This window comes from Iamia sp. SCSIO 61187, assembly GCF_019443745.1.
GTDB lineage: Bacteria > Actinomycetota > Acidimicrobiia > Acidimicrobiales > Iamiaceae > Iamia.
On the sequence record NZ_CP050948.1, the window covers coordinates 4,866,713 to 4,921,982 of the forward strand.

The window sequence follows — 55,270 nt, forward strand, 5'->3', positions numbered from 1 at the left end:
CGCCGACATGCTGCGGATCGACCGGGCCCGCTGCGACCTCGGGTTCAACCCCCAGGCCTACTGGGACGAGGCCTACGCCATGAACGTCGACACCTACGGCGGGGGCTCGATGACCATGGCCGACGCCAGCACCATCGCCGACGTGACCCGGCCCCGCCCCCTCGACGGCCGGGGCTCGGAGAAGCTCGACCAGCTCATCAGCCTGACCACCGTGTCGAGCGGCGAGGGAGCGGCGGCGGCCCTCATCCTCGCCCTGAGCGAGGCCACCGACGAGGAGTACGACGAGTGGCGCCGCTGGGTCGCCGCCAACCCCGGCTCCCACTCCGAGCCGCCGGCCGACGGCCAGCCCGCCCCGCCGAGCATGGGCCACCCCGGGCCCACCCCGTGGACCGCCATGGTCGACAGCAGCCAGTGCGACCGCCTGACCGAGGAGCTGGCCGAGGCCCGCGAGGTCACCGAGCGGTACCCCACCGTCGCCGACGCCGAGGCCGCCGGCTGGATCCGGGTCACGACCTACGTGCCCGGCATCGCCGCCCACTACATGAACTTCGGGCTCGTCGACGGGACCTTCGAGCTGACCGAGCCCGAGATGCTGCTGTTCGACGGGACCGAGCAGGACTCCCGCATCGTCGGTCTCAGCTACTACGTCCGCCAGGACGGCAACGCCGCCCCGACCCAGGGCTTCGTGGGTGACAACGACAGCTACCACCGCCACTTCGGGCTGTGCATCGGCGCCGGCGGGGTGATCGGCGACTCCACCCTCACCGAGGAGGAGTGCGCCGCCATCGGCGGTCGGAAGTCGAACGGCATGGACGGCTGGATGAGCCACGCCTGGGTCGTCCCCGGCTGCGAGAGCCCGTGGGGCGTGTTCAGCGGCGAGAACCCGATCCTCGACGGCGCCCTCGGCGCCGCCACCGGAGACGAGGGGGCCGAGGGCTGCTCCGCCAGCGAGGCCCGCGAGCGCTACGACCTCTCACCCGGTGAGAGCGACCTCGGCGTGGGCACCTCGAACGACGAGGCGAGCGGACGATGACCGCCACCCTGGAGGAGGACACCCCGACCGTCGACCACGACGAGGCGCCGATCCGGTCGGAGCGGGGCCCCGTCGTCCGGGCCCTGGTGCTGATGGCGGTGGTGGGGGCGGCCCTGGCCGCCCTGATCGTCGTCGTCGCCGATCGCAGCGACGCTCCGACGGTCGACCCCTACGAGGTCACCGTCGCCGCCGACACGGCGTCGGGTCTGGCCAGCGGCGACGTCGAGGACGTGGTGCCGGCGATCATCCGCCTGCAGCCGGGCCAGGAGCTGGTCCTGCGCAACAACGACTTCTCGCCCCACACCCTGGGGGACCTCACCGCCGAGCGAGGCGCGACCGTGCGCATGTCGTTCCCGTCCGAGGGGCGCAACATCACCGCCACCTCGCTGCGCCGCGACGGCCGCCTGACCATCCTGGTCGAGGCGCCCCGCTGACCTGATGGCGGCGGGGCGACGTGCGGTCGCCCCCGCGTCGCCTCAGGCCAGGGGGATGCCGGTGCGGGCGGCGAAGCCGGCGGCGGCACCGGCCCAGTCCGGGTGCTCGTCCTGGGCCGTCGTGCCCGCCCCGCCACCACCCGGGGGCGCCCACCGCCATGCGCGCACCGCCGCGCCCCCGGCCTCGTGGACGAAGGCCTCGATCCCGGCCGCGCTCCGCCACACCCGGGCGTAGGGGCGGCCCGGGGCCCCGGTGTGGGTCGTCGAGATGGCGCAGAAGGCAGCCACGTCGCCTCGGTCGACCGGCACGCCCAGCAGGCGGTACTCGAGGGCGATGGGCCAGCGCCCGTTGCGCACCGCGCACCGCCACCGCCCGTCGGGCTCGTCGGTGCGCCGGGCCCACACGCCGTGGTGGACCCGCTCGACCTCGGGCCCGGCCGCCGGGACCACCGACGAGAAGTAGGGGTCGCACAGCAGCCCGTCCACGACGACGAGGGAGTGGACGTCGACGGGCGGTGAGGCGGCGTCGACCCGGCGGATGGCGGCCACGGCGGCGGGCCCACCACCGAGGGTCTCGACGAGGGCGGCCATGAGCGTGGACATGGCCCAGCAGGACCAGCTCACCTCGGGCCGGCCCGCGGCCCGGTCGGCGAGGACGCGCCGGGCGGTGGCCTCGGGGTCGGCGCCGGGCGGCGTGCGCCCGGCGGCGACGGCCTCGAGCTTCGCCGTCGACCCCGACGGCACCGTGGCGGCCAGACCCTCCACCAGGGCGACGCTGCCGGCGTCGGGCTCCCAGCCGACCAGGGCGGCCAGGTCGCGGGCCACGCCGGCGTCGATGCGCCAGGCGCTCACCGCCCGTCGGGCACCACGACCGCGGCGCGCGCCTCGGCGGCGGTCCGCCCGGCCGTGGCCGCGACGATGCGCGCCGCCGCCCGCCCGAAGCGGGTGAGGCTCGGGCGGTGGACCTTGTCGACGGTGTCCACCTCGTCGAACAGGTAGACGGGGGCCGACAGCACGTCGACCACGGGCACGCCGGCGGTGTGGAGCGGGCCGCCGTCGGTCGGCGGGAACTCCCCGAAGACGTCCGGCGGGAGGATCCAGGCCCGCTCGACGTGCTCGTCGCCCAGGGCGGAGGCGACGGTCGCCTCGAGCGCCGGGTCCCGGGAGGTGAACCACCAGACCGCCTCGGGGTCCGCGGTGGCGACCGGGACGCCGTCGACCACCTCGACGGCGGCGGCGGCGTGCTCGAGGTGCACCGCCAGCACCGTCCGATCGAGCAGGGCCCGCTCGCGCTCCAGGAAGCTCCAGATGCCGGCACCACCGGTCATGTGGCCGCCGTTGAGCAGGAACAGCAGGTTGTGCGGGCGGGCCTCGGGGGGCACCGACGCCCACGCCCGGGCCTGGGCCAGCACCAGGGCGATGCCGGTGCCGTCCTCGACCGCGGAGGCCCACGGAGCGTCGTGGTGGGACCCGATGACGACCCACTCGTCGGACGCTCCCGGCAGGGTGCCGATGACGTTGTGGGTGTGGCCGGCGCCGGTCCGGCCGTCGACCTCGAGGCGGCCCCGGACGGGTCCGGCGGCGAGGAGGGCGAGCAGGCGCGCGCCGTCGACCCGGTCGACCCAGGCCGCGGGGAGGGCCCGGTGCTCGGCGTCGTAGGGCACGTAGTACCGCCGGGTCGGCCAGGGCATGCCGACCAGCGCCCCGACGTAGCCGGCGGCACCGCCGGCGATGGCGTCGTCGACCTCGCGCCCCAGCCGGGGCCCGAACGGCAGGAGGTGGTCGGGCACCGGGCCGGGGTCGTGGGCCGGCGTGGCGATGGCCTGCATCCAGGCCGTCGGGAGGGTGGTGAGGTCGACGGCGTCGACGGCGATGGCCCCGCGCACGGCCTCGGTGCCGCCCTCGCCGCCACCCTCGTCACCGTCGCGCCGGAGGAGCACCACGTCGGCCTCGAGGCCGGCGGCAGCGGTGGCGGCGGTGAAGGGCAGGGGGAAGCCGTCGAGCACGACGGTGTCGTCGGGCCGACCCGCGGGCCAGGCGACCAGGCGGGCGGCGCCGTGGTCCCACGCGGGCACGTCGAGGCGGCTGAGGCGCACGTCGAGGCCGGCGGCCCGCATCTCGTCGGCGACCCAGCGCTCGACGGCGTGGCCGGCGGCGCTGCCGGGTCGGCGGATGCCGAAGGCGCACACCTCCTCGACCCACGCCACCAGGTGGTCCTCGCCGGGCAGGGCGGCCAGGACGTCGTCGACGGGGCTCACCCGGGGGGCGCCGTGGGGGACCCGCCTGCGGCCGCCCGGGCCCGGACGCGGTGCAGGATCGCCGACGAGGGCGTGACGACCAGCGCCTCGCCGTCGGCGGACACGGCGGCGGTGCCGTCGACGAGGAGGCTGTGCTTCGGGTCGCCGGCGTCGGCCGGCCACAGCAGGGTGACCGCGGGGTTCTCGGCCACGTTGGCCGAGGTCCGGCGCCCGGCGCCGACGACGAGGGTCCCGTCGACGGGCGTGGGCGCCACCGACACGACGTGCGGGCGCCGCTCCCGCACGGTCACGAGGTAGGGCTGCCCCGTCCGGGTCGCCACCGTCGCGGCGAGGTCCTCGAGCGCGACCGGGATGCTCATGGGCCGATCTTCGCACCTCCGCCGACGACGCCGCCGCACGCCTGGCGCGCCGGGCCGGGTGGTCCCGGCGACGAGGACGGCCCGGAGGTGCAGTGGGTCGCGAGCGGTGACCACGCCGGTCGGGTCGCGGGATCGGATCGCCCGCTGGCGCGTACCGGTGGTAACAAGGGGCGGTGAAGGACTTCCGGGACAGGGTCGCGGCCATCACCGGGGCGGCGTCGGGGATCGGCCGGGCCCTGGCCCTCGACCTGGCCCGGCGGGGGTGCCACCTCGCCCTGTCCGACGTCGACGAGGGCGGTCTGGCCGAGACGGCGCGACGGGCGGCGCCGGCCGGCGTCGAGGTCACGACGGCGTCGGTCGACGTGGCCGAGCGGGCCGCCGTCGACGCGTGGGCGACGCAGGTCGCCGCCGACCACGGGCGGGTGAACCTGATCGTCAACAACGCCGGCGTCGCCCTGGGCGCCACCGTGCAGGGCACCAGCGACGAGGACCTGGCGTGGCTGATGGGCATCAACTTCTGGGGCGTCGTCCACGGCACCACCGCCTTCCTCCCCCACCTCGCGGCGGCGGGCGAGGGCCACGTCGTCAACATCTCCAGCGTGTTCGGGCTGATGGGGATCCCGTCGCAGTCGGCCTACAACGCGGCCAAGTTCGCGGTCCGGGGCTACACCGAGGCGCTGCGGGTCGAGCTCGACATCGAGCGTCGCGGCGTCTCGGCCACCTCGGTCCACCCTGGCGGCATCAAGACCAACATCGCCCGCAACGCCCGCCTCGGCGGGGGCCTCGACGAGCTGGGCCAGGACCCGGCCGAGGCCCGACGGGACCTCGAGAGGCTGTTCATCACCAGCCCCGAGAAGGCCGCCCGCACCATCGTCCGGGCCGTGCAGCTCGACAAGCGACGGGCCCTGGTCGGGCCGGACGCCCTCGCCATCGACCTCCTGGCGAAGCTGCCGCTGGGCCTCACCCAGCGCCTGCTCGCCGCCGGCGCCCGCCAGAGCCGGTGAGCCGACGCTGGGTGCCTGGAGGTCGAGCGGATGGGTGGCCGTCGGACGGTCGGGCGACACCGCGCCCGCGTGGCTGCGCACGGATTGCCTTCGAGGCACGGTGTGCGCGCGGCCGTGCGGGCCATCCGGTTCGTCGACTCTGCAGTCGGTCGTACCGATGGCCGGCCACCGGCGGTGGAGCTGTGGGCTGGCGGAGTGGCACCGTGGGGTTGGGCCGAGCGGTCGGACGGGGTGGCGCCGGTTCGGTCGTGGCGCCGTTTCCGGTGGGCCGCCGTGTGGCGTTCTGAGCGTCTCGTCGTCGTCTGCGGTCCAACCGACCACAACCGACCTGCAGGGCGGTGAAGGGCGCTCAGGAACCGGGAAACCAGGCGATTTCTTGGGTTTCCAGGGTTCGATTCCCGTCTGCCGGGTACCATGGGTGTCATGTTCGAGGCGCTCGCCACCACCATCGATGACCTGGACATCCCGGTCGACGGCGACGCCCTCGAAGAGGCCCTGTTCCTGCGTGATCGCCTCGACGCCAAGATCTCCCAGGCGGTGGGGTCCTTCGAGGCCACCAACGAGCACGACACCGCCGAGGGCTGCCCGACGATGGCCACCTGGCTGCGGGTCAAGGGGCGGACGACCGCCCACGACGCCCAGCGGATGGCCAAGACCGCCGGCCGCCTCGGCCACCTCCCGAGCCTGCAGACGGCGTGGCTCGACGGTTCGCTCTCGGGTGGGCACGTCGCCGCAGTGGTGGCGAACCTGAACGACCGCACCGCACCGCTGTTCCAAGACGACGAGGACAACCTCGTCCGCGTGTTGGGCGAGCTCGACGTCACCGGGGCCGTTGTCGCCATGAAGACCTGGGCGGCGATGGCCAAGGAGACCCTCGACGACGAGCCGTCTGGTGAACCCGACCCGGACCGCTCCGCCCACCTCTCACCCACCCTGTCCGGGGGCCGGCTGGACGCGAACCTCGAACCCGAGGCCTTCCACGCCGCCCAAGCCGCCCTCCGGCTGGTGATGGGTCGCCGCTCCGACGACGACGAGCGCACCCCCACCCAACGCCGTCACGACGGCCTGGCCGAGATCTTCAACCACTTCCTCGACCACCAGTCCGACCACAAGGGCGGACGGCACCGCCCCCACGTCAACATCACCATCGGCTTCGAGGAGCTCACCTCAGGCCGCGGACAAGGGTGCTTCGACGACGGCACCCCCATCACCGCCCACACCGCCCGCCGCCTGGCCTGTGATGCGAACATCCACCGGGTCATCACACGCGCCGATGGCACCGTCCTCGACTACGGCCGCTCCACGCGGACGATCCCGGCCCCGTTGTTCCAGGCGCTGTGCATCAGAGACCGCGGTTGCCGGTTCCCGGGCTGCGACCGACCCGCCCACGTCACCGACGGCCACCACATCGCCGAGTGGATCGCCCACCGAGGACCCACCAACCTCCGCAACCTGGTTCTGCTGTGCCGGTACCACCACGGCGTCGTCCACCGCCCCGGCTGGACCATCGAGCTCCAACCCGACGCGACGGTGATCGTCACCGACCCCCGAGGCCGGAAGCGACGATCCCAGCCCGTCGACCGACGGGCCCTCGCCGCCTGACACGCCGACCACCCGGTGAGCCCGCAACCGTGCGGGCTCACCACCGCGCCACGGAAGGTGCCTGGCACCATCCGTGGCTCTGCTCACCGCGGTGAGCACGGCGAGCCCCGGGCACCCTCAGCGGGGGCCGGTGTAGACGGCGCGGGCCCGGTAGCGGAGGCGGTGGCGGGCCTCCTCGCGGGCGTGGGCGATCCACCCCGCCGTGCGGGCCACGGCGAAGACCACCTCCGCCGCCCCCGCGACCATGTCACCGGCGTCGAGGACGGCGCCGAGGGCCAGGTCGGCGTTGCGCGGGGCGAGGCGCCGTCGCTCCATCTCGGCCACCACGGCCGCCACCGCGGCCCGGCGGGCGGGCGGGGCCACGCCCGGCAGGAGGGCGAGGAGCGGCTCGGTGCGGGGATCGACGGTCTCGTAGACGGCGTGGCCGACGCCGGGCACCCCACCCGCCGTCGTGGCCGCCTCGACCGCCTCCGCCGCGCCCCGCTCGCGGGCGTCGGCGAGCAGGGCCCGCACCGGCTCGGCGGCGGCGCCGTGGAGCGGCCCCGACAAGGTGGCCAGACCGGCGAGGAGGGCCGCCTCGAGCCCGGCCCCGGTGGAGGTCGCCACCCGCACCGCCAGCGTGGAGGTGGCCAGCTCGTGGTCGGCGAAGGCGACGAGGGTGGCGTCGAGCAGGCCCACCGCGGCCGGCGTCGCTCGCCGGGGGCTCACCCGCGCCCAGAGCTGGGCCGCCACCGACCCCCGACGGGGGCCGCTCGGCGGGGGGCCCACGACGGGCAGGGCGGCGACCATGGTGGCGACGAGGGTCCGGGCGTCGTCAGGCGACCGGGACCCGGCGTCGGCCCCGGCCCCGAGGGCGGCCACGGCGACCCGCAGCCGGGCACCGGGGGCGACGTCGTCCGGGAGGCCGGCCTGGGCCGCGACCGCGACCCGCAGCCGGTCGGGGTCCGCCGCCCAGCCCCGCTCGGGCTCGCCCCGGTCGTCGCCGCTCCACAGCCACGCCGCAGTGCGCTCGTAGCTCCACCGGCCGACGAGGTCGCCGACGGGGACGCCGCGGTAGGACAGGCGGCCGGCTGGCTCGAGCCGGGTGATCTCGGTGTCGATGGTGACCTCGAACCGCCCCGGCCGTCGGCCGCGGGCGGTGCGCCGGGCCAGCTCGGCGACCTGGTCGGGGTCGTAGCGGCTGCGGCCGTCCTGGCGCACCGACGTCAGCAGGCCCCGGCTGACGTAGGCGTAGAGGGTCTGGGGCCGCACGCCGAGGCGCTCGCACGCCTGGCGGCTCGTGAGCCACCTCTCGACCGGGACCGTCGCCACCCGGCCAGCCTATTGATCTGGTCAACGTTGACCATCTCGTGGTTCAGGGGGAGGGTGGCGCCGTGGACCTCGCCGCTGCCGACCTGCCCGCCCTCGCCGACCTGTGGCGGTGGTGCGCGACCGAGGACTACACCGACTCGGTCCTGTACCGCGCCATCGCGGCCCGGGTCGCCGACGACCACGAGCTGATCGGCCTCACCGTCGCCGCCGGCCCGCCCCACGCCCAGTTCCCCCACGTGCTCATGGCCGCGGTCCACGAGCTGGTGCTGCTCGGCGCGGCCCCGGACCTGGCCGCGCACTACGGAGGCGACGCGCCGGGCGACCCCTTCCCCGCCTTCCGGGCGACCTGCCTCGCGCACCGCGAGGCCCTCCTCGCCCGCATGGCCACCCGCTTCACCAACACCAACGAGGTGGGCCGCAGCGCGGTGATCGCCCTGGCCCTCGCCCACGTCACCGCGCCCTGGGACGCCTGGGCTCTGGTCGAGGGGGGCGCCAGCGCCGGCATCAACCTCTGCTACGACCGGTTCCACCTGGACTACGGGCCGGCCGGCACCCTCGGCGACCCCACCTCGAGCGTGCACGTCACCTGCGAGGACCGGGGCGGCGCGCTGGTCGTCCCCGACGCCCTCGCCCTGCCCCGCGAGCGGGTCGGTCTCGACCTCGACCCCGTCGACCTCACCGACGACGACGAGCGGCGCTGGCTGCTCGCCTGCACCTGGCCCGACACCGGCCGGCTGGCCCGCACCGCCGCCGCCCACGAGCTGGTCGCGGCCGACCCGCCCCGGGTCGTGGTCGGAGACGTGGTCACCGACCTGCCCGGCCTCCTCGCCGCCACCGCCCCCGAGCTCCCGGCCGTCGTGCTGACCACCTGGGTGGTGGGCTACCTGACGCCCGACCAGCGGGCGGCGTTCGCCGCCGGCCTGGCCGCGGCCTCGCGGACCCGACCCGTGACGTGGGTGAGCGCCGAGGGTCGCGGTGCTGTCCCGCTCGGTCCCGTCGACCTCGGCCCGCCCGACGGGGGCACCGCGCCCGGCGTGCTCGGAGCCATCTCCTACGCCGCCGGTGACCAGGTGGGCGCCGAGGTCCTCGCCGTGTGCCACCCCCACGGCCGGTGGGTCGACTGGCGGGCGCCGGGCCCGGGTGCGGGCCGAAGTGGTTGAGGCCGGTACCCGGCGGAAGGGAGAGCCGTACCACTCGTCACACCAGGAGCCCCTCCCATGGCCATCATCGGTTTCATCGTCTTCGGTCTGATCGTCGGCGTCCTCGCCCGTCTGATCGTGCCCGGCCGCCAGCACATCAGCCTCCTGATGACCCTGGCCCTCGGCTGCGTCGGCTCCCTCATCGGCGGGGTCGTGGCCAACGCCCTCGGCACCGGCGACATGTGGGAGCTCAACTTCCTCGGGGCCGTCGTGGCCATCATCTCCGCCGCCGTCCTGGTCTTCGCCGTCTCGGCCGGGACCCGTGACCGGACCTCGTCGCTCCGCCACTAGCGGACCCGGGGGCGAACATGACCCCGTCCTGGCGACGGGAGTAGGTTCTCCCGGTCCCCGACCCTCCCCGAGAAGACCCGGCATGACCCTCACGATCACCGTCGATGACCTCCGTCCCGACCTGGTCCTCATCGCCCTCGACGGCGCTGTCGACGCGGCGTCGTCGGGCGAGGTCAAGGCCGCCCTCGAGCCGTTCACGACCCGCAGGGGCGTCATCGTGGTGCTGGACATGGGTTCGCTGGCCTTCATCGACTCGGCCGGCCTGGGCGCCCTGATCGGCGCCCAGCGGCGCCTGCGGGAGCTCGACAGCGAGCTGCGGCTCACCCGGGTGCCGTCCCACGTGGAGAAGATCCTCCACATCACGGCCCTGGACCAGGCGCTGCCCATCCACTCCGTCGAGGACGACGACGACGAGTAGGTGCTGAGCCCCCTCGAGGCGCTCGCCGTCGTCGCCGCCGGCGCCGGGGCGGGCGGCGTCAACGCGGTGATCGGGTCCGGCAGCCTGATCACGTTCCCCACCCTGGTGGCCGTCGGGTACCCGGTGGTCACGGCCAACGTGTCCAACAACATCGGCCTCGTCCCCGGCTCGGTGGCCGGGGCGCTCGGCTACCGCGAGGAGCTGACCGGCCAGGGGACCCGGGCCCGGACGCTCGCCCTGGCCTCGGCCGGCGGGGGCCTCACCGGGGCGGTCGTCCTGCTGGCCCTGCCGTCGGACGTCTTCGACGCCATCGTCCCGGTCCTGGTCCTGCTGGCCTGCGTGCTGATGGCCCTCCAGCCCCGTCTGGCCAGGCAGATCGCGGCGCGCCGGGCTGACGACGCCCCCGACGTGGGCGTGGCCCCGCTGGCCATCGCCTTCGCCGCCGGGATCTACGGCGGCTACTTCGGCGCCGCCCAGGGCGTCATCCTCCTGGCCATGCTGGCGGTGTTCGTCCCCGACGACCTCCAGCGCTCGAACGCCCTGAAGAACGTGCTGGCCGGCACGGTCAACGCCGTGGCCGCGGTGATCTTCATCGTCTTCGCCGACGTGGCGTGGGAGGCGGTGGCCCTGGTGGCGGTGGGCGCCGTGATCGGCGGGGTGGTCGGGTCGCGCCTCGGGCGCAGGATCCCGCCCACCGCCCTACGGGCCGCGGTGATCGTCCTGGGCGTGGGCGTGGCCGTGCGGTTCTTCCTCACCTGACTTCGAGGCCCCGTCAGCCAGCGGCAAGGATGGTCGCACCCCCGAGGGACCACGACCGCGAGGAGGGGACCGCCGTGCTGGACCTGGCCGCTGCCTTCACCCCCGTCTACTTCGCCTCCATGGGGGCCGAGCACCTCTGGCTGAAGCGCACCGCGGCCGCGGGGCGGCCCCGCTCGGCGGGCGACTACGAGCGGCGGGACACGCTCGCCAGCCTCTCCATGGGCGTCGGCAGCCTCGTGGTGCCGGTGGTGCTCGGGAAGGTCCTGCGCCCGGTCACCCCGGGTTCGGGGCGCTGGGGCAAGGTGCTGGTCGGCACGGTCATCGGCGCGGCGGCGGCCACGACCGTCGCCGACGTGATCGCCCGGCGCGACGAGGTGACCGAGGCCGGCGTCGTCCCGGAGCCGGCGGCCTCCGGCGACGAGCCCGTCGCGACCGTCGGTCGCGCGCGGCGCCGGCGGCTCGCCCGCCTGGCCCGCAAGGTGTCGTCCTCGGCGGGGGTCACCGCGGTGGCCGCGGGCATGACCGCCGGGGCGACCACCTGGGCCAGCCGCACCGCCGCCGAGCGCTTCTGGGAGCGCAGCGGGCACCGCCGGGACCTCGGGACCGGTGTCCTGGCCCACGCCGTCGCCATCTTGGGCTGGGACTTCATCTACTACTGGAACCACCGGACGATGCACGAGAGCCGGCAGATGTGGGCCGTCCACGTCGTCCACCACTCGAGCGAGCACTACAACCTCTCGACGGCCCTCCGGCAGCCGGTGGCCGACTCGTTCGGCATCGTCGCCCCCATGGGCGCCCTCAGCCTCCTCGGCGTCCGGCCGCCGCTCATCGAGACCGCACGGGCCGTCAACCTGATCTACCAGTTCTGGATCCACACCGAGACGATCCCGAAGCTGGGGTGGTTCGAAGAGGTGTTCAACACGGCGTCGCACCACCGGGTGCACCACGGCAGCAACCGGAAGTACCTCGACCGCAACCACGGCAGCATCCTCATCATCTGGGACCGCCTGTTCGGGACCTTCCAGCGCGAGGACGACGACGAGCCCGTCGTCTACGGCCTGACCAAGAACATCGGCACGTTCAACCCCGTCCGCATCGCCACCCACGAGCACGTCGACATCCTCCGGGACGTGGCCGGCTCGACCACCTGGTCCGACCGCCTCGGCTTCGTCTTCCGGGGCCCGGGCTGGGCCTACCAGCGCCACACCTCGCCCGACCCCGCCCTCCGCCCCCGCGACGACGGCTCCACGGCCACCGCCCTGGAGGAGGGGCACCCGGCCGAGCCGTTCGCCGGCGTCTCCTAGCGCTGGGCGACGGCAGGACCAGGAGCGTGGGTGACCCGCAGGGGCGGGCCGGGGTCAGAGCTCGAAGGTCAGGTGCCGGTTGAGGTCGCCGGTGAGGGCGACGTGGAAGCGGCGCTCGAGGAACCGCCACGCCCCGTCGGCCTCCGGCGCCACCCGGTCGACGTAGCTGCCGGTGATCATCGGCACGAGGGCGCCGGGGTCGACCGCCTGGAGGACGAGGTAGGACGAGCGGGCGGTGATGACGCCGTCGGCGTCGGGGTCGGCGAGCCAGGTGCCGAGGACGAGGTGCGTCGTGCGGGGCGACCCGTCGTGCAGCCTCGTGATCGACCGGTAGAAGCGGGCGACGGCCTCGCTCCCCCGGGCGAGCTCGGCGCCGTGCTCGTCGCGCAGGCAGCCGTCGGCGAAGAGGGCGCCGACCCCGTCGAAGTCGCCGGCGTCCATGCGCTCGCCGTAGCGGGCCAGCAGGGCCCGGACCCCCTCCCCGGCGTCCACGGCGCTAGAGGTCGAGGAGGCCGCGGACGAACGCGGCCTGGCCGACGTGCTGGGCGCAGTCGTCGACCACGCTGACGAGCCGGACCCCGAGGGTGACCGGCGGGTCCCAGCGCTCGTCCACGACCTCGTCGAGGGCGCTCGGCGTCACCGTCCCGAGGTAGGCCCGGGTCCGGGCCCAGACGGCGTCGTGGTAGCCGGTGACCGCGCCCGGCCCGTCCGGTCGCACCCGGGCGACCTCGTCGGTCGTGTGCCCGTAGCCGACGTCGTCGGGGTCGGGATCGAGCGCGAAGCGACCGGGCCAGTCCGAGCCGACCCACACCTGCTGCTGGTCGAGGAGCTCGGCGAGGTGGTGGTCCTGCACCCGGGTGAGGTGCCAGGTCAGCCACCCGATGGGGTTGGCGCCGGCCGCCGGGCGCCGGGCCAGGTCGGCGGCCGAGAGCCCCTCCACCACGTCGTGCACGAGCGGTGCGATCCGCCCGTAGGACTCGAGCAGCAGGTCGTTGACGTCCACGGGGCCCAGCCTGCCCGATCGGTGGGGCTCAGATCTCGATGGAGCGCGAGATCGTGATGGTCCGGTCGGCCGGGAGGCCGAAGTACATCGCCGCCGGCGTGGCGTTGCGGGTGAGGAACACGAACAGGTGCTCCCGCCAGATCGCCATGCCGGAGCCGGGTGTGGCCCGCACCGCCTCGGCCCCGAGGATGAAGGCCGACGTGGTGGGGTCGATGGCGAGCTTCCGGGCCTGCCCCTCGCGCAGGCCCTGCATCACGTCGGGATCCTCCATGAAGCCGTACCGCAGGATCACCTGGTAGATGCCGTCCCCCAGGTCGGTGACCTCCGAGCGCTTGGCCGGCAGGATGCGGGGCGACAACGCGGTGGCGATCGACAGCACGATCGTCGTCTGGTGCAGGACGTCGTTGTGGCGGACGTTGGCGATGAGCGCCGGCGGGGTGAGCCCGGGCGAGGAGAACAGGTAGACGGCGGTGGCCTCGACCCGCCGGGGTGGGTGCTTGGACCGGCGGAGCCCGTCGACGTAGTCGACGAGGCGGATGTCGTTGCGGTGCATCAGCTCGGCGACGATCGACCGCCCCGTGGACCAGGTCGTCATCAGGGTGAACATGCCGGTCCCGACGAGGATCGGGAACCAGCCGCCGGCCGGGATCTTGAACAGGTTGGCGCCGAAGTAGGCGAGGTCCACGACGAGGAAGGCGCCGCAGAGCGCGATCGCCGCCGGCGCCGCCCACCGGAACCGCTCCCGCAGCACGAAGTAGAAGAGGAGGGCGGTGATCACCATCGTCGAGGTCACGGCCAGCCCGTAGGCGGCGGCCAGGTTGGTCGAGGACCGGAAGCCGATGACCAGGGCGATGCAGGCGATCATCAGCGCCCAGTTGATGACCGGGATGTACACCTGCCCGAAGGCGGCGGCCGAGGTGTGGCGGATCCGGTGGCGGGGGGCGTAGCCCAGCTGGATCGCCTGCATCGTCAGGGAGAACACACCGGAGATCAGCGCCTGCGAGGCGATGATCGTGGCGCAGGTGGCCAGCACGACCATCGGGTACAGGCCCCACTCCGGGGCCAGCCGGAACAGGGGGTTCTCGATGGCGTCGGGCTCGTTCAGGAGGAGCACGCCCTGGCCGTAGTAGCTGATGAGCAGGGCGGGCAGGACCATGACGAACCACGCCATCTGGATGGGCCGGCGCCCGAAGTGGCCCATGTCGGCGTACAGCGCCTCGCCGCCCGTGACGACGAGGAACATCGAGCCCAGGGCCAGGAACCCGGTGAAGGCGTTGGCCTGGAAGTAGTCGATGGCGTACATCGGGTTGATCGCCTTGAAGACCCCGGGCTCCTTGACGATCTGCACCATGCCGAGGAGGGCCAGGACCGAGAACCAGACCACCATCACCGGGCCGAAGATCTTGCCGATGGCGTCGGTGCCGCGGCGCTGGAAGACGAAGATCCCGACCAGGATGGCGACGGCGATCGGGAGCACCGCCGGCTCCAGGTCGGGCGCCTGCACGGTGACGCCCTCCACGGCCGACAGCACCGAGATGGCGGGCGTGATGGCGGCGTCGCCGTACAGCAGGGCCGTCCCGAACAGGCCGAGCAGCAGCAGGGCCTTGCGCCGCCCCTTGGACGTCTCGCCGTCGCGGCGGAGGAGGGCGGTGAGGGCGAGGATGCCGCCCTCACCCTCGTTGTCGGCCCGCATGACGAAGGCCAGGTACTTGATGCTGATCACGATGATCAGCGACCAGGTGATGAGCGACAGCACGCCGTAGACGTTGACCGGGTTGACGTGCAGCTCGTGGCCGTGGCCCTCGAATGTCTCGCGCAGGGCGTACAGCGGGCTGGTGCCGATGTCGCCGAACACGATGCCGAGGGCACCGAGGGCGAGGGCGGGGGTGCCGCCGCCGGGGCCGTGGTGCCCGTGGCGTCCCGACGCACCCTTGTCGGCGGCCTTGGGTTCCGGTGAGGAGGTGGTGGTCATGGCTCTCGTCGGGGTCGAGGCGCCGCAGGCGATCCGCGGGCGCGCGTCAGGCGACGAGGGCGGGCGGACCTCGCAGCGGCGGGGCCCGGCGGCCCACCGTCCTCCCGGGCCGGGCCGCGATCACCCGTCCGACGGCGCCGACGAACCGACCGACGGTCCGACCGATGCGGCGGCGCACGAGGCGGCGGCCGGCCGGCAGGGCGACCTCGGCGGCGACGGGCACGGGGACGTGGGTCCGGGCGTCGTCGGGGGACGGCGCCTGCCGCGCCGACACGGCGAGGAGCGAGAGGTCGGTGGGGCCCGCACCGCACATCCCGCCGACGGCGAGGACGAGCCCGGTGAGCGCGGCGAGCGCGGCCAGCAGCACGCGTGAGCCTCGGGGGCGGGAGGGCGCGAGACACGAGGCCACAGGAGATCCGCACGCTAGCCACACCGGCCCCACCGGGGAACCTCGACGTGGGAGGGTGGACGGGTGGACGTCGAGGCCCTCCTGGCGCTGCCCGGCGTGCACGAGGAGCTGGAGCTCCGGTCCCGGTTCGGGTTCATGGCCTTCCACGGCGGCCAGCTCGAGGAGGTGACCGACGTGGTGGCGTCCCTGGCGGCGACCCTGGCCGGGGCCTCGTACTACGCCATCCTCCACCCCGCCGACGCCCCGCACCTGCCCTCGAGCGGCTTCGGGCGGGACAGCTCGCCCCGCCTGGCCCGCTTCCTCGACCACGTCGAGGTGGTCGTGACGGTGCACGGCTACGGGCGGGTCGGCATGTGGACGTCCCTCCTCGCCGGCGGCTCGAACCGGGTGCTGGCCGCCCACCTCGCCACCCACGTGCGCGCCGCGCTGCCGGACTACGAGGTCGTCGACGATCTCGACGCCATCCCCGCCGAGCTCCGAGGCCTGCACCCCGCCAACCCGGTCAACGTCCCGCCTGGTGGTGGCGTCCAGCTCGAGCTCCCGCCCCGCGTGCGGGGCACCTCGCCGCTGTCGCCGCCGCCCGACCGGGACGGCCTGACGGCTCCGACCCGCGCCCTCGCCGTGGCCCTGGCGAAGGCGGCCGCCGAGTGGGACCTCGACGCCGCCCCGCCCGCCCGCGCCCCGTCCTGAGCGGAGCGGCGCGGGAGCACTGCTGCGGACCCGGGGCCTAGGGCGCTCGGGCCACGGAGTCGGCGACGACGGCGCGGACGGCGGCGACGGTCTCGCGCCGGCGGGTGATCGGCCCGAACGCCAGGTCGTCGCGCAGGTGGCGGTGGAGGTCGGCCGCCAGCAGGCCCAGCACCAGCTCGGCGACGATGTCGGGCTGGCGGCACCCCGCCTCGCGGGCGAGCCCGCTCAGGTGGGTGCCCCAGAAGGCGTAGGCGCCGGTGCCGAACCGGCGCCCGGGGGCGCCGTGGTCGACCTCGACCAGCACCTCGGCCTCGTCCTCGACCATCCGGAGGAAGGCGTCGGCGAAGGCGGCGATGCGCTCCTCGGGCGGAGCGCCGCGGCCGAGGGGCGGGGGGCCGTCCAGGATGGCGCCCTGGAGCCGGTGCTCGACCGCGTCGACGAGGGCCTCGGCCACCCCGCCCCGGCTCCCGAACGCCCGGTACACCGTGCCCTTGCCCACGCCGGCCCGCGCCGCCAGCGCGTCCATCGTCGTGCCCTCCAGGCCCTGCTCGGCCACGAGGGCCCGGGCCGCGTCGAGGAGGCGGGCGCGGTTGCGCTCGGCGTCGGCCCGTCGCGGTCGAGCCGGGCCGGTCCGGAGATCGACCGGAATAGGAGCGGACTGCGGTCCGTTTCTGGAGGCATCATCCACAAGCGGACTGTAGTCCGGATCGAGGAGGTCCTCTGATGGAGGGACTAGACATCGGCATCGCCGGGCTGCGCCTGGTGGTCGGCGCCCTGGTCGTGGGGCACGGGCTGGGCAACCTGTTCGGGTGGTTCGGGGGCTTCGGCCTCGACGGCACCGGCGCCATCTTCGAGCGGCTCGGCCTGCGGCCCGGTCGGGCCCTGGCCGGCGTGGCCGGCGTCGTCGAGCTCGGTGCCGGCGCCCTCCTGGTGGCCGGGCTGGCGACCCCCCTGGCCGGCGCCGCTCTCGTCGGGCTGATGGTCACGACCATCCGCACCGCCCACCGGGGCAAGGGACCGTGGTACTTCAACGGCGGCTGGGAGTACAACGTCACCCTCCTGACCGTCGGCGCCGCCCTCGCCTTCACCGGGCCCGGCGACCTCTCGGTCGACCACGCCCTCGACCTCCGACCCGGCACGACCGGCTGGGGCGTCGCCGCCCTCGTCGTCGGCCTCGCCAGCGGGGTCGGCGCCCTCGCCACCCGGACCGGGGAGGCGCCCTGATGGCCTGGGTCCTGCTCCTGCTCGCCGGCGCCCTCGAGATCGTCTTCGCCGCCAGCCTGGGCGCGTCCGACGGCTTCACCCGACCGGTCCCCAGCCTGGCCGTCGTGCTCTTCGGCGCCGCCGCCGTCGTCGCCCTGTCCCGCACGCTCGCCACCATCCCGGTCGGCACCGCCTACGCCGTGTTCACCGCCATCGGTGCGGTGGGGACGGTGCTGGTGGGCATCGTCGCTCGCGACGAGCCGCTGACGGTCGGGCGGGCGCTGGCGCTGACCGTCGTCATCGCCGGGGTCGTCGGCCTCCGCGCCACCGAGACGGGAGCGACCTGATGCCCACCACCTTCGTCGTCGGCGCCGGACCCGGCATCGGCACCGCCGTGGCCCGCCGCTTCGCCCGCGAGGGGCACGCCGTCGGGCTCCTGGCCCGCTCCGCGGCGACCGTCGACGCCGCCGTCGCCGCCGTCCGGGCCGAGGGCGTCCGGGCGGCCGGCGCCACCGCCGACGTCACCGTCGAGACCGGCCTCGCCGCCGCCCTCGACGAGCTGGTGGCGTCGCTCGGGCCCCCCGACGTCGTGGTCCACAACGCCGCCCTGATCCGGCGCGACACCGTCGGGGAGCTCACCTCGGCCCAGCTCCTGGCCACCTTCGCCGTCAACGTCGGTGGGGCGGTGACCACCGCCGCCCACCTGCTGCCGGCGATGGCCGAGCGGGGCTCGGGCACCTTCGTGGTCACCGGTGGGATGCCTCGCGGCGCCCCCGCCTTCACCTCGCTCTCGCTGGGCAAGGCCGCGGTGCGGGCCCTCGTGGAGCTGCTCGCCGAGCAGCACGGTCCGGCCGGCGTCCACGTCGCCACCGTCACCGTCGCCGGACCGGTGGCGCCGGACAGCGCGTTCGACCCCGACGAGATCGCCGACGCCTTCTGGGACCTCCACCGCGAGCCGGTCGGATCCTGGACCGAGGAGCTCCTCTACGCCGGCCGGGACGGCGTCGTGCCCCCGGCCAGGGTGGTCAGGGCGTCGCCGGTGAGGCGGTAGGTCGTCCACTCGTCCTCGGCGGTGGCGCCCAGGCCCCGGTAGAACCCGATGCTCGGCTCGTTCCAGTCGAGCACCCACCACTCCAGCCGGCGCCAGCCCCGCTCGATGCAGACCCGGGCGAGGGCGGCGAGCAGGTCCCGGCCCAGCCCGGCCCCGCGGTGCTCGGGCCGGACGAACAGGTCCTCGAGCCAGATCCCGTTCCGGCCGGTCCAGGTGGAGAACGACACGAACCAGACGGCCATCCCCACCACCTCGCCGTCGACCTCGGCCACGTGGGCGAAGGCCGTCGGCGTGGCGCTCGGGGGGAACAGGGCGGCGACGAGGTCGCCCTGGGTGGCCTCGACGGCGTCGGGCTCGCGCTCGTAGGCGGCCAGGTCGTGCACCAGCCCCAGGATCGAGGGCACGTCGTCGATGGTCGCCGGTCGCACGGTCACGGCGGCGACGGTAGAGGACCCACCTCCGGGGAACCGGGGACGGATCCGGACGCCCTGGCGCCCGGGATGGTCCCCACTACGGGCGGGGAGGGCTCGGCCCGGCCAGGGAGCCCTCGGGGACGACCTCGGCCGTGGGGGTGGCGATGGGGCCCTCGGCCAGGAAGAACCTCCAGAAGAGGAGGCCGAAGGGCCGCCCCTCGGTGGTGAGCCAGTTGGGCACGCCCGGGTCGCGGTGGGCCAGCACGATCCGCACCGACCCGTCCTCGGCCGCCACCGCCTGGCGTCGGTTCAGGCTGACCCGACCCCGCAGGTAGTCGTAGGTCTGCATCTGGCGGTTCCAGAGCGAGACGCTGGCCAGCCGGCACTCGGGCCACCGCGGCATCGTCACCACCAGCGCCTCGTCGGGGCCGAGGAGGTACGGCGCCATCGAGTAGTGGGCGTCGGCCGCCGCCAGGGCGTGGGTGCCCGGCAGGGTCGGGGCCGGGAACACGTGGGGGACCCGGGACACGAACGCCGGGGGGTCGCCCGCGCCGGGCTTGGCGATGCTCTCGACGGTGCGGCCGCGCACGTAGGTGGCCATGCGGCGGATGGCGGCGGCGACGGTCGCGTCGGTCGGCGCCGCCGTCGCGGCCGGCACGTCGCCGGCCACCAGCTCGAACGAGAGACCGAGGTCGGGCGCCGGCGGGGTGGCCGGGGGCTCGTCGTCCTCCCAGTAGTGGCGCAGGGTGAGGCGGGACGCGTCGTCGGCCAGCGGCAGCCACCCGTGGGGCCCGGACGCGGGCTGGCGGCCACCGACGAGCACGTCGAACGAACCGTCGGGGCCGACGTCGAAGGCGGTGTCGTTGAGCACGCCGACCGTGCCGGTGGGGAAGGCCCCCTCCTCGGCGCCGGCCTCGACGGTGATGGACACGTAGACCGCCCCGCCCGTCCTCCCCCGCAGCCGGTACGTGCCCCGGGGGTCGATGCGGGCGTCGTGGTAGATGGCGTCGGCGTTGTCGCCCAGCGCCTTGCGCCACGGGGTGGTGATCGGGCGCAGGGTCGGGTGGGCGGCGTCCTGCTCCAGCTGGGTCTCGATGCCGGTGCCCAGGTGGTGGAGGAGCACTCGGTACCCCTCGGCCACGTCGGTGGGGTCGGTCAGGCCCCACTCCTCGCCGGCGAAGCGCTCGCCGACCTCGGCGAGCGTGGCCAGCAGCTCGGCCCAGGCGTCCTGGCTCTCGGTCATCGCCTACGCCTCGGGCTCGACGTCGAACTGGGCCATGTACTCGGCCAGGTCGCGGTGGAGGACCTCGGCGTCGAAGCCCCACTCCTCGGCCGTGTAGCGGTGCGTGCCGTGCTTCCCGCGGGGCTTGTCCCGCAGGTAGGCCTCGATCGCCGCCGCGTGCTCGGCGGTCAGCTCCCGGCCGATCCCGGCGTAGGCCCCGGCGACGGCGGCCACCGGATCGGCCATGAGCTCGGCGAAGCGGACGTCACCGAAGGGCGCGCCGAGCGACCCGTCGAGCCGCCGCCGGCCCACGGTGGTGAGGGCGTCGGCGAAGAGCGCCCCGATGAGCGGCGCGACCACGTCGAGCTCGACGTGGTCGGTCCGCAGCCACTGGACCATGGCCACGGTGCTCACCGTCGACGGCATGGTCTTGGCCGGGTCGCGGTGCGTCATGACGATGCAGGCGTCGGGGTAGGCGGCGAGGAGGTCGTCGAGCATCATCAGGTAGCCGGGCGTCTTGAGCAGCCACCGCTGGGGCGGGCGGCCGTGCTGCACGGTCTGGAGGACGACGCGGTGCCAGGCCAGGTCCATGGCCACGTCGGGGACCCAGTCGCCCAGGTCGGTGAGGAGCATGGGCCAGTGGCTGCCGGCGAAGGACGGGGCGCAGAGGGTGATGCACTCGACCGGGAGGTCCGACCGGAGCTCGTGCACCGACGCCATCTCGGGCTGGACGTCGGCCCACAGCTCCTGCTCGCACTCGGTCATGGCCGTGACCTGCTCCGCCGACGTCCCCGGCGGGACCACCGGGTGGATCACGTCGGTGGCGATCGGGGTCCGCAGGCCGGGGTCGAGGCCCAGCAGCTCGAAGAGGATGGTGGTGCCCGACCGGGCCGGGCCGGTGACGACGATCGGTGCCTCGATCACCTCGTCGGCGATGCTCGGATCCCGGCGCCACCGCTCGCCGACCAGGAAGCGGGTGCGCAGGCTGCGCATCAGCTCCTCGCGGGTCAGCATCCGGCCCACGACGTGGAGGGCGCTGCCGTTCACGGCGTCGACGAGCGCCCGGAGGCGGCCCTCCCAGTCCCCGTCGCCGAGGTCCCCCGGGTCGTCGATGCCCGTCGTGAGGCGGGTGTGCTCGAGGAGGTGGTCGGCCACCAGCGGCACCATGCGCGCCGCGCCGCCGACCGCCTCGCCCATGGCGTTCATGCGGCGGACCCAGTCCGGCCTGCTGTACCGCTCGCCCATCGCCCGGATGCCCACGGCGAGAGTCAACCAGGCCCGACGAGCCGCTGCTGACGACCCGTCACATCCGGCCCGTCAGGCGCCCGGACCCTCAGGCGTGGGGAGGAAGGTGAACAGGCAGAGCTGGGTGGCGTAGGCCACGAGGCGGGGCTCGCCCCGGCAGTCGTCGCCCAGGTCCCAGAGCGCCATGTCGACCGAGGCGTACCCGTCGCCGGCCCAGCGGGCCGTGTTGACGCCGAGGATCCACTCCGACCGCCACTCGCCCAGAAGGTGCAGGGTGAGGTCGACGCTGGGCGAGAACCACATCTCGTCGGACGGCCCGACCCGCTCGCCCACCGCCCCGGGCATGGTGTCGGCCACGACCACGGCGGCGAGCGGGTCGATGGTCCCGTCGTCGCGGTAGGGCGGGTCGTCGAAGCGCTGCCACTGGGCCCGGAGGCTGGAGGACCGCGGCGTGGGGTCCCACGGCGGGGTCCCGATGCCGGGCCGGCCCTCGACCTTCTCCTCCCAGAACGGCATGGGGGTGAAGGTGACCTCGGCCTCGGGCGGCGGGTCCCGGAACGACGGGCAGTCGTCGGGGTGGGGCACGCCGTCGGGCACGGCCAGGTCGACGAAGGCGAAGCCGCGGCGGGACCCGCCGAAGATGGCCGTCGTCAGGTGGCCCCGGGCGGTCCCCGGGTTGCGGATCTCGCCCCGGAGGTGCGACATGGAGCGGCCCCGGCGCAGCACCTCGACGTCGATCTCCACCGGGCCGTGGGCGACCTGGGCGGCGAAGGTCGTGTGCAGCGTCCGCAGCGCCTGGGACGGGTCGTCCAGCTCGGCCTCGAGGGCCCGCAGGGCGATGGCGGTGACGACCCCGCCCTGGGGCAGCGGCCGGAGGTTCCAGACCGGGTCGATCTCGCCGGCGTAGCGGCCCTCGGCCACCCGCCGGACCGCTGTCTCCGCCCCGAAGTCGTTGCCCACGGGCCCAGGCTGCCACCCCCACCCCCGGGACCGGCGACGAGATTCCGTGTGGTCAGATCCCGCGAGCGATCAGCCGGGCGGCGCGGCGGGCCTGGTGGGTGAAGAGGTCCTCCGGGGCCTCGATCACCCGGTGCAGGTGGCCGAAGAGCTCGAAGCTGATGCCGCCGAAGACCTGGGTCCAGGCGTAGAGGCTGCGGACCAGGACCTCGTCGGGGATGTCGCGGCCGAGGGAGGTTCGGAGCCGATCCAGGTCGGCCCGCAGGGGCCGGGAGATCGGGGCCGTCCGCATCGGGTCGACCTCCCCGGCGGCCACCGCGTCGGCCACCACGCCGAGGGCGGCGACCGGGGGACGGGCGGCGGCCGGGATCGTGTCGCCCGGGGCCTGGTAGCCGGGCACGGGGCTGCCGTACAGGAGGGCGTACTCGTGGGGGTGGGCGACGGCCCACGCCCGGATCGCCACGGCCACCCGCACCCACCGGGCCTCGAACCCGCCCCGCCGGTCCGCAGCGGCGGCCTCGGCCTCGGCGCCGAGGGCGTCGTAGGCGTCGACCAGCAGGGCGGTCAGCAGCTCGTCGCGGCTGGCGAAGTAGCGGTACACCGCCGACGACACCATGCCCAGCTCGCGGGCGACGGCTCGCAGCGACAGCTCCGACGCACCCACCTCACCCAGCTGGCGACGGCCGGCGGCCTTGATCTCCTCGATCAGCTCGGCCCGGGCCCGAGCGCGAGCGGTGGTCCCGGCCGTCGTCATGCGGCCATCGTAGGCACCGATCCGAGAGCACCGCAACGAAGCGAGAGCAGTGCTCTTGACAAGCGGCACGAAGGCGTCGATGATCAGACGCGAGAGCAGTGCTCTCGCAAATGCGAACGGAGACCCGCCATGACCGCCACCACGCCCGCCACCGACCGCTACCTCGCCCCGACCGGCTGGGCCGACCGGCTGACCAACCGCATCGCCGGCCTCCTCACCCGGCGGGGCGTGAGCCTCGCCGGCAGCCGGGAGCTCCGGGTCGTCGGTCGCACGAGCGGCGAGGTCCGCACGACCGTCGTGAACCTGCTCGAGCTCGACGGCCAGCGCTACCTCGTCGCCCCCCGCGGCCACACCCAGTGGGTCCGCAACCTGCGGGCCGCAGGGACCGGCGAGCTGCGGGTCGGCCGCCGCACCACGCCGTTCCGGGCCACCGAGCTCCCCGACGACGACCGGAAGGTCGCCGTCATCCGGGCCTACCTCGAGCGCTGGGCCTGGGAGGTGGGCCGCTTCTTCGACGGGCTCGACGCCACCTCGCCCGACGACGACCTGCGCGCCGCCGCCCCCGGCTTCCCCGTCTTCCTCGTCGACGAGGCCTGAGCGGCCCCCCTCCCTACCCTGGCCGGGTGCGCCGCCCCGTCCGTGTCCCCTGCGCCACCCGCATGCTCGCCGGCGATCCCCCCTGCGCCACTCGCATGCTCGCCGGCGATCCCTCCCGCGCCACTCGCATGCTCGCCGGCGTGGCCCTCGCGGTGGTCGCGTTGGCGACCGGGTGCGGGCGGGAGCCGTCCTTCCCCGACCGGGTCGCCCGGGTCACGACCGACGGCCGCACCGTCGCCTTCACGCTCGACTCGTGCGGCCTCGACGGGCAGACCGCGTTCCTCGTCGGGCGGGCCGAGTCGGGCGCCACCCTGCAGGCCGTCGTGGGCGTCGAGCCCGACGGCGAGACCGGGGTGCCCGCGTCCAGCGGCATCACCGTCCTCGACTTCGACACCGTGTCCCTGTCCGCCTTCGGCGACGAGGCGTGGGCCCGGCGGGGCGAGACCAGCGACGCGCCGGGATCGATCGAGACGGCCCGCATCCGCGGGGCGCGCATCCAGGCCTCGGGGCGCGCCGCGGTGGTCGACCGGGACGAGGTGCCGACCGGTGACGAGCTCCTCGACATCCGCCTCGACGCCCGCTGCGACGCCGACGAAGAGGGCTGAACGACCACCGGGTCGGCCCGTCGGACCGTGCGACCCGCTGGGTAGAGTCGGCCGAGATCCATCCACGACCTGCAAAGGACCAGCTCCGATGGCCTTCGAGCTCCCCCCTCTCCCCTACGACCTCGACGCGCTGGCGCCCCACATCTCGCGCGAGACGCTCGAGCTCCACCACGGCAAGCACCACAACGCCTACGTGACCAAGCTGAACGAGCTCATCGCCGGCACCCCCGACGAGGACAAGTCGCTGGAGGAGATCATCAAGGCCTCCGACGGCGTGCTGTTCAACCAGGCCGGCCAGCACTGGAACCACAGCTTCTACTGGAACTGCATGACCCCCGGCGGCGGCGGCGAGCCCACCGGCGAGGTGGCCGACAAGATCGGCTCGTCGTTCGGCAGCTACGACGAGTTCAAGAAGCAGTTCACCGAGGCGGCCATGGGCCAGTTCGGGTCCGGCTGGGCGTGGCTCACCGACGACGGCACCGGCGGCCTGGCCATCACCAAGACCCCGAACGCCGATCTGCCGCTCAACCACGACGCCAAGGCGCTGCTGACCATCGACGTGTGGGAGCACGCCTACTACGTCGACTTCCGCAACCGCCGTCCCGACTACATCGAGACCTTCCTCGCCCACCTCGTGAACTGGGACTTCGTCAACCAGAACCTGGGCTGAGGCCCCGGCGGCCACGCCGCCGACCACCAGACGCACGACCGGAGCCGCCCCCAGGGGCGGCTCCGGTCGCGTCCGAACGCCCTGTGGCAGGGGCGGGACCCGTCCGTAGGGTGGATCGATCGCCGCCGCCACCCCCTCCCCCGCACCGCAGACGGCCGCTCCGGAACCGGGACCGGCGCGGCTCGGCCTGGTCCTCCTGCTCGGCGCCATGGTGGCCCTCGGGCCCCTCACCATCGACATGTACCTGCCGGCGCTGCCGGACATCGAGACGGACCTGGGCACGACGGCCGCCGCCGTGCAGCTCACCCTCACCGGCACGCTGGTCGGGCTGGCCCTGGGCCAGCTGGTCGTCGGCCCCCTCTCGGACGCCCTCGGGCGCCGCACCCCGCTCGTCGCCGGGACCCTGCTCCACGTCGCCGCCTCGCTGCTCTGCCTGGTGGCCCCGACGATCGCCGTGCTGGGCGCCCTCCGGGTCGTCCAGGGCGTCGGCGCCGCCGCCACCGCGGTGGTGACGATGGCGATCGTCCGCGACCTCTACTCCGGCGACGCCGCCGCCCTCCTGCTGTCCCGGCTCATGCTCGTCCTGGGCGTGGCCCCGGTGCTGGCCCCGTCGCTGGGCGGCGCCGTGCTGGGGTGGACCTCGTGGCGCGGCGTGTTCGGCATCCTCGCCGTCGTCGGCCTGGTCCTGGCCGTGCTGGGCGCCACCTCCTTACCCGAGACCCTGCCGCCCGAGCGACGGCGGGCCGGCACCCCCGCCAGCATCGGCCGGGCCTACCGGAGCCTCCTCCGCGACCGGACCTTCGTCGGCCTCGTCCTCGTGGCCGGGTTCTCCATGGCGGCCATGTTCTCCTACGTCTCGGGCTCGTCGTTCGTCCTGCAGGACGAGTTCGGCCTGAGCGAGCAGCAGTTCGGCGTCGTGTTCGGCCTGGGCGCCGTGTTCCTGATCGGCGGGACGCAGCTGAGCGCCCGCCTCCTCCGCCGGTGGACGTCAGCCCAGATCCTCCTGCGCGCCCTCGTCGGTGCCGCGGTGGCAGCCGCCGTCCTGGTCGTCGTGGCCGTGGCCGACGTGGGCGGGCTGGTCGGCGTCCTCGTCCCGCTCTGGCTGGTCCTCGGCTTCACCGGGACGGCGATGCCGAGCGCCCCGGCCCTGGCCCTGTCCCGCCACGGCGAGGCCGCCGGCACCGCCGCCGCCCTCCTCGGGGCGGTCCGCTTCGGCGTCGGGGCGGCGGCGGCCCCCTTCGTCGGGATCCTCGGCAACGACGCCGTGGCCATGGGCACGGTGATCCTCGTCGGCATGGTCCTGGCCGTGGCGGCCATGGTCGTGGTCGCCCGCGAGGTCGTGGTCGAGGCCGACACCGACGCCGCCCCGGTCGACCTCGCCGCCATCGACTGACGCGGCCCGGCCGGCGGGCTGCCCCCCCGGTTGAGGCGCGCGCCTTGACCGAGTGAGGCACTCGCCTTACGCTTGCCGCGTGGCCGCCGCCCGGGACCAGATGATCGACGCCGCCGAGCGGCTGGCCGCCGAGCGGGGGCTGGCCGCCATGTCCCTCCGCGAGGTCCAGGCCGCCGCCGGGCAGCGCAACAAGTCGGCCGCCCAGTACCACTTCGGCTCCAAGGAGGGCCTGGTGGAGGCGGTGGTCGCCGCCCGCATGGGCGCGGTGGGCGCGCGCCGCCAGGAGCTGCTCGACGCCCTCGACGATCGCCCGACCCGCCGCGCCCTGGTCGAGGCCCTCGTCGTGCCCCTGGCCGAGCACGTGCTCGCCGGCCCCGGGCACTGGGCCCGCTTCCTGCTCCAGGCCTCGAACGACCCCGCCTTCGCGACCGTCGTGCGCCGGACGTTCGAGGGCGCCAGCTTCCGCCAGGTGCACGCCGGCCTGATGGCGACCCTCGACCACCTCCCCGAGCCGATCCGGGCCCGCCGCGTCGACCACCTGATGGCCCTCGTCGTCGCCTCCCTGGCCGCCCTGGAGGCGGGGGTCCGGCCCGATGGTCGGCCCGCCCTGCCGCCCGCGGTCCAGGTGGCCGACCTGGTCGACATGGCCGTCGGCGTGCTCGACGCCCCCGCGTCGGTCGCCACCACCGCCGCCCTCACCGACCGACCGGCCCGCCGGGCCTGACCCAGGAGACCCCAGATGCTCAGCCTCGAGATCGGCCCCCGCGTCGCGGCCCGCACCGCGCCCGGCTTCGACGACCGGCCCTACGAGCGGTTCGCCGTGCAGCCGCTGTCGCCCACCATCGGCGCCGAGATCAGCGGCGTCCACCTGGGCGACCCCGTCGACGACGAGCTCCACGCCGAGCTGCGCCGGGCCCTGCTCGAGTGGAAGGTCCTCTTCTTCCGCGACCAGGACATCACCCGGGACCAGCAACGGGACTTCGCCCTGCGGTGGGGCCCGCTGGAGCAGCACCCCTTCTACGCCTTCGTCCACCCCGGCAACGACGACGCCGACGTCGTCACCCTGGCCAAGGACGCCACGAGCGGCGGGGCCGAGAACGAGTGGCACGCCGACGTGACCTGGCACTCCACGCCGTCGTGGGGCGCCGTGCTCCGGGCCGTCGAGGTCCCGCCGGTGGGGGGCGACACCCTCTGGGCCGACGCCGCCGCCGCCCACGACGCCCTGCCCGAGGAGCTCCGCGAGCGGATCGCCGACATGACCGCCGTCCACGACTGGCAGCACACCTTCGGCCTGGCCATGGAGGACGCCGACCGGGAGCGGCTGGCCGAGCAGTTCCCGGCGCCCGAGCACCCCGTGGTCCGCATCCATCCCGAGACGGGCCGCCGCACGCTGTTCGTCAACGCCATCTTCACCACCCGCATCGTCGGGCTCCCCGAGGACGAGAGCGACGCCCTGCTCCGGCGGCTCACCCGCGAGCTCTCCCGCCCCGAGCACCAGTGCCGCTTCCGCTGGACGCCGGGGGCGGTCGCCTTCTGGGACAACCGGGCCACCCAGCACTACGCCGCCAGCGACTACTGGCCCCAGCGCCGGGTGATGGACCGCATCTCCATCGCCGGCGACGTCCCCGTCGGCCCCACCTGACCCGACGGACACTCGGGGTCAGACCCCGAGTGTCCTCCCCGGGGCAGGGGTGGACGGGGGTGGCGGCGAAACCTGGGTCGTGAGCGCCATCGAACCCGAGACACCCGCGGGCGTGTCGCGCCGGCGGGTGCTGGCGTACCTCGTCGCCGCCCCCACCCTCACGCTGGTGGCCAAGATCGGCCTCGACGCCGCCGACGACGAGCCGGCCGGCGCCACGCCGGGCGTGGCCGACCTGCTCGACCTGAGCGACGCCCTCACCGCCGTCGCCCTCCCCACCGCCTACCTCCTCCGCCTCGAGATCACCGCCGAGGGCCGGGTCGTGCTGGGCCTGCCCCGCGCCGAGGTGGGCCAGGGCATCACCACCGCCTTCGCCCAGATCGTGGCCGACGAGCTCGACGCCCCGCTCTCCGCCGTCGACGTCGAGCTGGACCCGGCCCGGCCCGAGCTGCTGTTCAACCAGCTCACCGGCGGGTCGAACTCGATCCACTCCCTGTACGCGCCGATGCGCACCGTGGCCGCCGCGGCCCGGGCCCGACTGGTCACCGCCGCGAGCGAGCGGTGGGGCGTCTCGGCCAGCAGCCTGCGCACCGCCGACGCCGCGGTCGTCGCCCCGGACGGCCAGACCCTCTCGTTCGGGGCCCTGACGCAGGCCGCAGCCGCGGTCGTCGACCTCCTCGTGCCGGGCACCCCGAAGCCGGACGCCGACCTCCGGCTCAACGGCCGGGCCACCGGACGCATCGACGGGCGCGACATCGTCACCGGCGCAGCCCGCTACGCCCTCGACGTCGAGGTCCCCGGCGCCCTGCCGACGGTCGTGGCCCGACCCCCGACGATCAAGGGCACCGTCCGCTCCGTCGACGCGACCGACGCCAGAGCGATGCCCGGCGTCGTCGCCGTCACGCCCATCCCGAGCGGCGTGGCCATCACGGCCGAGACCTTCCACCAGGCGCAGGCCGCCACCGGCGCCCTCCGGGTCGAGTGGGGCCCGGGCACCATCGACGGCCTCAGCGACGCCGACATCTTCGACCGCCTCCGTCGATCGACGGCGCCGTTCGTGACGCTCCCCCTCGGGCGGGCGGCCGTCGACCGCACCTTCGAGTTCGCCTTCGCCCCCCACGCCCCGATGGAGACGCTCACCGCGACCGCCGACGTCCGGGACGGCCGGGCCGACGTCTGGTACGCGGCCAAGAGCCCGATCCTCGCCGCCCAGAGCGTCGCCGCCGCCGTCGGGCTGCCGCAGGACGCCGTCACCCTGCACGTGGTGCGCGGGGGCGGGTCGTTCGGGCATCGTCTCTTCTTCGAGCCCGCGGTCGAGGCCGCCCAGGTGTCGCGGGCCATCGGCCGGCCGGTGCGGCTCATGTGGACCCGCAACGACGACACCCGCCACGGCCGGCTCCGACCCGCCAGCCACCACAAGGTGCGGGCGACCCACCTCCTCGGGAGCTTCGTCGCCTACGAGCACCGCCACGCCACGTTGCCGGTCGACTTCTCCCACGGCTTCGGCGAGGCCCTGAGCGGGGCCGGGTTCGACGTGTTGAACGTCGGCGCCACCCAGACCGTCTTCCACCTCACCCAGAAGGTGCCCTACGACTTCGGGGTCGAGACCCAGCTGCTGACCGACGTGCCGCTCGACGTGCCGACGGGGTCGTGGCGCGGGATCTACTCGGGCCAGACGGCGACCGTGAACGAGATCATGGTCGACGAGATCGCCCGGACCCTCCGCCGCGACCCGCTCGGGTTCCGTCGCGACAAGCTGAGCTCGCCCCGGGCCCGGGCCGTGCTGGACCGGGTCGGCGAGATCGGGCGGTGGGGCCGGACCATGCCGGCGGGCACGGCCCAGGGCGTCGCCGTCCACGAGGAGTACAAGAGCGTCGTCGCCTACCTGGTCGAGATCGACTGCCGGGACCCGGCCGCGCCGCGGGTGACCAAGGGCGTGTGCGCCGTCGACGTGGGCCGGGCCGTCAACCCGCGAGGGCTCGAGGCCCAGATGCAGGGTGCCCTGGTCGACGGCATCTCGACGATCCTCAGCGCCGGCGTCCACATCGACCGGGGCGCCGTCCGCGAGGGCAGCTTCGCCGACTACCTCTACGCCCGGCAGGCGCAGGCGCCGCCGGAGATCGAGGTCCACGTGATGGCCCCGACCGGGCCCCCGGGCGGCGCCGGCGAGCTGGGCGTGCCGGCGGCAGCAGCGGCCGTGGCCAACGCCTACGCCCGGGCCACCGGGACCCTGCCCACCCGCTTCCCCATCGGCTTCGACGCGGCCGGAGGCTGAGGAGTCACATGCCCACCTTCACCTTCACCCTCAACGGCGAGCCCACGACCATCGAGGCGCCCGCCGACCTCCCCCTCCTCTGGATCCTGCGCGACCACCTCGGCCTGACCGGTCCCAAGTACGGCTGCGGGGTCGGCGTGTGCAAGGCGTGCACGAGCCACCTCGACGGCGCCGCCATCAGCCCGTGCACCACGCCGGTCGCCCAGTGCGACGGCGGGACCGTCGTCACCATCGAGGGCCTGGCCGACGGCGACACCCTCCACCCCGTCCAGCAGGCGTGGATCGACGAGGACGTCGCCCAGTGCGGCTTCTGCCAGCCGGGCCAGATCATGGCCGCCGTCGCCCTCCTGGCCGAGAACCCCGACCCCACCGACGCCGACATCGACGCCCTCGAGAACGTCTGCCGCTGCGGCACCTACGTGCGGATCCGCAGCGCCATCAAGCGCGCCGCCGCATCCCTCTGACCATCGCCGCCGCCGCCGCCGCGAGCGAGTGGCTGAGGACTAGGGGCTGGCCTCGACCAGGTGGGCGGGGGCCCACCAGTAGTCGCTGACCTTGCGGTGGCGGACCGAGGCGAACCCGGCGGCGCGGAGCTCGTCGCCCCAGGCGGCGACGGGCTGCTCCCAGGTGTGCCGGGCCTTGTCGGGCGCGATCTGGGCCACGAGCACCGGGAGGAGGAAGCCCTGGGCGACGACGGTGTCGCCGGCGTACTCGGCCAGCCCGACCTCGTAGCGCTCGACGAGGTACCGCAGGTGGTCCTCGCTGCGGTCGGTGAAGGCGGGGACGTCGAACTCGACCAGCAGCAGGGCGTCGACCCGCCCGACCAGGTCGGCGAGGACGGCGGCCCGGGCGCCGGGGGCGACGGCGTGGAGGGCGAAGGTCGACTGGGCCAGCCCCCAGCGCTCGCCGGCGAGGGTGGTGGCCACCTCCTCGGCCCCCATGGCGTGGCAGGCCACCTCGGCGCCGTGGCCCTCGAGACGGCGACAGGCCCGGTCCATGAGCTCGGCCGACGGCTCGACCAGGTCGAGGTGGCGCAGGCCGTCGCGCAGGCTGGCGGCGGTGAGCCGCCCCTCGCCGCAGCCGATGTCGAGAACCCGCTCGGGACGGTGCTCGGCGTGGACCGCCGCCAGCGCCCGACCGGCGTGCTCGTAGAGGCCGACGTTGCCCCCGCCGTCGATGAAGCGCTCGAAGGCCTCGGGCTCGCTGTAGACGTCGTCCCGCCCCCGGGCCAGGTGCTCGCCGAGGGCCCCCGGCAGGAGGCGGTCGGGCGCCAGCGACCGGGCCTGCTCCGCCCGCTTCGCCGCCTCGTCCCACGCCCCTCGGGTCACCGCGTCGAGGGCGGCCACCAGCTCCTCGCCTGCCGCATCCATGGGCCAACCTTGGCACGATCCCGGCCACCGCGGCGACGGGGATCCGACGGCGGGGCCAGACTTCGGGGATGGCTGATCCTGCACCCGTCACCGTCGATCGCGAGGGCGATGTCTTCGTCCTCCGCATGGACGCCGGGGAGAACCGCTTCTCCCCGAGCTTCCTCGACGCCCTGGACGCGGCCCTCGACGAGGTCGAGGCGGCCGAGGGGCCCAAGGCCCTCGTCACCACCGGCACCGGCAAGTTCTTCTCCAACGGTCTGGACCTGGACTGGCTCGGCGCCCACCCCGAGGAGATGGCCCGCTACGTCGCCCGCGTCCACGGCCTGTTCGCCCGGGTGCTGTCGCTGCCGTGCGCGACCGTGGCCGCCGGCAACGGCCACACCTTCGCCGGCGGGGCCATGCTCGGGCTCTGCCACGACCTGCGGACCATGCGCGCCGATCGGGGCTGGTGGTGCCTGCCCGAGGCCGAGCTGGGCATCCCGTTCACCCCCGGCATGAACGCCCTGATCGCGGCCCGCCTCCCGGTCACCACGGCCCACGAGGCCATGGTCACCGCCCGGCGCTACACCGGCGGGGAGGCCCTCGCCGCCGGCATCGTGTCGGCCCTGTCCGACGAGGACCGGCTGGTCCCCGACGCCGTCGCCCTCGCCGCCCCGCTGGCGGCCAAGGCCGGCCCGACCATGGCCACGATCCGCACGACGCTCCACGCCGGCGTCATCGCCCACCTCGGCGACACCGGCGACGCCGCCGTCTGACCCCGTCCTGCCGATCCCCATGGCGCCGTGGAGGCGCATGGGGATCGACAGAGGCAGGGGGTCAGGCGGTGAGGGCGACCGCCAGGACCTCGCTCACGTCGTCCACCAGGTGGACGGTGATGGCCTCGCGGACCTCGTCGGGCAGGTCGTCCAGGTCCGGGCCGTTGCGGGCCGGGAGGATGACCTCGGTGATCCCCGCCCGGTGGGCGGCGAGCACCTTCTGCTTGACGCCACCGATCGGCAGCACCCGGCCGGAGAGGGTGACCTCGCCGGTCATGGCCACCTCGTTCCGCACCGTGCGCCCGGTGAGCAGCGACACGAGGGCCGTGGTCATGGTGATGCCGGCGCTGGGGCCGTCCTTGGGCACGGCACCCGCCGGGAAGTGGACGTGGAACCGCCGGGCGAGGGCCTCGGCGTCGACGGCGACGAGGTCGGAGCCGGCGTGGGCCCGCACCCACGACAGGGCGATCTGGGCCGACTCCTTCATCACGTCGCCCAGCTGGCCGGTGACCTGGAGGGCGGGTTCGCCGTCGGACGCCGACGCCTCGACGAAGAGCACGTCGCCGCCGGCACCGGTGACGGCCAGGCCGGTGGCCACGCCGGGGACGGCCGTGCGCTCGGCCACCTCCTCGCGGTGGAAGCGGGCTCGGCCCAGCAGCTCGACCAGGACGTCGCCCTCGTCGACCACCACCGGGGTGGCGGTGCCGCCGGCGTGTCCCCCTGCGCCGCTCGCAGGCTCGCCGGCGATCCGGACGGCCACCTTGCGCAGGACCTTGCCCAGCTGGCGCTCGAGGCCCCGGACACCCGCCTCGCGGGTGTAGCCGGCGACGATCGCCCGGTAGGCGGCGTCGGTGACCTCGACCTCGTCGGGCCGCAGCCCGTTGGCCGCCAGCTGGCGCTGGGTGAGGTGGTCCCGGGCGATGGCCACCTTCTCGTCCTCGGTGTAGCCGTCGATCGAGATGATCTCGAGCCGGTCCAGCAGGGGGCCGGGGACGGTGTCGAGCACGTTGGCGGTGGCGATGAACAGCACGTCCGACAGGTCGAGGTCGACCTCCAGGTAGTGGTCGCGGAAGGTGTGGTTCTGGGCCGGGTCGAGGACCTCCAGCAGCGCCGCCGACGGGTCGCCCCGGTAGTCGGAGCCGACCTTGTCGACCTCGTCGAGCAGCACCACCGGGTTCATGGTGCCGGCCTCGGTGATGGCCTTGACCAGCCGCCCGGGCTGGGCCCCGACGTAGGTGCGGCGGTGGCCGCGGATCTCGGCCTCGTCGCGCACGCCGCCCAGGGCGACCCGCACGAAGCTCCGGCCGAGGGCTCGGGCCACGGACTCGCCCAGCGAGGTCTTGCCCACGCCGGGGGGACCGACGAGGGCGACGATGGCTCCTGCCTTGCGTCGGGTGACGGGGGCCGCGTTGCTCGCCTGGTCGGACTCCCTTCGGTCGTCCTCCGTGAAGCCGCGCTCGGTGCGGAGCTTGCGGACGGCGAGCATCTCGACGATCCGCTCCTTGACCTCGTCGAGGCCGGTGTGGTCGGCGTCGAGGACGGCGCGGGCGGCGTCGACGTCGAGGTTGTCGGTGCTGCGCTCGGTCCACGGCAGGCCCAGGACGGTGTCGAGCCAGCCCTGGATCCAGCCCCGCTCCATGTTCTGCTCGGGCATCCGCTCGAACCGGCCCAGCTCCTTGCGCAGGGCCCGGACGACGCCCTCGTCGACCCCGGCAGCCTCCAGGGCGTCGATCTTCTCCCGGTAGCGGTCGACGGCGTCCTCGTCCTCGCCGTCGTCGCCCAGCTCCTTGCGGATGGCCTCCATCTGGCGGCGCAGGAGCATCTCCCGCTGCTGGTCGTCGATGCCCTCGCGGACGTCGTCGCTGATCTTCTTGGTCAGCTCGGCCTCGGCCAGGGCCTCCTTGGCCCAGTCGAGGACGAGCCGGACCCGGGCCTCGACGTCGACGGTCTCGAGCAGCTCGATCTTGCGATCGTCGTCGAGGTCCGGCCACCAGCCGGCCAGGTCGGCCAGCGAGCCGGGGTCGTCGACGGGGACGCCGGCGAGGGCCTCGTCGAGGCCGCCCCGACCGCGACGACCGGTGCGCCGCTCGAACAGGGCGAGGTAGGTGGCGCGCAGCTCGGCGCCGAGGCGGCGGGCCTCCTCGGTGGGGGCGTCCTCGCCGACGGGGGCGGCCTCGACCCACAGACCGGGGGTGGGGCCGACGACGCCGGCGCTCACCCGGGCCCGGCCCGTGGCCCGGACGACGAGGGCGGTGGTGCCCCCGGGCAGGACGCCGGAGGACTCGATGCGGGCCAGGGCGCCCACGGTGGCCAGCCCGCTGCCGACGCGGGGGACGAGGAGGATCTCGCCGTCCTCGGCCGCGTCGAAGGCCCGCTTGGCCTCGTCGGACTCGAGGGCGATGGTCACCACCATGGACGGGAGGATGACGCCCTCGGGGAGGGGCAGGACGGGCAGGGTGCGGGGTTCGACGGAGCTGGGCACGGGGGCCTCCGAGCGGGGCAGGTGACTTGCAGAGTGCAAGCCACAACCTAGGCACGGCGCCGGTGATTCCCACCGGCGGGGAACGTCACCTGCGTCACCGTTCTTCCGGCAGCAGGGGGCTCAGGGGCCGTCGGCGGCTGCCGATGGGGGGCGATGGCCGAACGCCGTCGCCGTCGCGAGCTGCGGCACCAGATCCCGTCGGTGGCGCCCCTCCTCGTCGGCTGGCTGGCCGGGTGCACCGTGCTCGCCGCCGTGGCCGCCCAGCGGACGGTCGCCGTCGAGCAGCTGTTCCTCGACGCCGCCTTCCTCACCGGCGAGCCCTGGTACACCGGCGTGCTGAGCGACCTCGGGGTCCTGGGGTGGACGACGGCGACGGTCGCCGCCCTCGGGGGTGGTTGGGTCGCCTCCCAGACGGGGCGGCCGAGCGCGGCCCGGTTCCTGTGGGCCGCCGCCGCGGTGAGCGCCCTCTTCCTGGCCGACGACCTGTTCCAGCTGCACGCCGACCTCCTCCGGTTCGTCGGGCTGCCCAAGCCCGCCCGGCAGCTGCTCGTGGTCGTGCCCGCCGTCGTGTGGTTCCTCCGCTACACCGGGGAGATCGCCCGCACCCGGTGGGTGATCCTGGCCGGCGCCCTCGGCGGCTTCGGCCTCTCGCTCGTCGTCGACGCCGTGGCCCCGACGACCTCGACCACCGCCCTGTTCCTCGAGGACAGCGCCAAGCTCCTCGGCGTGCTGGCCTGGACGCAGTACATGGTCCTGACCAGCGTCGACATCGTGCGATCGACGATCCGCGACGCCCGCGCGGGGGCCGCCTCGCGCCCCGCGCCCCTCGTCGGCACCTCACACGGGGGGACGCCGTAGCGTTGACCGGGCATGGGTTCCGGCTCGACGACCGCCCGCACCAGCCGCCTCGGCGGGGTGCCGGCCGCCCTCCCCGCGTCGGGTCCGGCGACGGGCACGCAGCTGGGCCTGGCCCTCGTCGCTGACGACCGGACGGCGCCCCGCCCGGTCGCGGTCCTCCCCGACGTCGTCCACGTCCCGGGCTGGCTCGGTCCGGCCGAGCAGGCCGACCTGGTCGCCGCCTTCCGCCGTTGGGCCGTCCCGCCCGCCGGGCTGCGGCACCCGCGCGTGCCGACGGGGCACCTGATGACCGTGCAGTCGGTCTGCCTGGGGTGGCACTGGCAGCCCTACGCCTACTCCCGCACCGCCGACGACACCGACGGTGCCCCGGTGAAGCCCCTCCCACCGGACCTGGCGGCCCTGGCCCGGAGGGCGGCGTCGGAGACCGGTGTGCCCGGGGCCGCCGCCTTCGCGCCCGATGCCGCCATCGTGAACCTCTACGCCCCCGGCGCCCACCTCGGCCTGCACCAGGACGGCGAGGAGCCGTCGGACGCCCCGGTCGTGACCATCAGCCTGGGAGACGCCTGCACGTTCCGCCTGGCCGGCACCGACCGCCGCACCGGGCCGTTCACCGACGTCCGCCTCGAGAGCGGGGACCTGCTGGTGTTCGGGGGCCGCAACCGCCGGATCTTCCACGGGGTGCCCAAGATCGTCGCCGGCACCGGGCCACCGGGCCTCGACCTGCCTCCCGGCCGTCTCAGCATCACCGTCCGCGAGACCGGCTTCGGCTGACCCGCGGGCGGCGTCAGACGACGATTCGCTGGCGATTCGACGTCGGTCACCACCCGGAGCGGTGACGGTGCCGGCGGGAGCGGCGGCGGCCGCTGCCGCGGACCTCGACGCGGACGGTGCTCGCACCGGCGAGACCGGCGATCACCCCGACCCCGAGCAGCAGGGCCATGGTGACGATCGTGGCGCCGACCACGGCGATCAGGCGCAGGCCGTCGCTCCTGCCGGTGGCGACGTGGACGGCGTACCCCACGATGGGCGCAGCCAGGAACAGGACGAGGGCGACCGCGGCCACGCGTCGGGATCCTGCGCCCGCGGCCCGCCGTCCCGTCACCTCCGCATCGTCGCAGCCGCCAGCCGTCGTGGCTACGGATCCACGAGCGCCTCGGTCAGGACCCGCGCCGCGTCGGGGGCCCGGAAGCCGGACTGCGGGTCGCCGGCGGGGCCGGACCCGAGTCGGACGATCACCGTCTCGGAGCCCGGGTCGACCATCACGATCTGGCCGCCGAGGCCCTGGGCGGTGAACATGTCCTCGGGGGCGCCGGGGGCGATCTGGCCCACCACCTCCTCGGGCTCCGCCGTCGGGGAGACGGCCTGGAGCGGGCCGAGGATCCGGCCCTCGGTGTTGAGCCACCACAGGTAGCCGTAGGCGGCGTTGTGCTCCTGCGAAGGGGCCCCGGTGGCCTCGTCGACCCACGCCGCCGGGACGACCTCCTCGCCCTCCCACGTGCCGTCGCGCAAGAACAGGTAGCCGAAGCGGGCCAGGTCCTCGCAGGTCGACTGGAGGCCGAAGAAGGCGCTCGTGGCGGTGCCGTCGGCGTTGCCCGGCGCCATCTCGGTGGCGTCCATGCCGATGGGCTCGAACAGCCGCTCGCGGGCGTAGTCGGCGGTGACCTCGCCGGTCGCGACCGAGATCACCCGGTCGAGGGTCTGGATGGCGGCGTTGTTGTAGGACCACGCCTCGCCCGGCGGGTACTGCTGGCCGAGGTCGATGGCGAACTGGGTCCGGTCGGCGGCCCGCGGCAGCTCGACGTAGTCGAGGCCGAAGCTCCACTCCCGCCCGGAGTCGTTGCTCAGCAGGTGCTCGATGGTCACCACCTCGGAGTCGGTGCCCACCCACTCCTCGATGTAGTCCGAGGCTGGGTCCTCGATGGCCAGGGCGCCGTCGGCCTGGGCCAGGCCGACCAGGGTGCTGGTGATCGACTTGGTGACGGAGAAGACCTCACTGGTCGTGGTGGGCTCGGTGCCGTCCCAGTACCACTCGCCGACGACCTTGCCCTTGCGGGTCACGACGAAGCACGACGAGTCGAGCTCCTCGGCGGTGGCCGCGACGGCCTCCAGGGCGGCCGGGTCGAAGCCCATCTCGGCGGCGTCGGCCCGCTCCCACTCCTCGCCGGGGTAGACGAACGCCTCGGCCGGTGCGGAGGTGCTGATCGCCGGTTCGGTGGTGGTCCCCGCGGACCCGGTCTCGTCGGACGAGGTGCAGGCGACGACGAGGGTGACGGCGGCCAGGATGGGGGCGAGCGTCCGCATAATGGATCACATTAGTGGCTCGGGGCCCCGTCCCGCCGCGCCCGCCGGCCCTTGACCTCGAGGAAGGTCGAGGTCCTACCGTCGCCGCATGGCCACCACCGCCACCACCGGATCGCTCGACCCCGCCGATGCCGCCGCCATCACCGACCTCCTCACCCGCCTCCAGGTCGGCTTCAACGCCAACGAGCCCGACGCCACCGCCGCCATCTTCACCGACGATGCCGTGTCGATCCCCCCGCCGGGGAACGTCGTCCGCGACGCCGCCGACCTCCACGCCTACCAGACCGCCCGGCTCACCGGTCAGGCGGCCGACTGGCGGATCGAGGTCGCGGTCGAGGGGCTCACGCCGGTCGCCCCCGACGTGGTGATCGCCCACGTGCGCCAGGACATGACCATCCCCGGCGGGTCGTTCTCGAACGTCGGCACGGCCGTCGCCGTCCGTCGGGCCGGCGCCTGGCGCATCGCCCGCTACCACAACAGCCGCATCCTCGACTCGGCCCGGGGCACCGCCGCCTGACGATCGGGATCGGGATCGGGACCGGCGTCCCGGACGGCCGTCAGCCGGCAGCGGCGGCGGCCTCGACCCCGTCGTCCGCGGCGGCGGCCTCGACCGCGTCGTCGGTGTCGGCGGCGTGGCGCCAGTAGGCGACCAGCGAGACCGCCTCACGGGGGCAGCCCCGCTCGTCGCGGACGTGGCGCCGGACCTCGGTGAGGGCCCGGCTCTCGCCCCCGCCGAAGACGTACGGATGGTCGCCCCGCCACTCCAGCGAGCGCACGGCGTCGACGAGGAGGTGCGTCGCGGTGCCGGCCTCGGCCCCACCGCGGGACAGCCACGTGACGGTGGCGCCCGGGTGGTCGGGGAGGTCCTGGCGCTCGGCCGGCGAGGCCACCTCGGCCACGACCTGGATCGACGCCTCCGGGGGCAGGAGGTCGAGGACGCCGGCGACGGCGGGCAGGCCGGTCTCGTCGGCGACCAGCACGTAGTGGTCGGTGTCGGCCGGCGGGTCCCACGAGGTGCGCGGCCCCCACAGGGCGACGGGATCACCGACCTGCGCCCGGGCCGCCCAGGCCGACGCCGGGCCGGTGTCGCCGTGGAGGACGAACAGGACATCGAGCTCGCCGGCCTCGGGGCGCCAGCGACGGACGGTGTAGTAGGCGCCGACGGGCCGGTCGGCCTCGGCCATGTCGGGGACCGCCTCCCACGAGAACGACTGGTCGACGGTCAGCTCGGTGCGACCGGGCGGGGGCAGCAGGACGTAGACGAAGGCGTCGGGCCCGTTGGGGACGAAGGCGTGCAGGTCGCCCCCGCCGAAGGTGATCTGCCGCAGGTGGGGGTGGACGTCCTCGACCGCGACCACCGACGTGACGAACGTGCGGATGGCGGAGAGCCGGGCGACCTCCTGCTCGGCGCGGGTCAGACCCTCCTCGCCCGAGACCTCGCGGGCCCGCACCACCAGGCCCAGGAGGGCGGCGGTGAACATGAGGGGGTCGGTGACCTCCTCGTCGAAGTCGACCCGGCACCGGTGCTCGTCCTCGGCGTCGACGGCCACCGCGTCGACGCCCCGGGCGTCGAGGCCGACCAGGGCGGCCGAGGTGGCCTCGGGGCGCCCGCCCAGGACCCGGCCGACGAGGAGGACGGCGTCGGCGAAGTCCGTGTTCATCCGGGCCACCACGTCGGCCCCGTCGGTCGCGAGGTAGGTGGCGATCGCGTCGGGCTCGGAGGCCTCGACGGCGGCGGCGGTCGGGGGCGTCGTGGTGGCGGCGTCGGTCACCGCGCCACCGTAGGTCCCGTTAGGGCACCCTTACAAGGGGTCGACGGGTGAGTGACCAGCCGGAGCGGACGCGGGGCGCTCGCCGGTGGCGGCCTCGAGCTCGCGCCGGGCCTCGCCCAGGCTCCGGGCCAGCTGCGGCAGCTTGGCCCCGCCGAAGAGGACGAGCACGACGACGAGCAAGATGGCCAGCTCGGGGGCTCCCAGGTTCACGGTGATCTCCTCGCGATCGGGCCCCGGTGCGGGGCAGCGCGGTCATCTTGGGCCACCGGGCCCGGCTCCGACAGGGCGTCAGCCGTCCGTTCACACAGAGTTCGCGGACCGGCCCCCGGGCGGTCCCGGAGGGTCGATCAGGCGCCGAGGACGATCGTGTCGAGCCCGCCGGCGTCCGGGCCGTAGACCCCGAGGGGGTCGGCCCGCACCCGCTCGTCGAGCAGCTTGGCGTCCTCGCCCACCAGGATTCGCCACTCGCCGGCCCGCACCCCGTCGAGGATGACCGTCGCGGCCTCGGCCGCGGTCATGGGGGCGTTGTCGCGGAAGGCCTCGCCCATGGCCGTGACCAGGCCGAGGACGGCCTCGTCGTCCATCCCGTCGGAGGGGACACCCCGCTGGGCCATGGCCTCGCGGATCGCGCCCGCCCGCTCGGCGGGGTCACCGTCGGCCCCGTGGATCTGCCCGCTGTTGAGGACGATGTCGGTCCCGATGTGGCCCGGCATCACGACCGAGACGGACACGTGCGGGGCGTGCAGGCGGAGGTCCTCGAGCAGCGCCTCGGAGAGGCCCTTCACCGCGAACTTGGCCGAGCTGTAGGCGGTGTGGGGGACGCCCGGACCCAGCGAGGCCCAGAAGCCGTTGACGCTGCTGGTGTTGACCAGGTGGCCCTCGGGGGCGGCGACGAGCAGCGGCAGGAACGACCGGCAGCCGTTGTAGACGCCGCCCCAGCAGACGCCGAAGGTGCGCTCCCACTCCTCCCGGGTGGCGTTGAGGAAGCTCCCGCCGCCGCCGATGCCGGCGTTGTTGAACACGAGGTGCACGTGGTCGGTCTCGTGCTGGGCCAGGACCTCGTCGCGGAAGCGGTCCATCGCGGCCGGGTCCGCCACGTCGCACTGGTGGGTGGTGATGCGGACCGTGTCCGGGGCCCCCTTGCGGGCCAGCTCGGCCGTCTCGTCGAGGGTCTCCAGGTTCACGTCGCAGGCGGCGACGCTCGCCCCGGCGGCGGCGAGCTGGACGACCAGCTCGCGCCCCATCCCCGTGCCACCACCTGTGACCACCGCCAGCCGACCGTCGAAGGAGTCCATGCGCGGAACCTACATCGACCCCGCGACGACCCGCAGGCGGACACCACGGATGGTGCCAGGAGGCCGCGCGGTTTGGTGACCATCCCCTGGTCGGGGTGGTGGCTCGCGTTTCATAGCGAGTGCGCCCAACAACCAGACCAGGGGAGGTCGAGTCCATGATGCGCGCGCTCGATCCTGAAGTCAGCGACGCTGTGTTCGTCACGGTCGAATGGCTGGTGCCTCCAGCACCGAAGCGTCGCCAAGGTGGTGGCCGGCGCCGGGTCCCAGACCGGGTGATCTTCCGGGGCCTGATGATCCGCCTCGTCACCGGAGTGGCGTGGGAGACCGTCGAGTTCTTGCTTCACCACGAGGTCTCCGACACCACCCTGCGCGCCCGCCGCGACGAATGGGTTCGGGCCGGTGTGTTCAACCGGCTCATGGCCCAAGCGCTGCGCGCCTATGACAAGGTCATCGGTCTCGACACCACCGACGTGGTCATCGACGGCAGCCACCACCCCGCCCCCTGCGGAGGCGAAGGAACCGGCATCGCCCCAGGTAACAAGGGTCGTCTGGCCTGGAAGTGGAGTACCGCGGTGGAGGCCGCCGGCATCCCGTTGGGCTGGGCCCTCGACGGCGGCAACCGCAACGACTACCGCATGCTCGAGCCCACCCTTGATGTCGTGACCACCGGGCCCACCGCCCGAGCCATCGGCACCCTCCACCTCGACCGCGGGTACGGCTACCCATCGCTTCCCGACCGTCTCGCCGGCTACGACATCTCCGAGTTCAACGCCCTGTGGCGCAACAAGCCCGGCCAAGGCGCCGTGGCCTTGGTCGGCTTCGGCAAACGATGGACCGTCGAACGCACCCACTCCTGGCTCACCAACTACGGACAGCTCCGCCGCAACACCGACCGCCGCACAGAACACCGCCACGCCGCCCTCTGCCTAGCCATCGCGTTCCTCATCACCGCCAAGCTGATCGACCACCGCAACCAGCACTACCGACCTATCCGCTGAGCCTCCTGGCACCTTCCGTGCCCACGGATGGTGCCAGGCACCTTCCGTGGCGTCAGCGGGCGACCAGGTCGGGGAAGCTGGTCTCGACGAGGCGGCGGAAGCCGGTCCTCCAGTCGATGGTGGAGGGGCCGGCGAGGGACTCGAGGAGGGTGGTGTCGGCGACGACGCTCTCCAGGCACCGGTCGGTGCGCTCGAAGGTCGGCGTCAGGCCGGTCAGCTCGCCCAGGTGGGCGCACCAGTCCTCGACGCTGACGCGCTCGGAGCCGGCCCAGTTGACGATCGTCGCCGGCACGCTCGCGACGTCGAGGAGCGCGGGCAGGGTGCGGAGGATGTCGACGTCGTGGATCGGCGTGTACTCGGTCGGGCCGTCGACGTGGACCGGGACGGCCTGGCCGGCCTGCATCATCATCAGGTGGAAGGCGGGCCAGCCGTGGCCGTCGCCGTAGGGGACGTTGAGCCGGGCGATGGTGGTGGGCACGTCGAAGATCCGACCGACCGTCCGCACCACCGTCTCGGCCGCGATCTTGGAGATCGAGTAGGTCGGCATCATCACCGCGTGGTTGTCGCCGAGGGCGTCGGTCTCGGCCATGGCCTCGTGGCCCTTGGGGGCGTAGACGCCGGTCGTCGAGCAGTGGAGGAAGCGCCCGGGCCGGATGCGGGCCAGGACCTCGCCGGCGGCCTCGGCGTTGATGCGGAGGTCGACGGGCCAGCGCCCCGACTGGGCCACGGCCAGGTTGAGCACGACGTCGACGAGGTCCCCGTCGGCCGCCGCCGGCAGGGCGTCGAGGTCGCCCCGGTTGAGGTCGACCGGGGCGCAGGTGATCCCGGCCGCCTCGAGCTCGGCCCGGGCGGCCTCGTCGGTGAACCGGGCGGCGCCGATGACGTCGTTGCCGGCGGCGGCGAGGGCGAGGGCCAGGGGCTTGGCCACCCGACCGGTCACCCCGACGACGACGATGCGCTGACCCGTGAGCTGCATGGAACAGGTTCTAGTTCTGCGACGGACGTCACGCCCGTCGGCCTTGACCTCGAGGGCGCTGGAGGTGGTCGGGTACGCCCATGATCGCCGTGTGGATGGATGAGGTCGGGGGCCCCGAGGTGCTGGTGGCGCGGGAGACGCCGGACCCGGTGCCCGGCCCCGGCGAGGTGCTGGTCGACGTGGCGGTGGCCTCGATCACCTTCGTCGAGACCCAGGTCCGGGGCGGGCGGGGGCCGTTCCCGGCGGCTCCGCCGGTCATCCCGGGCAACGGCGTGGGCGGGGTCGTGCGATCCGTCGGCCCCGCTGGCGACCCTGGGCTCGTCGGGCGTCGGGTCGTGACGACCACCGGCGGCTCCGGCGGCTACGCCTCGCTCGTGGCCGTCCCGGCCGACGGGCTGGTCGCGGTGCCCGACGGCCTCGGGCTCGACGTGGCCACCGCCCTCCTGGCCGACGGGCGGACGGCGACGCTCCTGGCCCGGACCGTGGCCGCCCGACCCGGGGCGCGGGTGCTGGTCCTGGCGGCCGCCGGCGGGGTCGGGACGCTGCTGGTCCAGATGGTCGGCGCCGCCGGGGCGATCGTCGTCGGCTCGGCCGGCGGACCCGACAAGCTGGACGTCGTCCGGTCGCTGGGCGCGGCCGAGGTCGTCGACCACCGGGTGCCGGGCTGGGCGGAGGCCGTGGAGCCGGTCGCCGTCGTGCTCGACGGCGTCGGTGGCCCGGTCGGACGGGAGGCCTTCGAGCGGGTGGCCCCGGGCGGCCGGGTGCTCCGGTACGGCATGGCCAGCGGCTCGTTCACCGAGATCGGGCCCGAGGAGGCCGCCGCCCGTGCCGTCACCCTCCTCGAGACCGGACGCCCCACGCCGGCGGAGATGGGCGCGCTCACGGCGTCGGCCCTGGCCGAGGCGGCCGCCGGACGACTGCGCCCGGTCATCGGCCAGCGCTTCCCCCTGGCCCGCGCCGCCGACGCCCACCGCGCCATGGAGTCCCGCCGGACGATCGGCAAGACCCTCCTCGAGATCCGCCGCTGAACCTTGTCCGGAAGATCGCTCATGTGACGCGCTTCCGGACAAGGTTCGGTGGGCTGGGCAGGGCGGGGGCGGGCGGGCCAGACTTCCGCACCATGCCGTCGACCCGTGACGACCTGGTGGTGATCGGCGGCAACGCCGGTGGGCTCTCGACCGCGGTGGCGGCCCGACGGGCCGGTCTCGCCCGGGTGCGGGTGCTCGAGGCGGGGACGGCGATGGCCCTGCCCGGCGTCGTGGGCCAGCACGGCCTCGACGCCGCCTACGGCGAGCAGGTCACCACCATCGACCTCGACGGCGACGACCTCGTCGTCACCACCGCCCGCCAGGCGTACCGGACCCGGGCCGTGCTCGTCGCCCAGCGCCAGCACGCCGGCGACTGGACGCCGCCGGTGCCCAGCGCGACCAACGGCCGGGTCACCGTCGACACCCTCCCCGAGCACCCGGCCGACGAGGACGTCCTGGTCGTCGGGTACACCGACCACGCCGTCGAGCTCACCGCCGCCCTGGCCGACGTGGGCGCCGGCGTGGTCCTGGCCGCCGGTGGCATGGACCCGACCCGGCTCTCACCGGTGGCCGACGGCGCCCTGCGGCGGCTGGAGCGCGAGCGCCTGGCCACCCTGCTGTACCGCTCGGTCCCGACCCAGATCGGCGAGGTCGACGGCTACCCGATGGCCTTCTTCGGCGACCGGCGCACGCCCGACCTCCAGTTCGACCACGTGGTCTTCGCGTCGGGGCGCAGCGCCCTGGGCCCGACCGACGTCGGGCTGTCCGACGCCGCCCTGGCGTCGGGCCGCGTGTGGTTCATGGGCGAGGACGACGAGACCGGCGACCTGCCCTCGGCCCCCAGCTGGCGCGTCGCCGGCGACCTGCTCGGCGCCCTCTTCCCCGAGGTCGACCAGCCCGAGCCCCCGTCGCCGCTGGCCCGCCGGGGCAAGCACGCCGGCGTCATCGACGAGCTCCGGGCCGAGCACTACAACGCGACCATCACCCACTTCGAGCCGACCCACTCCGACCTGTGGGTGCTGCGGGTGAAGCCCGACCACGGGTCGGTGTCGCACCTCCCCGGGCAGTACGCCTCGCTCGGGCTCGGCTTCTGGGAGGAGCGCATCGACGACGCCGTCGACCCCGGCCTCGACAGCCGCTGGGACAAGATGGTCCGCCGGTCGTACTCGATCTCCCACCCGATCTTCGACGAGCACGGCTACCTGGCGGGCGACGCCGACGAGCTCGAGTTCTACATCGTGCTCGTCCCGCCGACCGACGGGAACGTCCCCGGCCTCACGCCCCGCCTGGCCCTCAAGCGCCCCGGCGACCGGATCTACCTCGGCCCCAAGGTGGCCGGGCGCTACACGCTCGCCCCGGTGGTCGACCCGGCCTCGACGGCGATCTTCCTCTCGACCGGCACCGGCGAGGCGCCCCACAACGCCATGGTCACCGAGCTGCTGCGCAAGGGCCACCACGGCCCGATCGTGTCGGCCGTGTCGGTGCGGCAGTGGGCCGACCTCGGCTACCGCGCCCAGCACGACGAGCTGGCCCGCCGGTACCCCAACTACCGCTACATCCCGCTGCCGACCCGCGAGCCCGACGTCCCCAAGCGCTACATCCAGGACCTGGTCCGCGACGGCGACCTGGGCGAGCTCGACCCGAGCGCGACCCACGTCTTCCTGTGCGGCAACCCGGCCATGATCGGCCTGCCCGAGGAGGTCGACGGCGCCGAGCGCTTCCCGGAGGTCACCGGCGTCGTCGAGCTCCTGACCGAGAGGGGCTTCACCCTCGACAAGCGCACCCAGCGGGGCACGATCCACTTCGAGGAGTACTGGTAGGAGGATCCCACGGTTCGTGCCTCAGGTGGGTCAGCGGATGGGTCCGCTCCTCGTCGGGCCCCTGGTACCGCGGTGGGGTGCGAGGCGGTGGAGTGGCGTCGGCTCGGGGGGCCGGCGCTGTGCGGCCTCCTGCGGCCCGACCTGCCGTTTCGGGCACTGGCGACCACAACCGATCTGCGGGGCTCACAGCGGCACACAGAGGCCGAGGAACTCCATGATTTCCTGGGTTTCCGTGGTTCGATTCCCGTCTGTCGGGTATCACTGGGGTCATGTTCGAGGCGCTCGCCACCACCATCTCCGACCTGGACATCCCGGTCGATGGCGACGCCCTCGACGAGGCGCTGTTCCTGCGTGATCGCCTCGACGCCAAGCTCTGCGAGGCCGTCTGCCGGTTCGATGACACCAACGAGTGGGACACCGCCGAGGGCTGCGCCTCGATGACCGCCTGGCTCCGCATCAAGGGGCGGATGACCAACAGCGACGCCCAACGGATGGCCACCACCGCCCGCCGTCTCCGCCACCTCCCGGTGCTGCGCGCTGCCTGGGTGTCGGGTGAGGTGTCGGGTGGTCACGTCGCGGCGGTGGTGGCCAACCTCAACGACCGCACCGCCCCGCTGTTCCAGGCCGGCGAGGACGACCTCGTCCCCATGCTGGGCGGCCTGGACGTGGCCGGGGCGGTGGTGGCCATGAAGTCCTGGGCTGCCCACGCCAAGGAGACCCTCGACGACGGCCACGAGGGTGAGCCCGACCCGGACCGCTCCGCGCACCTGTCGCCGACGCTGTCGGGTGGGCGGTTGGACGCGAACCTCGAGCCCGAGGCCTTCCACGCCGCCCAGGCCGCCCTCCGGTTGGCCATGGGCAACAAGACAGACGGCGACGAGCGGACACCCGCCCAACGCCGCCACGACGCCCTGGCCGAGATCTTCAACCACTTCCTCGACCACCAGTCCGACCACAAGGGCGGGAGGCACCGCCCGCACGTGAACATCACGGTCCCGCTGGAGTCGTTGCTCGGGGGTAAGGGGCAGGGGTGCTTCGACGACGGGACCCCGATCACCGCGCAGGCCGCCCGGCGGTTGGCGTGTGATGCGAACGTCCACCGGGTCATCACCCGCGCTGATGGCACCGTCCTCGACTACGGGCGCTCCACGCGGACGATCCCGGCGCCGTTGTTCCAGGCGCTGTGCATCCGCGACAAGGGGTGCCGGTTCCCGGGCTGTGACCGGCCCGCGCATCGCACCGACGGCCACCACGTCGCCGAGTGGATCGCCCACCGAGGACCGACGAACCTGCGGAACCTGGTGCTGTTGTGCCGGTACCACCACGGCGTCGTCCACCGCCCCGGCTGGGCCATCGAGCTCCGACCCGACGCCACCGTCATCATCACCACCCCCGACGGACGCAAGCGACGATCCCAGCCCGTCGACCGACGGGCCCTCGCCGCCTGACACGCCGACCACCCGGTGAGCCCGCAACCGTGCGGGCTCACCACCGCGCCCCACGGCGGGTCGAGCCACGGAAGGTGCCAGGCACCTTCCGTGGAGGACGGTTCGTGCCTGGCGCCTGCCGTCGGGTCAGGTGCCGCAGAAGGTGCGGTAGGGGCGGCCGCCGGTCGGGCCCGGCTCGGTGTAGCGCTCGAGGCCAGGGCGCGCGGTGAAGGGCTGGGCCAGCACGTCGAGCAGGGCGTGGAACGGGGCCTCGTCGCCGTCGGTGGCGGCGGCCAGCGCCTCCTCGACCAGGTGGTTGCGCGGGATGTAGACGGGGTTCACCCGGTCCATGGCGTCGGCGGCGACGGCGGGGGCGTCGACCCGGGCCCGCCAGCGGGCCAGCCAGGCGTCGGCGGCGGCGATGTCGACGGCCAGGCCCCGGGCCGCGTCGGCCTCGCCCCGCAGGTCGCGGGCCAGGGCCCGGAACCACGTGGTCCAGTCGATCGCCTGGGCCTGGAGCAGGGCGAGCAGGTCGGCGACGAGGTCGTCGTCGCCGGGGCGCGCCTCGCCGAGCCCCAGCTTGGCCCGCATGCCCTCGTCCCACCGCTGCTGGTAGCGGGCGGCGAAGCCGTCGAGGACCGTGGTGGCCTGGGCGACGGCGGTGTCGACGTCGGGGTCGAGCAGCGGGAGGAGAGCCTCGGCCAGGCGGGCCAGGTCCCACTGGGCGATGCCGGGCTGGTTGCCGTAGGAGTACCGGCCCCCGTGGTCGATCGAGCTGAACACGGTCGCCGGGTCGTAGGCGTCCATGAAGGCGCACGGCCCGTAGTCGATGGTCTCGCCCGAGATCGTCATGTTGTCGGTGTTCATCACGCCGTGGATGAACCCGACGTGCATCCAGCGGGCGATGAGGTCGGCCTGGACGTCGGCGACACCCTGGAGCAGGGCGAGGGCGGGCTGGTCGGCGGCCGCCGCCTCGGGGTGGTGGCGGGCGATGGCGTGGTCGGCGAGCCGGCGCAGCAGGGTCGGGTCCGAGTGGGCCGAGGCGTACTGGAACGTGCCGACCCGAAGGTGGCTGGCGGCGACGCGGGCGAGCACGGCGCCGGGCAGGAGGGTGTCGCGGGCGATGTGCTCGCCGGTGGCGACCACGGCCAGCGAGCGGGTGGTGGGGACGCCGAGGGCGTGCATGGCCTCGGCGATGACGTACTCGCGGAGCATGGGTCCGAGGGCGGCCTTGCCGTCGCCGCCGCGGGCGAAGGGTGTGCGCCCCGAGCCCTTGAGGTGGATGTCGCGCCGGCGCCCCTGGTCGTCGTGGACCTCGCCGAGGAGGAGGGCCCGCCCGTCGCCGAGGCGGGGCGAGTAGCCGCCGAACTGGTGGCCGGCGTAGGCCTGGGCGACGGGCTCGGCCCCCTCGGGGGCGACGCTCCCGGCCAGGACGGCGAGCCCGCCGGGCTGGCGCAGGAGGGCGGGGTCGACGCCCAGCTCAGCGGCGAGGCCCTCGTTGAGCACCACCAGCCGGGGGTCCGGGGCGACGGCGCCCTGCCAGGCGACGTACAGGCCCTCGAGGTCGCGGACGTAGGTGTTGTCGAAGGCGAACAGGGGCGGGGCGGCGACCGTCACCGGGTCACGCTACCGACGGACCAACCCCGGTTCGTCCCTCGGGGTGAGCCGGCTCGACGACCGGAGCCGGGGCGGCCAGGGCCAGGAGGCCGGCGAGGGCGGCGGCGGTGAGGGCGACGAGGAGGCCCACCACGTCGGTGGTGTCGAAGGGGTCGAGGTGCAGGGAGTGGTAGAGGAGGTGGGGACCGCCGAAGAGCAGCGCCGCCCCGCCGGCGGCCCGGGCCACGAGGACCGACCCGGTCACCAGGGCGAACCCGGCGACGAAGGCGAGACCGAGGTTGAGCCCGCCCACGTCGCGGACCAGGTGCTCGTTGAAGGGGCCGTCGACGGCGACCCAGACCCGCCCGGCGCCGGGGAAGTCGTCGTAGAACGACCGGGGGAAGACCTGGGCCCACAGCCCGACCACCAGGGAGCCGGCGAGGATCACGACCAGGGCGACGCGGCGCAGCAGGGTCATGCCGCCACCTCCCCCGTCGGCCACGAGGTCCGGATCGACGGGTGCGCCGGCGTCCACCCGGTCGCCTCGGTGAAGCGGGCGTGGCTGACGCGCTGCGAGCGCATGATCGCCTTGGCCGACGGCGGGCTCGCCTTCCAGAGCCACGCCGGGGCCGTCAGCGGTGGCTTCACGCCGAGGGCCGCGGCGGCGGCCCGTCCCGCCTCGCGGCGGGTGAGGGGCTCGTCGTCGACGACGTTGTAGACGCCGGCCGGGGCCGTCATCGCGGCGGCCACCGCGGTGGCGGCGTCGTCGCCGTGGATCACCGAGACGAAGGCGTCGGGGTCACCCCAGAACGGGTTGAGCCGGCGGCGGAGGGCGGCGTTCATCGGGCCGGTGTGGCTGTCGCCGGGGGCGTAGAACTGCGCGAACCGCAGGGCGACGCCGACGCCACCGTCGGCCGAGGCGGTGAACCGCGCCGTCTGCCGCTCGGCGGCCCCTGCCGGCGCGTAGCCCCAGAAGTCGTGATCGACGGGGTTGTCCTCGTCGATCCAGCGATCGCCGGCGTCGAGGTACGGGAAGCAGATGGACTCCTGGACGTAGCGGGACGCCCCGGCGGCGAGGGCGGCATCGACCAGGTTGCGGGACGCCTCCGAGCGCAGGCGTCCGTGCATGGCCCAGGCCTTCTTGCGCGCCGAGCGGGCCAACGGCGGGACGGACGTCGCCAGGTTGACGACGACCTCGTGGCCGGTCAGCGCACCCGCCACCGCGGCGGGGTCGAACAGGTCGACGGTGACGGGCGTGCCGCCGAGCCGCTCCACCAGCGCGGCCTTCTCGTCGGATCGGGCGACGGCGGTGACGTCGTGGCCGGCGGCCACCAGCGCCGGCAGGGCACGGGTGCCGACGACGCCCGTCCCTCCGGCCAGGAACACCTTCATGATGGGGACCTCCTCCTGATCTGGACCTCGTTGATCCACTCCGCCCCCTTGACGAGCACGTCGCGGGGCACGGTCTCGACGACCTCGGTGAAGAGGTCGGCGACGGTGGTGGCGCGCAGCGACGCGCGCCAGGCGTCCTCGGCCCGCCACATGGCCCGGGCGATGCCGCACGCCCTCCGGTAGGCCGCCGGGTCGGCGCTGACGGCCGGGCCCCGCTGACGGATCTCCGAGCACCGGAAGGCGGCGCCGTCGCCGTCGACGGCCAGGACGATGTCGAGCAGGGTGATGTCGGCGGCCGGGCGGGCGAGCCGGTAGCCGCCCCGGGGGCCGGAGACCGACGCCACGACACCGGCGGCGGCGAGGGCCTGCAGGTGCTTGGCCAGGTAGGCCGGCGGCACCTCGTGGTACTCGGCCAGCTTGGCCGCCGGCAGGGCCTGGCCCTCGCCCAGGGCGGCGAGCACGGTGCAGCAGTGCACCGCCCACTCGACCCCGTCGCTCATCCTCATATCTCGGATGATAGTTGTCCGAGATGTGACGGTCCACCGCATCCTTTGTCCGGAACCCGGCCCCAGAGGGGGACTTCCGGACAAGGTTCGTCGGGGTGTCACGGGTGCGGGAGGGGGACCTCCTCGGGGCCGACCACGGCGGCGTGGGCGATCAGCGGGAACATCCGCCACATCACCGCGGTCACGACGGCGGAGCCGACGAAGGCGAACCAGAACGGCGCCGTGACCCCGCCGACGTCGGCCAGCCCGCCCCCGACGAGCGACCCGATGGCGATGGCCCCGGCCGACCCGAGCATGTAGACGCTGCCGACCCGACCGAGGAGGCGGCTGGGGACGGCGCGCTGGCGGACGGTCGTCGACGTGGTGCCCCAGACCGCGGCGTGCACGCCGAAGACGAACATCACCGCGCACGCCAGCACCGGCGATCGGGTGAGGGCCAGGGCGAGGTGGGTGAGGGTCTCGATGATCAGCCCGGCTCGCATCAGCGTGCCCAGGTCGAAGCGGCGCTCGAGGCGGGCGTAGATCGTGGAGCCGACGAGGCCGCCCACCGCCACCGCCGAGAGGAAGAGGCCGAAGCCGACCTCGCCGACGCCCAGCCGGTCCCGGGCGTAGAGGACGTACACGGCCATGGTCGCACCGAAGGTGATGTTGAAGGCGGTGATGGTCAGGGCGAGGGTGCGCACCGGGGCGTGGGCCCACAGCCACCGCATGCCCTCGGCGATCTCGTGGCGCACGGCCCGCCGCGCGCCACCCAGGTGAGCCGCGGGCGGGAGGTCGACCCGGCTGACGAGGACGACCCCGGCGGCCATGCACACGACGTAGGCGACGAACGGGTGGACGAGCCCGATGCCGAAGAGGAAGGCGCCGACGGGCGGTCCGACCAGCTGGGTTGGTCACCAGGAGCGACCCGACGATCCGGGCGTTGGCCAGCCCCAGCGCAGCCTTGGGCACGGTGTCGGCCACCAGGGTGCTGGCCGCGTTGTCGGCGAAGGTCTCCGCCGTCCCCAGCAGGAAGGTGGCGCCGTAGACGATCCCCACGCTCACCGTGTCGGTGGCGACGGTGACGGCGAGGACCCCCACGATGCCGGCGCGCACGAGGCCGACGACGATCGACAGCCGGCGCCGGTCGACCCGGTCGACGACCGCCCCGGCGAAGATGCTGAACAGCAGCCACGGCAGCCGCTGGAGGAACACGGCCAGGGCGACCGGGAAGGCGTCGTCGGTCAGCGAGGCGATGAGCAGCGGGGCCGCCGACAGCAGGACCCCGTCGGCCAGGTTGTCCACCAGCGACTGGCCCCACAGCCAGCGGAACCGGGTGCCCAGGCTCTCGGGGAGGAGGATCAGCACCGCCCGGCGAGGACCGGAGAGCGCTCTCGTCCGGGCCATGCCGGCACGCTACCGACGGGTCCGGGCCGGGCCCGGTGAGATCGGACCGGGCCGAGGCCGACCCACCCTGTCCGGCGGGCCCTCAGGTCCCGGCGGTTGCGACCGACGGAGGAGGGGCGTGGCGGATGGGCGTGCGCCCACGCCCTTGGGAGGTCGCCGTGGCTGACAGCTGGAACGAGGAGGACGGGGCGACCACCTTCGCCCGCGCCAAGGCCCTGTGCGACGCCGGCGACACCACCGCCGCCACCGCCCTGCTGCCCGAGCTGCTGGCCGCCCGCCCCGACGCCCTGTCGGTCCGCCTGCTGGTGGCGCGCTGCGCCGCCCAGGGCGGCGAGCCGGCCGTGGCCCGGGCCGCGGCCGAGGCGGCGGTGGCCTGCGACCCGGGGTCGTGGGAGGCCCAGGTCCTCCTCGCCGACGCCCTCGCCCCCACCGACACCGACGCCGCCCTGGCCGCGGCGAGCCAGGCCGTGCACCTCGCCCCGCACGAGCCCGCCGCCGTGGCCGCCCACGCCCGCGCCGCGGCGACGCTGGCCGAGCCGACCACGCCCGCCCCGGGCGCCGGGCTCGGCTCGCTGCTGGGCGGCGATCGTGGCCTGCGGAAGCCCGCCGGGGCGCCGGCGCCGCCCGGCAACCCCGCCCTCGGCCTCCCTCCGGCCACCGAGGTCGACCGGCCCCACGAGCGGCCCCTCCGCCTCCCGGCCGCCCTGCGGGACCCCGCCGATCCGACAGGGACGGACCCGTCCGACGAGGAGCCCGGGGGATCGGCGCCGGCCGCCGCGGACACCGGCGCGCTCGCTCGGGACGCCGCCCCGAGCCCGTCCACCGACGCCGAGGACCTGCCCGCCTGGCGGTCGGCCATCCGCGTGCTCGGCCTGGTGCTCTGGGTCTACCTGGGCTTCCGGTACGGCATCCAGGTCATCGGCGGGCCCGTGGGGTTCCTGGTCTTCGCGGCCACGCTCGGCCTCGTCGCCGTCGCCGTCCGGTCGCTGCGCGCGACCTGAGCGGTCAGGCGGCGAGCGCCCGCTCGATGTCGCCGGTGAGCTTCTCCGGCTTGGTCGTCGACCCGTAGCGCTCGATGACCGCACCGTCGCGGCCCACGAGGAACTTGGTGAAGTTCCACTTGACCTTGGACCCGAGCACCCCGCCCCTCTCGGCCTTGAGCCACTGGTAGAGCGGGTGGGCGCCGTCGCCGTTGACCTCGATCTTGGCCATCATCGGGAACGTCACGCCGTAGCTCAGCTTGCAGAACTCCTGGATCTCGGCCTCGTCGCCCGGCTCCTGGTTCCGGAACTGGTCGCAGGGGAACCCGAGGATGACCAGCCCCTGGTCGGCGTAGTCCTCGTACAGCTTCTCCAGGCCCTCGTACTGGGGGGTGAACCCGCACTTGGAGGCGGTGTTGACCACCAGGACGACCTTGCCGCGGTAGGCGGACAGGTCGACCTCCTCGCCCGTGATGGACGTGGCGGTGAAGTCGTGGAGCGTGGTCATCGGGGGGTCTCTCGGGTCGCGGGTGGGCGCGGCGCAACGTAGCGCCGCGCCCGCAGTTCGGCGCCGGGCCGGGCCCGGATGGGCTCAGGACTCGAGGAAGGGGGTGACGGCGGCGAGGAACGCCTCGGGGTCCTCGACCATGGGGTAGTGGCCGGCGCCGTCGACCCAGGCGAGGGTGGCGTCGGGGCGGGCGGCGACCAGGCGGTCGGCCATGGGGGCGACGGCGATCGGGTCCTCGGGGCCCCAGACGACGTGGAGGGGCGACGGGTGGGCCTCGATGGCGCCGGTGAAGCGGCGCTCGTCGGCCCGCCGCTCCTCGATGTAGCGGATGGTCCGGGTGAGCATGGCGTCGCCGCCGCGGTGGCAGACCAGCTCGCCGTGGCCGGCCATGTCGACGTCGCCGTGGGCCGGGGCGAGCGTCGCCACCAGGCTGGCCACCATCAGCTCCGGACCGACGCCCTGGGCGAGGGGCTCGTCGGGCTGGGCGAGGAGCATCTGCTGGCCGTCGGTCAGCCGGGCCATCTCGATGTAGATGCTGCCGTTGGTCACGACCCGACGGGTGACCTCGACCGCCCCCTGCCCGGCCTGCGACCGGGCCAGCAGCTCGCCGCCGACGGTGTCGCCCATGTCGTGGGTCATGAGCGCCAGGCGCGCCATCCCGAGCGTGGCCACCACGGCCTCGGCCACGTCGGCCTGGAGGGCCATGGTGTAGCGCCGGTCGGGCTTGGCCGAGAGGCCGAAGCCCAGCATGTCGAACAGGACGACCCGGCGGTGGCGGGCCAGGCGGGGCACCAGGTGGGCCCAGTCGAACGACGAGGTCGGGAACCCGTGCACGACGAGCAGCGGCTCGTGGCGCTCGCCCTCGCCCGCCGGGACGTCCCACACGGCGACGTCGTGGCCGTCGACGACGACGGTCGTGGCCTGCGCCGCCCACGCCGCCACGGCCGGGTCGCGCCACGCCCCCGGCCCGGTCCCGACCTGACCACCCGTGCCCTGGTCCATCGTTCGCCCCTTCTCGCCGTGCGTGCCGCAGGCTCTTGTCAGTTGGACTGACACAACGGTAGCGTCACGTCGTGGCCCCCGCCGAGAGCTCCGACGGTGACGGCCGGACCGCCCGGCGGGCGCGCAACCGGGAGGCCGTCGTCACCGCCCTGCTGGACCTGTACCGAGACGGCGTCCTCATGCCGTCGGCCGACCAGATCGCCGCCCGCGCCGGCGTGTCGGCTCGCTCGATCTTCCGCTACTTCGCCGACGTCGACGACCTGGCCTCGGAGGCGGTCGCCCGCCAGCAGGAGCACCTCGCCCCGCTGCTCGTGCTCGACCTCGACCCCGATGCCCCGCTCGACGACCGCATCGCCGCCTTCGTGTCGGCCCGGGTCCGGGTGCTGTCCGGGATGGGCGAGGTCGGCCGCGTCGCCCGCATCCGGTCCGTCCAGCAGCCGGTCGTCGCTCGTGGCCTGGCCCACATCCGCCGCGCCCTCCGGGACCAGGTCAGCGTCGTCCTCGGCCCCGGCCTCGCCGACCGCCCCGACGCCGAGCGCGCCGCCCTCCTCGCCGCCGCCGACGTGCTCTGCTCGTGGGAGGCCCACGACCTCATGCGCCACGACCAGGGGCTCGGCCCGGACGCCACCGAGGCCGCCATGGGCCTCGCCCTGCGGCGCCTCCTGGCCCCGGCCCCCGCCCCCGTCGAGGACCGGCGGTGAGGGCGAGCGTCCGGCGCCACGTCGTCATCGCCGCCCCCGCCGACGCC

The 55,270-nt window shown here is 74.6% G+C and carries 59 protein-coding genes and 2 pseudogenes (2 of these 61 cut by a window edge); 32 read left to right on the plus strand and 29 right to left on the minus strand.

The annotated features are described in order from the left end of the window. A protein-coding gene (locus HC251_RS23455; protein WP_219943040.1) for a hypothetical protein crosses the window boundary here: on the plus strand, positions 1-1,033 show its 3' portion. The gene continues 614 nt to the left of window position 1, outside the view; 1,033 of the gene's 1,647 nt are visible here — the last part of the coding sequence; its start codon lies beyond the left edge, outside the window; the stop codon is at positions 1,031-1,033. Continuing rightward, positions 1,030-1,467 (plus strand): hypothetical protein, encoded by a 438-nt coding sequence (locus HC251_RS23460; protein WP_219943041.1) that lies wholly within the window; start codon positions 1,030-1,032, stop codon positions 1,465-1,467. Before HC251_RS23455 ends, HC251_RS23460 begins: the two co-directional genes overlap by 4 nt. A gap of 42 nt (positions 1,468-1,509) precedes the next feature. Here the strand turns inward: HC251_RS23460 and HC251_RS23465 are convergent, their stop codons facing one another. Genes HC251_RS23465 through HC251_RS23475 form a run of 3 tightly spaced genes read right to left on the minus strand, consistent with a single transcriptional unit; the run spans position 1,510 to position 4,084 of the window. Continuing rightward, positions 1,510-2,319 (minus strand): hypothetical protein, encoded by an 810-nt coding sequence (locus HC251_RS23465; RefSeq protein WP_219943042.1) that lies wholly within the window; start codon positions 2,317-2,319, stop codon positions 1,510-1,512. After that, complete coding sequence (locus HC251_RS23470) at positions 2,316-3,725, minus strand: M28 family peptidase (RefSeq protein ID WP_219943043.1); 1,410 nt, start codon at positions 3,723-3,725, stop codon at positions 2,316-2,318. The genes HC251_RS23465 and HC251_RS23470 overlap by 4 nt, the downstream gene beginning before the upstream one ends. Next, positions 3,722-4,084, minus strand: a complete 363-nt coding sequence (locus HC251_RS23475) for a pyridoxamine 5'-phosphate oxidase family protein (RefSeq protein WP_219943044.1) — start codon at positions 4,082-4,084, stop codon at positions 3,722-3,724. The genes HC251_RS23470 and HC251_RS23475 overlap by 4 nt, the downstream gene beginning before the upstream one ends. Positions 4,085-4,257: 173 nt before the next feature. On the opposite strand from HC251_RS23475, the gene HC251_RS23480 reads away from it, so the two are divergent. Both HC251_RS23480 and HC251_RS23485 read left to right on the plus strand, forming a co-directional pair. Beyond that, positions 4,258-5,088: an SDR family oxidoreductase gene (locus HC251_RS23480; protein WP_219943045.1), complete on the plus strand. Its 831-nt coding sequence runs from the start codon at positions 4,258-4,260 to the stop codon at positions 5,086-5,088. Positions 5,089-5,511: 423 nt separating this feature from the next. Further along, positions 5,512-6,690: an HNH endonuclease signature motif containing protein gene (locus HC251_RS23485; RefSeq protein ID WP_219943046.1), complete on the plus strand. Its 1,179-nt coding sequence runs from the start codon at positions 5,512-5,514 to the stop codon at positions 6,688-6,690. A gap of 117 nt (positions 6,691-6,807) precedes the next feature. On the opposite strand, the gene HC251_RS23490 is transcribed toward HC251_RS23485, so the two are convergent. Beyond that, positions 6,808-8,001: a citrate/2-methylcitrate synthase gene (locus HC251_RS23490; RefSeq protein ID WP_219943047.1), complete on the minus strand. Its 1,194-nt coding sequence runs from the start codon at positions 7,999-8,001 to the stop codon at positions 6,808-6,810. A gap of 62 nt (positions 8,002-8,063) precedes the next feature. Between HC251_RS23490 and HC251_RS23495 the strand changes: the two genes are divergently transcribed. From HC251_RS23495 to HC251_RS23515, 5 genes are all read left to right on the plus strand, one after another. After that, the gene (locus HC251_RS23495; protein ID WP_219943048.1) at positions 8,064-9,161 is read left to right on the plus strand and encodes a DUF2332 domain-containing protein; all 1,098 of its coding nucleotides are present in this window, start codon (positions 8,064-8,066) and stop codon (positions 9,159-9,161) included. Between the two features lie 57 nt (positions 9,162-9,218). After that, the gene (locus HC251_RS23500; protein WP_219943049.1) at positions 9,219-9,491 is read left to right on the plus strand and encodes a GlsB/YeaQ/YmgE family stress response membrane protein; all 273 of its coding nucleotides are present in this window, start codon (positions 9,219-9,221) and stop codon (positions 9,489-9,491) included. Between the two features lie 82 nt (positions 9,492-9,573). Continuing rightward, positions 9,574-9,909: an STAS domain-containing protein gene (locus HC251_RS23505; RefSeq protein WP_219943050.1), complete on the plus strand. Its 336-nt coding sequence runs from the start codon at positions 9,574-9,576 to the stop codon at positions 9,907-9,909. Next, entirely contained in the window at positions 9,910-10,668 is a 759-nt protein-coding gene (locus tag HC251_RS23510; RefSeq protein WP_255566539.1) for a sulfite exporter TauE/SafE family protein, read from the plus strand. Between the two features lie 29 nt (positions 10,669-10,697). Beyond that, a complete protein-coding gene (locus HC251_RS23515; RefSeq protein ID WP_219943051.1) occupies positions 10,698-11,972 on the plus strand; it encodes a sterol desaturase family protein in 1,275 nt (424 codons plus the stop codon). 54 nt (positions 11,973-12,026) lie between these two features. On the opposite strand, the gene HC251_RS23520 is transcribed toward HC251_RS23515, so the two are convergent. The 4 genes from HC251_RS23520 to HC251_RS23535 are packed head-to-tail and all read right to left on the minus strand — an operon-like array spanning position 12,027 to position 15,314. Then, complete coding sequence (locus tag HC251_RS23520) at positions 12,027-12,464, minus strand: nuclear transport factor 2 family protein (protein WP_219943052.1); 438 nt, start codon at positions 12,462-12,464, stop codon at positions 12,027-12,029. A 4-nt stretch (positions 12,465-12,468) separates the two neighbouring features. Next, a complete protein-coding gene (locus tag HC251_RS23525; RefSeq protein WP_219943053.1) occupies positions 12,469-12,975 on the minus strand; it encodes a DUF664 domain-containing protein in 507 nt (168 codons plus the stop codon). 28 nt (positions 12,976-13,003) lie between these two features. Continuing rightward, positions 13,004-14,947 (minus strand): potassium transporter Kup, encoded by a 1,944-nt coding sequence (locus HC251_RS23530; protein ID WP_219943054.1) that lies wholly within the window; start codon positions 14,945-14,947, stop codon positions 13,004-13,006. Between the two features lie 46 nt (positions 14,948-14,993). After that, a complete protein-coding gene (locus HC251_RS23535) occupies positions 14,994-15,314 on the minus strand; it encodes a hypothetical protein (protein WP_219943055.1) in 321 nt (106 codons plus the stop codon). 99 nt (positions 15,315-15,413) lie between these two features. Between HC251_RS23535 and HC251_RS23540 the strand changes: the two are divergent. Next, positions 15,414-16,046 (plus strand): annotated as a pseudogene (locus HC251_RS23540) (poly-gamma-glutamate hydrolase family protein); the annotation flags it as partial. 37 nt (positions 16,047-16,083) lie between these two features. Here HC251_RS23540 and HC251_RS23545 read toward each other — a convergent pair. Next, on the minus strand, positions 16,084-16,734 hold the full coding sequence (locus HC251_RS23545; RefSeq protein WP_219943057.1) for a TetR/AcrR family transcriptional regulator: 651 nt from the start codon (positions 16,732-16,734) through the stop codon (positions 16,084-16,086). Positions 16,735-16,769: 35 nt separating this feature from the next. On the opposite strand from HC251_RS23545, the gene HC251_RS23550 reads away from it, so the two are divergent. The 3 genes from HC251_RS23550 to HC251_RS23560 are packed head-to-tail and all read left to right on the plus strand — an operon-like array spanning position 16,770 to position 18,300. Continuing rightward, positions 16,770-17,270 (plus strand): DoxX family protein, encoded by a 501-nt coding sequence (locus tag HC251_RS23550; RefSeq protein WP_219943058.1) that lies wholly within the window; start codon positions 16,770-16,772, stop codon positions 17,268-17,270. Next, complete coding sequence (locus HC251_RS23555; protein ID WP_219943059.1) at positions 17,270-17,596, plus strand: multidrug efflux SMR transporter; 327 nt, start codon at positions 17,270-17,272, stop codon at positions 17,594-17,596. Before HC251_RS23550 ends, HC251_RS23555 begins: the two co-directional genes overlap by 1 nt. Then, positions 17,596-18,300: an SDR family NAD(P)-dependent oxidoreductase gene (locus HC251_RS23560; protein WP_219943060.1), complete on the plus strand. Its 705-nt coding sequence runs from the start codon at positions 17,596-17,598 to the stop codon at positions 18,298-18,300. The genes HC251_RS23555 and HC251_RS23560 overlap by 1 nt, the downstream gene beginning before the upstream one ends. Here the strand turns inward: HC251_RS23560 and HC251_RS23565 are convergent. The 5 genes from HC251_RS23565 to HC251_RS23585 all read right to left on the minus strand — a co-directional run bounded on the left by HC251_RS23565 (position 18,234) and on the right by HC251_RS23585 (position 22,891). Beyond that, complete coding sequence (locus tag HC251_RS23565; protein ID WP_219943061.1) at positions 18,234-18,734, minus strand: GNAT family N-acetyltransferase; 501 nt, start codon at positions 18,732-18,734, stop codon at positions 18,234-18,236. The two genes, HC251_RS23560 and HC251_RS23565, sit on opposite strands and share 67 nt — an antisense overlap. Positions 18,735-18,810: 76 nt before the next feature. Then, complete coding sequence (locus HC251_RS26115) at positions 18,811-19,956, minus strand: DUF1214 domain-containing protein (RefSeq protein ID WP_219943062.1); 1,146 nt, start codon at positions 19,954-19,956, stop codon at positions 18,811-18,813. 3 nt (positions 19,957-19,959) lie between these two features. Further along, positions 19,960-21,195 (minus strand): sulfotransferase, encoded by a 1,236-nt coding sequence (locus HC251_RS23575; protein WP_219943063.1) that lies wholly within the window; start codon positions 21,193-21,195, stop codon positions 19,960-19,962. Positions 21,196-21,252: 57 nt separating this feature from the next. After that, on the minus strand, positions 21,253-22,140 hold the full coding sequence (locus HC251_RS23580) for an acyl-CoA thioesterase II (protein ID WP_219943064.1): 888 nt from the start codon (positions 22,138-22,140) through the stop codon (positions 21,253-21,255). A 52-nt stretch (positions 22,141-22,192) separates the two neighbouring features. Continuing rightward, entirely contained in the window at positions 22,193-22,891 is a 699-nt protein-coding gene (locus HC251_RS23585; protein WP_219943065.1) for a TetR/AcrR family transcriptional regulator, read from the minus strand. A gap of 129 nt (positions 22,892-23,020) precedes the next feature. On the opposite strand from HC251_RS23585, the gene HC251_RS23590 reads away from it, so the two are divergent. The 8 genes from HC251_RS23590 to HC251_RS23625 all read left to right on the plus strand — a co-directional run bounded on the left by HC251_RS23590 (position 23,021) and on the right by HC251_RS23625 (position 30,534). Then, positions 23,021-23,488 carry a nitroreductase family deazaflavin-dependent oxidoreductase gene (locus tag HC251_RS23590; protein ID WP_219943066.1) on the plus strand — a complete coding sequence of 156 codons (468 nt, stop codon included), beginning with the start codon at positions 23,021-23,023 and terminating at the stop codon, positions 23,486-23,488. Between the two features lie 26 nt (positions 23,489-23,514). Further along, a complete protein-coding gene (locus tag HC251_RS23595; RefSeq protein ID WP_219943067.1) occupies positions 23,515-24,093 on the plus strand; it encodes a hypothetical protein in 579 nt (192 codons plus the stop codon). 88 nt (positions 24,094-24,181) lie between these two features. Next, a complete protein-coding gene (locus HC251_RS23600) occupies positions 24,182-24,763 on the plus strand; it encodes a superoxide dismutase (RefSeq protein ID WP_219943068.1) in 582 nt (193 codons plus the stop codon). Positions 24,764-24,881: 118 nt separating this feature from the next. Continuing rightward, positions 24,882-26,156 carry a multidrug effflux MFS transporter gene (locus HC251_RS23605; RefSeq protein ID WP_370651320.1) on the plus strand — a complete coding sequence of 425 codons (1,275 nt, stop codon included), beginning with the start codon at positions 24,882-24,884 and terminating at the stop codon, positions 26,154-26,156. A gap of 79 nt (positions 26,157-26,235) precedes the next feature. After that, on the plus strand, positions 26,236-26,880 hold the full coding sequence (locus HC251_RS23610) for a TetR/AcrR family transcriptional regulator (RefSeq protein WP_219943070.1): 645 nt from the start codon (positions 26,236-26,238) through the stop codon (positions 26,878-26,880). A 15-nt stretch (positions 26,881-26,895) separates the two neighbouring features. Continuing rightward, positions 26,896-27,798, plus strand: a complete 903-nt coding sequence (locus HC251_RS23615) for a TauD/TfdA family dioxygenase (protein WP_219943071.1) — start codon at positions 26,896-26,898, stop codon at positions 27,796-27,798. A 79-nt stretch (positions 27,799-27,877) separates the two neighbouring features. Then, positions 27,878-30,070, plus strand: coding sequence for a xanthine dehydrogenase family protein molybdopterin-binding subunit (locus tag HC251_RS23620; protein ID WP_219943072.1), 2,193 nt, complete (start codon positions 27,878-27,880; stop codon positions 30,068-30,070). An 8-nt stretch (positions 30,071-30,078) separates the two neighbouring features. Beyond that, entirely contained in the window at positions 30,079-30,534 is a 456-nt protein-coding gene (locus HC251_RS23625) for a (2Fe-2S)-binding protein (RefSeq protein WP_219943073.1), read from the plus strand. A gap of 39 nt (positions 30,535-30,573) precedes the next feature. Here HC251_RS23625 and HC251_RS23630 read toward each other — a convergent pair whose 3' ends face one another. Continuing rightward, positions 30,574-31,440, minus strand: coding sequence for a class I SAM-dependent methyltransferase (locus HC251_RS23630; RefSeq protein WP_219943074.1), 867 nt, complete (start codon positions 31,438-31,440; stop codon positions 30,574-30,576). 68 nt (positions 31,441-31,508) lie between these two features. Here HC251_RS23630 and HC251_RS23635 point away from each other — a divergent pair, with 68 nt between their 5' ends. Next, complete coding sequence (locus tag HC251_RS23635) at positions 31,509-32,195, plus strand: enoyl-CoA hydratase/isomerase family protein (protein WP_219943075.1); 687 nt, start codon at positions 31,509-31,511, stop codon at positions 32,193-32,195. 61 nt (positions 32,196-32,256) lie between these two features. Here HC251_RS23635 and lon read toward each other — a convergent pair whose 3' ends face one another. Further along, entirely contained in the window at positions 32,257-34,677 is a 2,421-nt protein-coding gene (gene lon / locus HC251_RS23640; RefSeq protein ID WP_219943076.1) for an endopeptidase La, read from the minus strand. A gap of 153 nt (positions 34,678-34,830) precedes the next feature. Between lon and HC251_RS23645 the strand changes: the two genes are divergently transcribed. Then, complete coding sequence (locus HC251_RS23645) at positions 34,831-35,535, plus strand: hypothetical protein (RefSeq protein ID WP_219943077.1); 705 nt, start codon at positions 34,831-34,833, stop codon at positions 35,533-35,535. Positions 35,536-35,547: 12 nt separating this feature from the next. Beyond that, entirely contained in the window at positions 35,548-36,306 is a 759-nt protein-coding gene (locus HC251_RS23650; RefSeq protein WP_219943078.1) for an alpha-ketoglutarate-dependent dioxygenase AlkB, read from the plus strand. A gap of 46 nt (positions 36,307-36,352) precedes the next feature. Here HC251_RS23650 and HC251_RS23655 read toward each other — a convergent pair whose 3' ends face one another. Next, on the minus strand, positions 36,353-36,598 hold the full coding sequence (locus HC251_RS23655; protein WP_219943079.1) for a hypothetical protein: 246 nt from the start codon (positions 36,596-36,598) through the stop codon (positions 36,353-36,355). Positions 36,599-36,669: 71 nt separating this feature from the next. Further along, the gene (locus HC251_RS23660; RefSeq protein WP_219943080.1) at positions 36,670-37,836 is read right to left on the minus strand and encodes a serine hydrolase; all 1,167 of its coding nucleotides are present in this window, start codon (positions 37,834-37,836) and stop codon (positions 36,670-36,672) included. Between the two features lie 88 nt (positions 37,837-37,924). On the opposite strand from HC251_RS23660, the gene HC251_RS23665 reads away from it, so the two are divergent. Beyond that, positions 37,925-38,353: an SgcJ/EcaC family oxidoreductase gene (locus HC251_RS23665; RefSeq protein ID WP_219943081.1), complete on the plus strand. Its 429-nt coding sequence runs from the start codon at positions 37,925-37,927 to the stop codon at positions 38,351-38,353. 40 nt (positions 38,354-38,393) lie between these two features. Here the strand turns inward: HC251_RS23665 and HC251_RS23670 are convergent, their stop codons facing one another. The 3 genes from HC251_RS23670 to HC251_RS23680 all read right to left on the minus strand — a co-directional run bounded on the left by HC251_RS23670 (position 38,394) and on the right by HC251_RS23680 (position 40,903). After that, positions 38,394-39,608 (minus strand): SIP domain-containing protein, encoded by a 1,215-nt coding sequence (locus HC251_RS23670; RefSeq protein ID WP_219943082.1) that lies wholly within the window; start codon positions 39,606-39,608, stop codon positions 38,394-38,396. A 30-nt stretch (positions 39,609-39,638) separates the two neighbouring features. Beyond that, complete coding sequence (locus HC251_RS23675; protein ID WP_219943083.1) at positions 39,639-39,818, minus strand: twin-arginine translocase TatA/TatE family subunit; 180 nt, start codon at positions 39,816-39,818, stop codon at positions 39,639-39,641. Between the two features lie 137 nt (positions 39,819-39,955). Beyond that, complete coding sequence (locus tag HC251_RS23680) at positions 39,956-40,903, minus strand: SDR family oxidoreductase (RefSeq protein WP_219943084.1); 948 nt, start codon at positions 40,901-40,903, stop codon at positions 39,956-39,958. Between the two features lie 158 nt (positions 40,904-41,061). On the opposite strand from HC251_RS23680, the gene HC251_RS23685 reads away from it, so the two are divergent. After that, positions 41,062-41,901 carry an IS5 family transposase gene (locus HC251_RS23685; protein ID WP_255566721.1) on the plus strand — a complete coding sequence of 280 codons (840 nt, stop codon included), beginning with the start codon at positions 41,062-41,064 and terminating at the stop codon, positions 41,899-41,901. A gap of 52 nt (positions 41,902-41,953) precedes the next feature. Here the strand turns inward: HC251_RS23685 and HC251_RS23690 are convergent, their stop codons facing one another. Continuing rightward, positions 41,954-42,877, minus strand: a complete 924-nt coding sequence (locus tag HC251_RS23690) for an NAD(P)-dependent oxidoreductase (RefSeq protein WP_219943085.1) — start codon at positions 42,875-42,877, stop codon at positions 41,954-41,956. Between the two features lie 80 nt (positions 42,878-42,957). Between HC251_RS23690 and HC251_RS23695 the strand changes: the two genes are divergently transcribed. The 3 genes from HC251_RS23695 to HC251_RS23705 all read left to right on the plus strand — a co-directional run bounded on the left by HC251_RS23695 (position 42,958) and on the right by HC251_RS23705 (position 47,173). Beyond that, positions 42,958-43,905, plus strand: coding sequence for a zinc-binding dehydrogenase (locus HC251_RS23695; RefSeq protein ID WP_219943086.1), 948 nt, complete (start codon positions 42,958-42,960; stop codon positions 43,903-43,905). 92 nt (positions 43,906-43,997) lie between these two features. Next, the gene (locus HC251_RS23700; protein ID WP_219943087.1) at positions 43,998-45,725 is read left to right on the plus strand and encodes an NAD(P)-binding domain-containing protein; all 1,728 of its coding nucleotides are present in this window, start codon (positions 43,998-44,000) and stop codon (positions 45,723-45,725) included. A 269-nt stretch (positions 45,726-45,994) separates the two neighbouring features. Next, the gene (locus HC251_RS23705; RefSeq protein ID WP_219943088.1) at positions 45,995-47,173 is read left to right on the plus strand and encodes an HNH endonuclease signature motif containing protein; all 1,179 of its coding nucleotides are present in this window, start codon (positions 45,995-45,997) and stop codon (positions 47,171-47,173) included. Between the two features lie 126 nt (positions 47,174-47,299). On the opposite strand, the gene HC251_RS23710 is transcribed toward HC251_RS23705, so the two are convergent. From HC251_RS23710 to HC251_RS26450, 5 genes and pseudogenes are all read right to left on the minus strand, one after another. Then, the gene (locus HC251_RS23710; RefSeq protein ID WP_255566540.1) at positions 47,300-48,769 is read right to left on the minus strand and encodes a YdiU family protein; all 1,470 of its coding nucleotides are present in this window, start codon (positions 48,767-48,769) and stop codon (positions 47,300-47,302) included. Between the two features lie 4 nt (positions 48,770-48,773). Beyond that, the gene (locus HC251_RS23715; protein ID WP_219943089.1) at positions 48,774-49,226 is read right to left on the minus strand and encodes a hypothetical protein; all 453 of its coding nucleotides are present in this window, start codon (positions 49,224-49,226) and stop codon (positions 48,774-48,776) included. Further along, positions 49,223-50,140 (minus strand): NAD(P)-dependent oxidoreductase, encoded by a 918-nt coding sequence (locus HC251_RS23720; RefSeq protein ID WP_219943090.1) that lies wholly within the window; start codon positions 50,138-50,140, stop codon positions 49,223-49,225. The genes HC251_RS23715 and HC251_RS23720 overlap by 4 nt, the downstream gene beginning before the upstream one ends. Beyond that, complete coding sequence (locus tag HC251_RS23725; RefSeq protein WP_255566541.1) at positions 50,137-50,646, minus strand: Rrf2 family transcriptional regulator; 510 nt, start codon at positions 50,644-50,646, stop codon at positions 50,137-50,139. The genes HC251_RS23720 and HC251_RS23725 overlap by 4 nt, the downstream gene beginning before the upstream one ends. A 98-nt stretch (positions 50,647-50,744) precedes the next feature. Then, a pseudogene (locus tag HC251_RS26450) lies at positions 50,745-52,032 on the minus strand (MFS transporter). Positions 52,033-52,190: 158 nt separating this feature from the next. Here HC251_RS26450 and HC251_RS23740 point away from each other — a divergent pair. Next, positions 52,191-53,033, plus strand: a complete 843-nt coding sequence (locus HC251_RS23740; protein ID WP_219943091.1) for a hypothetical protein — start codon at positions 52,191-52,193, stop codon at positions 53,031-53,033. Between the two features lie 4 nt (positions 53,034-53,037). Here the strand turns inward: HC251_RS23740 and HC251_RS23745 are convergent, their stop codons facing one another. Next, positions 53,038-53,520, minus strand: coding sequence for a glutathione peroxidase (locus tag HC251_RS23745; protein WP_219943092.1), 483 nt, complete (start codon positions 53,518-53,520; stop codon positions 53,038-53,040). Positions 53,521-53,604: 84 nt separating this feature from the next. After that, positions 53,605-54,522 (minus strand): alpha/beta fold hydrolase, encoded by a 918-nt coding sequence (locus tag HC251_RS23750; RefSeq protein WP_219943093.1) that lies wholly within the window; start codon positions 54,520-54,522, stop codon positions 53,605-53,607. 71 nt (positions 54,523-54,593) lie between these two features. On the opposite strand from HC251_RS23750, the gene HC251_RS23755 reads away from it, so the two are divergent. Both HC251_RS23755 and HC251_RS23760 read left to right on the plus strand, forming a co-directional pair. Next, positions 54,594-55,223, plus strand: coding sequence for a TetR/AcrR family transcriptional regulator (locus HC251_RS23755; RefSeq protein WP_219943094.1), 630 nt, complete (start codon positions 54,594-54,596; stop codon positions 55,221-55,223). Then, positions 55,220-55,270, plus strand: partial view of an SRPBCC family protein gene (locus HC251_RS23760; RefSeq protein ID WP_219943095.1) — the start only. Its footprint extends 414 nt past the window's final position; 51 of the gene's 465 nt are visible here — the first part of the coding sequence; its start codon is at positions 55,220-55,222; the stop codon falls past the right edge of the window. The genes HC251_RS23755 and HC251_RS23760 overlap by 4 nt, the downstream gene beginning before the upstream one ends.

Excerpts from the sequence above, each read along its gene's own strand:
- HC251_RS23460 (WP_219943041.1), top strand. The coding sequence starts at position 1,030 with ATGACCGCCACCCTGGAGGAGGACACCCCGACCGTCGACCACGACGAG.
- HC251_RS23475 (WP_219943044.1), bottom strand. The coding sequence starts at position 4,084 with ATGAGCATCCCGGTCGCGCTCGAGGACCTCGCCGCGACGGTGGCGACC.
- HC251_RS23485 (WP_219943046.1), top strand. The coding sequence starts at position 5,512 with ATGTTCGAGGCGCTCGCCACCACCATCGATGACCTGGACATCCCGGTC.
- HC251_RS23500 (WP_219943049.1), top strand. The coding sequence starts at position 9,219 with ATGGCCATCATCGGTTTCATCGTCTTCGGTCTGATCGTCGGCGTCCTC.
- HC251_RS23505 (WP_219943050.1), top strand. The coding sequence starts at position 9,574 with ATGACCCTCACGATCACCGTCGATGACCTCCGTCCCGACCTGGTCCTC.
- HC251_RS23515 (WP_219943051.1), top strand. The coding sequence starts at position 10,698 with ATGGTCGCACCCCCGAGGGACCACGACCGCGAGGAGGGGACCGCCGTG.
- HC251_RS23530 (WP_219943054.1), bottom strand. The coding sequence starts at position 14,947 with ATGACCACCACCTCCTCACCGGAACCCAAGGCCGCCGACAAGGGTGCG.
- HC251_RS23550 (WP_219943058.1), top strand. The coding sequence starts at position 16,770 with ATGGAGGGACTAGACATCGGCATCGCCGGGCTGCGCCTGGTGGTCGGC.
- HC251_RS23555 (WP_219943059.1), top strand. The coding sequence starts at position 17,270 with ATGGCCTGGGTCCTGCTCCTGCTCGCCGGCGCCCTCGAGATCGTCTTC.
- HC251_RS23560 (WP_219943060.1), top strand. The coding sequence starts at position 17,596 with ATGCCCACCACCTTCGTCGTCGGCGCCGGACCCGGCATCGGCACCGCC.
- HC251_RS26115 (WP_219943062.1), bottom strand. The coding sequence starts at position 19,956 with ATGACCGAGAGCCAGGACGCCTGGGCCGAGCTGCTGGCCACGCTCGCC.
- HC251_RS23585 (WP_219943065.1), bottom strand. The coding sequence starts at position 22,891 with ATGACGACGGCCGGGACCACCGCTCGCGCTCGGGCCCGGGCCGAGCTG.
- HC251_RS23590 (WP_219943066.1), top strand. The coding sequence starts at position 23,021 with ATGACCGCCACCACGCCCGCCACCGACCGCTACCTCGCCCCGACCGGC.
- HC251_RS23600 (WP_219943068.1), top strand. The coding sequence starts at position 24,182 with ATGGCCTTCGAGCTCCCCCCTCTCCCCTACGACCTCGACGCGCTGGCG.
- HC251_RS23615 (WP_219943071.1), top strand. The coding sequence starts at position 26,896 with ATGCTCAGCCTCGAGATCGGCCCCCGCGTCGCGGCCCGCACCGCGCCC.
- HC251_RS23625 (WP_219943073.1), top strand. The coding sequence starts at position 30,079 with ATGCCCACCTTCACCTTCACCCTCAACGGCGAGCCCACGACCATCGAG.
- HC251_RS23630 (WP_219943074.1), bottom strand. The coding sequence starts at position 31,440 with ATGGATGCGGCAGGCGAGGAGCTGGTGGCCGCCCTCGACGCGGTGACC.
- HC251_RS23635 (WP_219943075.1), top strand. The coding sequence starts at position 31,509 with ATGGCTGATCCTGCACCCGTCACCGTCGATCGCGAGGGCGATGTCTTC.
- HC251_RS23645 (WP_219943077.1), top strand. The coding sequence starts at position 34,831 with ATGGCCGAACGCCGTCGCCGTCGCGAGCTGCGGCACCAGATCCCGTCG.
- HC251_RS23650 (WP_219943078.1), top strand. The coding sequence starts at position 35,548 with ATGGGTTCCGGCTCGACGACCGCCCGCACCAGCCGCCTCGGCGGGGTG.
- HC251_RS23660 (WP_219943080.1), bottom strand. The coding sequence starts at position 37,836 with ATGCGGACGCTCGCCCCCATCCTGGCCGCCGTCACCCTCGTCGTCGCC.
- HC251_RS23665 (WP_219943081.1), top strand. The coding sequence starts at position 37,925 with ATGGCCACCACCGCCACCACCGGATCGCTCGACCCCGCCGATGCCGCC.
- HC251_RS23680 (WP_219943084.1), bottom strand. The coding sequence starts at position 40,903 with ATGGACTCCTTCGACGGTCGGCTGGCGGTGGTCACAGGTGGTGGCACG.
- HC251_RS23685 (WP_255566721.1), top strand. The coding sequence starts at position 41,062 with ATGCGCGCGCTCGATCCTGAAGTCAGCGACGCTGTGTTCGTCACGGTC.
- HC251_RS23690 (WP_219943085.1), bottom strand. The coding sequence starts at position 42,877 with ATGCAGCTCACGGGTCAGCGCATCGTCGTCGTCGGGGTGACCGGTCGG.
- HC251_RS23695 (WP_219943086.1), top strand. The coding sequence starts at position 42,958 with ATGATCGCCGTGTGGATGGATGAGGTCGGGGGCCCCGAGGTGCTGGTG.
- HC251_RS23700 (WP_219943087.1), top strand. The coding sequence starts at position 43,998 with ATGCCGTCGACCCGTGACGACCTGGTGGTGATCGGCGGCAACGCCGGT.
- HC251_RS23705 (WP_219943088.1), top strand. The coding sequence starts at position 45,995 with ATGTTCGAGGCGCTCGCCACCACCATCTCCGACCTGGACATCCCGGTC.
- HC251_RS23715 (WP_219943089.1), bottom strand. The coding sequence starts at position 49,226 with ATGACCCTGCTGCGCCGCGTCGCCCTGGTCGTGATCCTCGCCGGCTCC.
- HC251_RS23720 (WP_219943090.1), bottom strand. The coding sequence starts at position 50,140 with ATGAAGGTGTTCCTGGCCGGAGGGACGGGCGTCGTCGGCACCCGTGCC.
- HC251_RS23725 (WP_255566541.1), bottom strand. The coding sequence starts at position 50,646 with ATGAGGATGAGCGACGGGGTCGAGTGGGCGGTGCACTGCTGCACCGTG.
- HC251_RS23745 (WP_219943092.1), bottom strand. The coding sequence starts at position 53,520 with ATGACCACGCTCCACGACTTCACCGCCACGTCCATCACGGGCGAGGAG.
- HC251_RS23750 (WP_219943093.1), bottom strand. The coding sequence starts at position 54,522 with ATGGACCAGGGCACGGGTGGTCAGGTCGGGACCGGGCCGGGGGCGTGG.